This window comes from Pseudoalteromonas sp. SWXJZ10B (genome assembly GCF_015864475.1).
GTDB lineage: Bacteria > Pseudomonadota > Gammaproteobacteria > Enterobacterales > Alteromonadaceae > Pseudoalteromonas > Pseudoalteromonas arctica.
Genome location: NZ_JADYXD010000021.1, coordinates 1 through 57,671, shown reverse-complemented (window position 1 = coordinate 57,671; position 57,671 = coordinate 1). Strand labels below are relative to the sequence as shown.

52 protein-coding genes, 1 tRNA gene and 2 pseudogenes (1 of these 55 running past the window's edge) are annotated in these 57,671 nt (G+C 39.1%); 31 read left to right on the top strand and 24 right to left on the bottom strand.

What is annotated here, in order from left to right:
• On the bottom strand, positions 1-48 hold the beginning of the coding sequence (locus I6F54_RS16245) for an alpha/beta hydrolase-fold protein (protein WP_197142296.1). It extends 1,152 nt beyond the left edge of the window; 48 of the gene's 1,200 nt are visible here — the first part of the coding sequence; its start codon is at positions 46-48; its stop codon lies beyond the left edge, outside the window.
• Positions 49-425: 377 nt separating this feature from the next.
• Between I6F54_RS16245 and rpsF the strand changes: the two genes are divergently transcribed.
• From rpsF to alr, 9 genes are all read left to right on the top strand, one after another.
• Positions 426-767, top strand: a complete 342-nt coding sequence (gene rpsF / locus I6F54_RS16240) for a 30S ribosomal protein S6 (RefSeq protein ID WP_007378473.1) — start codon at positions 426-428, stop codon at positions 765-767.
• 43 nt (positions 768-810) lie between these two features.
• A complete protein-coding gene (priB, locus tag I6F54_RS16235; RefSeq protein ID WP_004588456.1) occupies positions 811-1,128 on the top strand; it encodes a primosomal replication protein N in 318 nt (105 codons plus the stop codon).
• 12 nt (positions 1,129-1,140) lie between these two features.
• Positions 1,141-1,368: a 30S ribosomal protein S18 gene (rpsR, locus tag I6F54_RS16230; RefSeq protein WP_007378475.1), complete on the top strand. Its 228-nt coding sequence runs from the start codon at positions 1,141-1,143 to the stop codon at positions 1,366-1,368.
• 35 nt (positions 1,369-1,403) lie between these two features.
• Positions 1,404-1,856: a 50S ribosomal protein L9 gene (gene rplI, locus I6F54_RS16225; RefSeq protein WP_002962755.1), complete on the top strand. Its 453-nt coding sequence runs from the start codon at positions 1,404-1,406 to the stop codon at positions 1,854-1,856.
• 219 nt (positions 1,857-2,075) lie between these two features.
• Positions 2,076-2,624: an RNA polymerase sigma factor gene (locus tag I6F54_RS16220; RefSeq protein ID WP_165727257.1), complete on the top strand. Its 549-nt coding sequence runs from the start codon at positions 2,076-2,078 to the stop codon at positions 2,622-2,624.
• Positions 2,611-3,093, top strand: a complete 483-nt coding sequence (locus tag I6F54_RS16215; protein ID WP_010554893.1) for a hypothetical protein — start codon at positions 2,611-2,613, stop codon at positions 3,091-3,093. The genes I6F54_RS16220 and I6F54_RS16215 overlap by 14 nt, the downstream gene beginning before the upstream one ends.
• A gap of 9 nt (positions 3,094-3,102) precedes the next feature.
• On the top strand, positions 3,103-4,041 hold the full coding sequence (locus I6F54_RS16210; protein ID WP_101216066.1) for a DUF4097 family beta strand repeat-containing protein: 939 nt from the start codon (positions 3,103-3,105) through the stop codon (positions 4,039-4,041).
• Between the two features lie 113 nt (positions 4,042-4,154).
• A complete protein-coding gene (gene dnaB, locus I6F54_RS16205; RefSeq protein ID WP_007587308.1) occupies positions 4,155-5,534 on the top strand; it encodes a replicative DNA helicase in 1,380 nt (459 codons plus the stop codon).
• On the top strand, positions 5,534-6,613 hold the full coding sequence (alr, locus tag I6F54_RS16200; protein ID WP_007587306.1) for an alanine racemase: 1,080 nt from the start codon (positions 5,534-5,536) through the stop codon (positions 6,611-6,613). Before dnaB ends, alr begins: the two co-directional genes overlap by 1 nt.
• 19 nt (positions 6,614-6,632) lie before the next feature.
• On the opposite strand, the gene I6F54_RS16195 is transcribed toward alr, so the two are convergent.
• A complete protein-coding gene (locus I6F54_RS16195) occupies positions 6,633-6,872 on the bottom strand; it encodes a DUF2960 domain-containing protein (protein ID WP_007587305.1) in 240 nt (79 codons plus the stop codon).
• A 107-nt stretch (positions 6,873-6,979) separates the two neighbouring features.
• Here I6F54_RS16195 and I6F54_RS16190 point away from each other — a divergent pair, with 107 nt between their 5' ends.
• From I6F54_RS16190 to I6F54_RS16180, 3 genes are all read left to right on the top strand, one after another.
• The gene (locus I6F54_RS16190; protein ID WP_007587304.1) at positions 6,980-7,231 is read left to right on the top strand and encodes a hypothetical protein; all 252 of its coding nucleotides are present in this window, start codon (positions 6,980-6,982) and stop codon (positions 7,229-7,231) included.
• Between the two features lie 201 nt (positions 7,232-7,432).
• A complete protein-coding gene (gene pnuC / locus I6F54_RS16185; protein WP_007587303.1) occupies positions 7,433-8,050 on the top strand; it encodes a nicotinamide riboside transporter PnuC in 618 nt (205 codons plus the stop codon).
• 3 nt (positions 8,051-8,053) lie between these two features.
• The gene (locus I6F54_RS16180) at positions 8,054-8,866 is read left to right on the top strand and encodes a phosphotransferase (protein WP_165727260.1); all 813 of its coding nucleotides are present in this window, start codon (positions 8,054-8,056) and stop codon (positions 8,864-8,866) included.
• On the opposite strand, the gene I6F54_RS16175 is transcribed toward I6F54_RS16180, so the two are convergent.
• Complete coding sequence (locus I6F54_RS16175) at positions 8,863-9,045, bottom strand: hypothetical protein (protein WP_007587299.1); 183 nt, start codon at positions 9,043-9,045, stop codon at positions 8,863-8,865. The two genes, I6F54_RS16180 and I6F54_RS16175, sit on opposite strands and share 4 nt — an antisense overlap.
• 246 nt (positions 9,046-9,291) lie before the next feature.
• Between I6F54_RS16175 and I6F54_RS16170 the strand changes: the two genes are divergently transcribed.
• The 3 genes from I6F54_RS16170 to I6F54_RS16160 all read left to right on the top strand — a co-directional run bounded on the left by I6F54_RS16170 (position 9,292) and on the right by I6F54_RS16160 (position 10,820).
• Positions 9,292-9,366, top strand: a tRNA-Arg gene (locus I6F54_RS16170).
• A gap of 214 nt (positions 9,367-9,580) precedes the next feature.
• Complete coding sequence (locus tag I6F54_RS16165) at positions 9,581-10,114, top strand: DinB family protein (protein WP_165727261.1); 534 nt, start codon at positions 9,581-9,583, stop codon at positions 10,112-10,114.
• A gap of 1 nt (position 10,115) precedes the next feature.
• A complete protein-coding gene (locus I6F54_RS16160) occupies positions 10,116-10,820 on the top strand; it encodes an NRDE family protein (protein ID WP_197142294.1) in 705 nt (234 codons plus the stop codon).
• 108 nt (positions 10,821-10,928) lie between these two features.
• On the opposite strand, the gene I6F54_RS16155 is transcribed toward I6F54_RS16160, so the two are convergent.
• Positions 10,929-12,692 (bottom strand): lysophospholipid acyltransferase family protein, encoded by a 1,764-nt coding sequence (locus tag I6F54_RS16155; protein ID WP_197142283.1) that lies wholly within the window; start codon positions 12,690-12,692, stop codon positions 10,929-10,931.
• Positions 12,693-13,044: 352 nt separating this feature from the next.
• Here I6F54_RS16155 and I6F54_RS16150 point away from each other — a divergent pair, with 352 nt between their 5' ends.
• On the top strand, positions 13,045-14,259 hold the full coding sequence (locus I6F54_RS16150) for an HD-GYP domain-containing protein (RefSeq protein WP_197142282.1): 1,215 nt from the start codon (positions 13,045-13,047) through the stop codon (positions 14,257-14,259).
• Here I6F54_RS16150 and I6F54_RS20380 read toward each other — a convergent pair.
• A complete protein-coding gene (locus I6F54_RS20380) occupies positions 14,219-14,542 on the bottom strand; it encodes a hypothetical protein (RefSeq protein WP_165725768.1) in 324 nt (107 codons plus the stop codon). The two genes, I6F54_RS16150 and I6F54_RS20380, sit on opposite strands and share 41 nt — an antisense overlap.
• A 283-nt stretch (positions 14,543-14,825) precedes the next feature.
• Between I6F54_RS20380 and I6F54_RS16145 the strand changes: the two genes are divergently transcribed.
• Positions 14,826-16,067: an outer membrane protein transport protein gene (locus tag I6F54_RS16145; protein WP_024589713.1), complete on the top strand. Its 1,242-nt coding sequence runs from the start codon at positions 14,826-14,828 to the stop codon at positions 16,065-16,067.
• 113 nt (positions 16,068-16,180) lie between these two features.
• Here the strand turns inward: I6F54_RS16145 and I6F54_RS16140 are convergent, their stop codons facing one another.
• The 3 genes from I6F54_RS16140 to pepA form a co-directional block, all read right to left on the bottom strand.
• The gene (locus tag I6F54_RS16140) at positions 16,181-19,036 is read right to left on the bottom strand and encodes a valine--tRNA ligase (RefSeq protein WP_197142281.1); all 2,856 of its coding nucleotides are present in this window, start codon (positions 19,034-19,036) and stop codon (positions 16,181-16,183) included.
• A 53-nt stretch (positions 19,037-19,089) separates the two neighbouring features.
• The gene (locus I6F54_RS16135; protein WP_007587285.1) at positions 19,090-19,536 is read right to left on the bottom strand and encodes a DNA polymerase III subunit chi; all 447 of its coding nucleotides are present in this window, start codon (positions 19,534-19,536) and stop codon (positions 19,090-19,092) included.
• A gap of 150 nt (positions 19,537-19,686) precedes the next feature.
• Positions 19,687-21,198, bottom strand: coding sequence for a leucyl aminopeptidase (gene pepA, locus I6F54_RS16130; RefSeq protein WP_007587283.1), 1,512 nt, complete (start codon positions 21,196-21,198; stop codon positions 19,687-19,689).
• A gap of 309 nt (positions 21,199-21,507) precedes the next feature.
• Here pepA and lptF point away from each other — a divergent pair, with 309 nt between their 5' ends.
• Together lptF and lptG are read left to right on the top strand one after the other, a co-directional pair.
• A complete protein-coding gene (gene lptF, locus I6F54_RS16125) occupies positions 21,508-22,620 on the top strand; it encodes an LPS export ABC transporter permease LptF (RefSeq protein ID WP_002962016.1) in 1,113 nt (370 codons plus the stop codon).
• Positions 22,617-23,684 carry an LPS export ABC transporter permease LptG gene (gene lptG, locus I6F54_RS16120; protein ID WP_197142279.1) on the top strand — a complete coding sequence of 356 codons (1,068 nt, stop codon included), beginning with the start codon at positions 22,617-22,619 and terminating at the stop codon, positions 23,682-23,684. Before lptF ends, lptG begins: the two co-directional genes overlap by 4 nt.
• A 102-nt stretch (positions 23,685-23,786) precedes the next feature.
• On the opposite strand, the gene I6F54_RS16115 is transcribed toward lptG, so the two are convergent.
• From I6F54_RS16115 to I6F54_RS16100, 4 genes are all read right to left on the bottom strand, one after another.
• Positions 23,787-24,287, bottom strand: a complete 501-nt coding sequence (locus tag I6F54_RS16115; protein WP_007587274.1) for an RDD family protein — start codon at positions 24,285-24,287, stop codon at positions 23,787-23,789.
• Between the two features lie 171 nt (positions 24,288-24,458).
• Positions 24,459-25,223, bottom strand: coding sequence for a DUF6515 family protein (locus I6F54_RS16110; RefSeq protein WP_197142278.1), 765 nt, complete (start codon positions 25,221-25,223; stop codon positions 24,459-24,461).
• Positions 25,224-25,602: 379 nt separating this feature from the next.
• Positions 25,603-25,860 (bottom strand): hypothetical protein, encoded by a 258-nt coding sequence (locus tag I6F54_RS16105; RefSeq protein WP_170072658.1) that lies wholly within the window; start codon positions 25,858-25,860, stop codon positions 25,603-25,605.
• 386 nt (positions 25,861-26,246) lie between these two features.
• Positions 26,247-27,386, bottom strand: a complete 1,140-nt coding sequence (locus tag I6F54_RS16100; RefSeq protein ID WP_166419282.1) for an alkene reductase — start codon at positions 27,384-27,386, stop codon at positions 26,247-26,249.
• Positions 27,387-27,466: 80 nt separating this feature from the next.
• Here I6F54_RS16100 and I6F54_RS16095 point away from each other — a divergent pair, with 80 nt between their 5' ends.
• From I6F54_RS16095 to I6F54_RS20515, 3 genes and pseudogenes are all read left to right on the top strand, one after another.
• Positions 27,467-28,384, top strand: a complete 918-nt coding sequence (locus tag I6F54_RS16095) for a LysR family transcriptional regulator (RefSeq protein WP_197142277.1) — start codon at positions 27,467-27,469, stop codon at positions 28,382-28,384.
• A gap of 144 nt (positions 28,385-28,528) precedes the next feature.
• Positions 28,529-30,361, top strand: a complete 1,833-nt coding sequence (locus tag I6F54_RS16090) for a tetratricopeptide repeat-containing diguanylate cyclase (RefSeq protein ID WP_197142276.1) — start codon at positions 28,529-28,531, stop codon at positions 30,359-30,361.
• 123 nt (positions 30,362-30,484) lie between these two features.
• Positions 30,485-30,585 (top strand): annotated as a pseudogene (locus I6F54_RS20515) (LysR family transcriptional regulator); the annotation flags it as partial.
• Here I6F54_RS20515 and I6F54_RS16085 read toward each other — a convergent pair.
• From I6F54_RS16085 to I6F54_RS16075, 3 genes are read right to left on the bottom strand one after another with little or no spacing between them, the layout of a single operon-like run.
• The gene (locus I6F54_RS16085) at positions 30,580-31,650 is read right to left on the bottom strand and encodes a cytochrome-c peroxidase (RefSeq protein WP_166111612.1); all 1,071 of its coding nucleotides are present in this window, start codon (positions 31,648-31,650) and stop codon (positions 30,580-30,582) included. The pseudogene I6F54_RS20515 and the gene I6F54_RS16085 overlap by 6 nt on opposite strands.
• Positions 31,643-34,321, bottom strand: a complete 2,679-nt coding sequence (locus tag I6F54_RS16080; protein ID WP_165739955.1) for a TonB-dependent receptor plug domain-containing protein — start codon at positions 34,319-34,321, stop codon at positions 31,643-31,645. Before I6F54_RS16080 ends, I6F54_RS16085 begins: the two co-directional genes overlap by 8 nt.
• 13 nt (positions 34,322-34,334) lie before the next feature.
• Positions 34,335-37,079 (bottom strand): Ig-like domain-containing protein, encoded by a 2,745-nt coding sequence (locus I6F54_RS16075; RefSeq protein ID WP_197142273.1) that lies wholly within the window; start codon positions 37,077-37,079, stop codon positions 34,335-34,337.
• Positions 37,080-37,485: 406 nt separating this feature from the next.
• Here I6F54_RS16075 and I6F54_RS16070 point away from each other — a divergent pair, with 406 nt between their 5' ends.
• The 5 genes from I6F54_RS16070 to I6F54_RS16050 are packed head-to-tail and all read left to right on the top strand — an operon-like array spanning position 37,486 to position 45,149.
• The gene (locus tag I6F54_RS16070; protein ID WP_197142272.1) at positions 37,486-38,847 is read left to right on the top strand and encodes a TolC family protein; all 1,362 of its coding nucleotides are present in this window, start codon (positions 37,486-37,488) and stop codon (positions 38,845-38,847) included.
• Entirely contained in the window at positions 38,844-39,989 is a 1,146-nt protein-coding gene (locus I6F54_RS16065; RefSeq protein ID WP_197142271.1) for an efflux RND transporter periplasmic adaptor subunit, read from the top strand. Before I6F54_RS16070 ends, I6F54_RS16065 begins: the two co-directional genes overlap by 4 nt.
• Positions 39,989-43,177 (top strand): efflux RND transporter permease subunit, encoded by a 3,189-nt coding sequence (locus I6F54_RS16060; protein WP_197142269.1) that lies wholly within the window; start codon positions 39,989-39,991, stop codon positions 43,175-43,177. The genes I6F54_RS16065 and I6F54_RS16060 overlap by 1 nt, the downstream gene beginning before the upstream one ends.
• Positions 43,177-43,860, top strand: a complete 684-nt coding sequence (locus tag I6F54_RS16055; RefSeq protein WP_169045092.1) for a response regulator transcription factor — start codon at positions 43,177-43,179, stop codon at positions 43,858-43,860. Before I6F54_RS16060 ends, I6F54_RS16055 begins: the two co-directional genes overlap by 1 nt.
• Entirely contained in the window at positions 43,857-45,149 is a 1,293-nt protein-coding gene (locus I6F54_RS16050; RefSeq protein WP_197142267.1) for a sensor histidine kinase, read from the top strand. The genes I6F54_RS16055 and I6F54_RS16050 overlap by 4 nt, the downstream gene beginning before the upstream one ends.
• A gap of 185 nt (positions 45,150-45,334) precedes the next feature.
• On the opposite strand, the pseudogene I6F54_RS16045 reads toward I6F54_RS16050, so the two are convergent.
• Together I6F54_RS16045 and I6F54_RS16040 are read right to left on the bottom strand one after the other, a co-directional pair.
• Positions 45,335-46,191 (bottom strand): annotated as a pseudogene (locus I6F54_RS16045) (MBL fold metallo-hydrolase).
• Between the two features lie 215 nt (positions 46,192-46,406).
• Positions 46,407-48,290 carry a propionyl-CoA synthetase gene (locus I6F54_RS16040; protein WP_197142265.1) on the bottom strand — a complete coding sequence of 628 codons (1,884 nt, stop codon included), beginning with the start codon at positions 48,288-48,290 and terminating at the stop codon, positions 46,407-46,409.
• A 186-nt stretch (positions 48,291-48,476) separates the two neighbouring features.
• Between I6F54_RS16040 and I6F54_RS16035 the strand changes: the two genes are divergently transcribed.
• A complete protein-coding gene (locus I6F54_RS16035) occupies positions 48,477-48,878 on the top strand; it encodes a nucleotide triphosphate diphosphatase NUDT15 (protein ID WP_165727319.1) in 402 nt (133 codons plus the stop codon).
• On the opposite strand, the gene I6F54_RS16030 is transcribed toward I6F54_RS16035, so the two are convergent.
• The 3 genes from I6F54_RS16030 to I6F54_RS16020 form a co-directional block, all read right to left on the bottom strand.
• Positions 48,879-49,976 (bottom strand): polysaccharide lyase family 7 protein, encoded by a 1,098-nt coding sequence (locus I6F54_RS16030; RefSeq protein ID WP_165742133.1) that lies wholly within the window; start codon positions 49,974-49,976, stop codon positions 48,879-48,881.
• A gap of 357 nt (positions 49,977-50,333) precedes the next feature.
• Positions 50,334-51,107, bottom strand: a complete 774-nt coding sequence (locus I6F54_RS16025) for a substrate-binding periplasmic protein (protein ID WP_197142263.1) — start codon at positions 51,105-51,107, stop codon at positions 50,334-50,336.
• Between the two features lie 92 nt (positions 51,108-51,199).
• Positions 51,200-52,213, bottom strand: coding sequence for an AraC family transcriptional regulator (locus I6F54_RS16020; protein WP_197142261.1), 1,014 nt, complete (start codon positions 52,211-52,213; stop codon positions 51,200-51,202).
• Between the two features lie 97 nt (positions 52,214-52,310).
• On the opposite strand from I6F54_RS16020, the gene I6F54_RS16015 reads away from it, so the two are divergent.
• Both I6F54_RS16015 and I6F54_RS16010 read left to right on the top strand, forming a co-directional pair.
• Complete coding sequence (locus I6F54_RS16015; RefSeq protein ID WP_165741396.1) at positions 52,311-52,757, top strand: SRPBCC family protein; 447 nt, start codon at positions 52,311-52,313, stop codon at positions 52,755-52,757.
• Positions 52,754-53,575 carry a sterol desaturase family protein gene (locus I6F54_RS16010; RefSeq protein ID WP_165727284.1) on the top strand — a complete coding sequence of 274 codons (822 nt, stop codon included), beginning with the start codon at positions 52,754-52,756 and terminating at the stop codon, positions 53,573-53,575. The genes I6F54_RS16015 and I6F54_RS16010 overlap by 4 nt, the downstream gene beginning before the upstream one ends.
• Positions 53,576-53,600: 25 nt before the next feature.
• Here I6F54_RS16010 and I6F54_RS16005 read toward each other — a convergent pair whose 3' ends face one another.
• The 4 genes from I6F54_RS16005 to I6F54_RS15990 all read right to left on the bottom strand — a co-directional run bounded on the left by I6F54_RS16005 (position 53,601) and on the right by I6F54_RS15990 (position 56,862).
• On the bottom strand, positions 53,601-55,439 hold the full coding sequence (locus tag I6F54_RS16005; protein WP_165727285.1) for an Lnb N-terminal periplasmic domain-containing protein: 1,839 nt from the start codon (positions 55,437-55,439) through the stop codon (positions 53,601-53,603).
• 79 nt (positions 55,440-55,518) lie between these two features.
• Positions 55,519-56,001 (bottom strand): DUF3015 domain-containing protein, encoded by a 483-nt coding sequence (locus I6F54_RS16000; RefSeq protein WP_024589733.1) that lies wholly within the window; start codon positions 55,999-56,001, stop codon positions 55,519-55,521.
• Between the two features lie 169 nt (positions 56,002-56,170).
• Entirely contained in the window at positions 56,171-56,560 is a 390-nt protein-coding gene (locus I6F54_RS15995; RefSeq protein WP_165727286.1) for a hypothetical protein, read from the bottom strand.
• A complete protein-coding gene (locus I6F54_RS15990; protein WP_002962854.1) occupies positions 56,557-56,862 on the bottom strand; it encodes a hypothetical protein in 306 nt (101 codons plus the stop codon). Before I6F54_RS15990 ends, I6F54_RS15995 begins: the two co-directional genes overlap by 4 nt.
• A gap of 273 nt (positions 56,863-57,135) precedes the next feature.
• Between I6F54_RS15990 and I6F54_RS15985 the strand changes: the two genes are divergently transcribed.
• Positions 57,136-57,555 (top strand): VOC family protein, encoded by a 420-nt coding sequence (locus I6F54_RS15985; RefSeq protein ID WP_007587216.1) that lies wholly within the window; start codon positions 57,136-57,138, stop codon positions 57,553-57,555.
• Positions 57,556-57,671 lie beyond the last annotated feature (116 nt).

The window sequence follows — 57,671 nt, the reverse complement described above, 5'->3', positions numbered from 1 at the left end:
TGGTGTACTAAAAGTAAGTATTAATACAAGCGATAGTAAGAGCTTCATAAATATCCTTATTTAATAATGTATTGCTTAATAATTGCACGGCTTTAAGCTTGAGTAAATGTTTATATTTTCGGGGTAAACATAAAACTTAAGCAATTAAAAGCTATCGCTTTTCACGCGAGTAAGCTCGGCTTCTACAAGAGATATTACACTCTGTGCTTAACTTTTGCGGTAGGCGAGCAGCTTGCTGACGCGACGAGCGAAGCTCGTAATAATTACCTTTTAACTCTTATCCATAAAAGCTTAAAAAACCTGCTTGCTTAATTATCCGTCTAAGCGTAAAATGCGCGCTCATTTCGGCTTTTAAACTATTAATTCCTTGCCTTAAACCGACCGGCCGAAACGGTAGAAGGCTCTATTAACCGTAAGGAATATCCATGCGTCATTACGAAATCGTATTCATGGTTCACCCAGATCAGAGTGAGCAAGTTGCTGGTATGATCGAACGTTATACTGGTTCTATCACTGAAGCTGGTGGTGTTATCCACCGTCTTGAAGATTGGGGCCGTCGTCAATTGGCTTACCCAATTAACAAGCTTCATAAAGCTCACTATGTTCTTATGAACGTTGAAGCACCAACTGAAGTAATCAGCGAGCTAGAAACTACTTTCCGCTACAACGATGCAGTGCTTCGTAACTTAGTTATCCGCACTAAAACTGCTGAAACTGAAGCGTCTCCTCTTGCAAGAGAAGAGAAGAAAGAAGCACCAGCTGCTTAATTGTTTTGAGTCCTAGCATGGCATGTAATCAGCAGTTACTATAATGGTTAGCCCATATATGAATCAGCTGGTTATATCTGGGGTAGTTTGTAAAACTCCCAAGTTTAGTCAAAGCCCTGCTGGCATCCCGCATTGTATTTTTGTTGTAGAACATAAATCGATGCAAACCGAAGCAGACCTTAACCGTAATAGTTACGTGAGGCTTCAGGTAGTTGCCAGTGGAAAGCAAATGCAACAACAGACTCAACATTTGCACGTTGGGCAGGCATTGCAAGTGAGTGGTTTTTTAAATCGCCACGAAGGTCGTAACGGCCTTAGCCAATTGGTTTTGCATGCTCAGCATATAGAAAGAATTATTTGAGGAATTAATCTCATGGCACGTTATTTCAGACGTCGTAAGTTCTGCCGCTTTAAAGCGGAAGGCGTAAAACAAATCGATTACAAAGATCTAGCTACTCTTAGAAACTATGTTACAGAAAGTGGCAAAATCGTACCTAGCCGTATCACAGGTACTAGCGCTAAATTTCAGCGCCAGCTAGCAACTGCTATTAAGCGTGCTCGCTACTTAGCCCTTCTTCCATACACTGACTTACATAAGTAAGCAGCGGATTAACAGTTTTTAAAAGGTGTAGAAACATGCAAGTTATTCTACTAGATAAGATCGCTAACCTAGGTAGCCTAGGTGAACAGGTTGTAGTTAAATCTGGTTTCGCACGTAACTTCCTTTTCCCTCAAGGTAAGGCAGTTCCTGCGACTAAAGCTAACATTGAAACGTTTGACGCTCGTCGTGCAGAACTTGAAGCGAAAATCGCTGAACAGTTAGTTGCTGCACAAGCACGCGCTGAAAAACTAGAAGCATTAGCAGAAGTTACATTAGTATCTAAAGCTGGTGACGAAGGTAAGTTATTCGGTTCAATCGGTACTCGTGACATCGCTGACGCTATCTCAGCTGTTGGTGTTGAAGTTGCTAAGTCAGAAGTTCGTTTGCCTCTAGGTACTATCCGTGAGACAGGTGAATTTGACGTATCAATTTCAGTTCACTCAGACGTAACGGCTACTATTAAAGTAATCGTAATCGCTGAAGCTTAATTTTTAATTAAGCGACAAAAGCCGTGCTATTAGCACGGCTTTTTTGTGTCTGTAATTTGGCTAACTTCATTAGTTAAGGGCACCGTCCAATAAAGCCTCGTACAAGCCCCTTTTTTATTCAATTATTTTTTTATTCCCTTTAAACCTTTTCGAACTGTTATTACGTCTAACTTATCAATACACTAACTCAATAATAATAATTAAAAGGCGGCATCACGGATGTTACACGTTAAACCCGAACAAACGCCTTTATGCGAAGCTAAACTCATTGAGCGAGTTAAATCAGGTGATCAAGGCGCATACACAACGCTTTATGAGTTACATATAAAACGAGTCTACGGTTTATGTTTACGCTTATTAGCGGACCAAGCGCATGCTGAAGATGCAGCCCAAGAAGTGTTTGTACAGGTATGGCGTAAAATAGCGCAATTTGACGGTCGCTCGCAGTTTTCTACTTGGCTCTACAGCGTTGCCAGTAATGTTGCGATTAACTACTTACGCAAGCAAAAAAATTGGCTGCAAAAAGTAGTGAGCATTGAACACTGCGGTATGGATGAGCAATCAGCTAATGACTGCAAAGGCTTAAATGGTCTCGATAAATTAATAGTAAGGCTTCCTGAGCGCGCACGTATGGTGTTTGTGTTGTTTGCAATCGAAGGTTACAGGCACGAGGAAATAGCCGATCAGTTAGGTATGGCTGTTGGTTCAAGTAAGTCGCAATATCATCGTGCTAGGCAGCTACTACAAGAGTGGTATGAAAATGAATAAACCAAATTTTGACGACTATTTAAATGAGTCATTAAACACGCTTGATAAAGACATTACGCCACAAAAAGACCTGTGGGCGGGAATTGAGCGAGCAATGGTTAGTAATAAGCAGGACCTAAAAGGCACTGCTATTTGGCCAAAACTAACAGCAATAGCTGCCTGCACATTAGCGGCTTTAATTGCTGTAAATTTATTTGTTATAGCGCCAGAACCACAACCCGTAGTGGCTATAAGTGATTACTTTTCGGCGCAAAAAAACAGTTTGTTGGTTGAATATGAAAATAAAGAAGCATTGACCACTAACTGGCAAACGCAGCTACAAGAGCTTGAAAACGCAGAGCAAGCAATAAAGCAAGTTCTTGAAAATGAGCCACAAAACCAAGCGCTACTAACAATGTTAGCGCAAATATATCAACAACAACTTGATTTAATTAACAAGGTGCATGCGCCACGTTGGCAGCACATTTAGGAGTACTACATGAAAGCGATTTTATTAGGACTGAGCTTATTTCCGTTGGCGGTATTAGCGGGTGAAAAAATAGATAAGCAAATAGACGTACCAAGTGGCGGCACTATTTTTATTGAAAACCAACGCGGTGATATACATATTACAGGCTGGGATAAAAACGAATTTAAAGTATCTGGCGAGCTTGATGACAAAGCCGAGGGTTATGAGCTTAAAACAAATGGTGATAAAACTCAGTTTATTGTAAAAATGCCACGTAAATCAAATTGGAGTAATAATGGCGATGGCTCAAGCCTAACCATATTTATGCCTAAAAGCAGTAGTTTAGAGTTTGCTGGCGTTAATGTATCGGTGACTGCAAAAGAGCTAAAAAATGGCGCTGAAGTTGACGTGGTTAATGGCGAAATTACGGTAGATGATATTACTGGCAACATTAAGCTCACCACCGTAAATGGTGATGTAAATGCAGAAAACCTAAGTGGTAATATTCAATTTGAAACCGTAAATGGCGAAATTAACGATAGAGAATCAAGTGGTGAACTACGTTTTAGCGCTGTTAATGGCGATATTAAATCAACCTCAAGCGCCAATGATGTGCGCCTTGAAAATGTAAATGGCGATATAGATTTTACGCTATCGTCAATTAAAAACTTACGTATTAACACGGTGAATGGCGAAGCCGAAGTACATATTAAAGAGCTTTTAAAAGGCGGTGATGTACGTTTTGAATCGGTAAGTGGCGATGGTGATTTTTACTTTCCTGACAGCGTATCTGCAAATTTTGAAATTAAAGCGCACGCTAATGGCAAAATCATTAATAAAGTTACTGGCGATAAAGTCAGTAAAGCTAAATACGGCCCAGCCAGTGATTTAGAATTTAGCATTAATGGCGGTAATGCTAATGTTGAAATGGATACAATTAGCGGGCGCATAGAGCTTCGTATTAAATAACGCTCATTCACCTTCACGATTACAAAAAGCAGGAAAAGATTTCCTGCTTTTCTATTTGCACAGCCCCTTCAAGTCGATAGAATAGAGCCATTCAATTTTACTACTGTGAAGTTATGGCCAAACCAGATAAGCAAGTCGATACACTTAAAGTTCCTCCCCATTCAATAGAAGCTGAACAATCTGTTTTAGGTGGCTTAATGCTTGATAACCAAGCTTTTGACCGCGTAGCGGAGCTTGTTGTATCACAGGATTTTTATACCCGCACGCACAAGTTAATTTTTGAGGCGATGACGGCACTTGCTGAGATTGGCGATCCGATAGATTTAATCACTATTTCTGAAAGTTTAGAAAAAAATAATAAACTGGCAGGAATTGGTGGCTTTGCTTATTTAGCAGAAATAGCTAAAAACACGCCAAGTGCTGCTAACATTGACGCTTACGCAAGTATTGTACGCGAACGTGCTGTTGTACGTGAAATGATTGGCGTAGCGAACGAAATTGCAGAAGCCGGCTTTAACACCGAAGGGCGTACTAGTCACGACTTACTCGATTTTGCCGAAAGCAAAGTGTTTAAAATAGCTGAGCAACGAACAAAAAATAATGAAGGCCCGCAAAGCATTCATAGCATCCTTGAAAAAACCGTTGATAAAATAGAAGAGCTTTATCAATCACCACAAGATGGTGTTACGGGTGTAAGTACAGGTTATGCCGATCTTGATAAAATGACGACGGGCTTACAGCCTTCTGACTTAATTATTGTTGCAGCGCGTCCATCTATGGGTAAAACCACTTTTGCGATGAACCTTGCAGAACATGCTGCAATGACTCAAGACAAACCAGTATTAATTTACTCTCTAGAGATGCCTTCAGAACAAATTATGATGAGGATGTTAGCGTCTCTTGGCCGTATTAACCAAACTAAGGTACGTACTGGTCAATTAGATGATGACGATTGGGCACGACTTTCATCAACAATGGGCTTATTGATGGAAAAAGGTAAAATGTACGTTGATGATGCATCGGGCTTAACACCTACCGATGTGCGTTCACGTGCAAGGCGTATAGCCCGTGACCACGGTGGCATTAGTATGATCATGGTCGATTACTTGCAGTTAATGCGTGTACCAAGCCTTGCTGATAACCGAACGCTAGAAATTGCTGAAATTTCACGTTCACTTAAAGCACTAGCAAAAGAGCTAAAATGTCCGGTTGTTGCGCTTTCGCAGCTTAACCGTACGCTAGAGCAACGTGCCGATAAACGTCCTATTAACTCAGATTTACGTGAGTCGGGGTCGATAGAGCAAGATGCCGATTTAATCATGTTTATTTACCGTGATGAAGTTTATAACGAAGACAGTACTGACAAAGGTATTGCCGAAATTATCATAGGTAAACAACGTAACGGCCCAATTGGTAAAGTGCGTTTAACATTCCAAGGTCAATTTTCTCGCTTTGATAATTACGCGGGACCAGCGGTAGATGACGATTACTAATGCGCCTAGCCACTGCTGAAATTAATTTAGCTGCACTTGCGCATAATTTAGCGCAAGTTAAGTGCTTTGCACCTAACAGCAAAGTAATGGCGGTGCTAAAAGCAAATGCTTACGGGCATGGTTTAGTAACGATTGCGCAGCATTTAAATAATGCTGACGCATTTGCTGTGGCGCGAATAGATGAAGGGCTTGCCCTTCGAGCTGGGGGCTTAACAAAGCCAATAGTTTTACTAGAAGGCTTTTTTAACAAAGCCGACTTACCTATTTTACTCGCTAATAACTTTCAAACTATTATTCATGACGAATACCAATTAGCCGCGCTTGAAAAAGCAAAGCTCGATGCGCCAATAACATGCTGGTTAAAAGTAAATACAGGTATGCATCGACTAGGTATTGCGCCAGAGCAGTTTGAAGAGTTTTATAACCGCTTACAAAAAACACCTAACGCCAAAAATACCGTTAATTTAATGACCCATTTTTCGTGTGCTGATGATGTTGATAATGCCAAAACGGTTCAACAAATCACGTTATTTGATAACTTAGTGAATGGCATTGACCAAGCACATTGTTTATCAAATTCTGCTGGTATTATTGCATGGCCGAGCGGTCATGGTGATTGGGTGCGCCCTGGGCTTATGCTATATGGCGTATCGCCAATGGCAAATAGTATTGGGCAACAACATAAATTAAAACCAGTTATGCGCTTAACTACGCGCGTAATTGCAGTGCGTAATGTACCAGCTAATGAGGCGGTAGGGTATGGCGGACGTTGGAAAAGCGATAAACCAACCAAGTTAGCTGTTGTGGCTATGGGTTATGGCGATGGTTATCCTCGGCACGCTAAAGAGGGCACACCAGTAATAATTGGTAAGCAGCGTTATGGTATTGTTGGCAGTGTTGCTATGGATATGATTAGCGTAGATATAGGCGCTAATGAGCACAATATTAAAGTGGGCGACAGAGTCACTATGTGGGGCCCTGAGCTACCAGTTGAAGAAATAGCATTATGCGCTGATACTATCCCTTACGAGCTATTATGTAATATTACACCGCGCGTAAGTTATGAGTATCAGCGTTAATACAGCTATAAAGCGGTATTTACTCTTTTATAAAGTAAACGTCGCTAAAGCCCATACGGGCAAATTCTTGGTCGCGAAAGTTACGAACAGAAGCAGACCCTTTTGAGGTCATTTCTATTTGCTGTACCATGCTTAAGTAATTAGTCAGATCAATACCTTCGGCGGCAGCAATTGCTTGATACATGTCGTGGTATTTATCTTTAGCGAAATTAATCTCGCGCGGTTCGTTTTTATATTTGTAGGTTATTCTACGTGCCATTTTAAGCTCATTTCAATTGAGTGTTGCAGCGATTTTACACTGTATTTAATAACGGCTCTAGCATTGAATGACTTGTTGTAATCGGTAATTAAAATAAAGAGTCAAAAATGAAATTATCAGTAGAGATCAGTAAATACCCACTTCACCAAGATTATATCCCGTTTATTCAGGGCTTTATTGACAGATTAAACGAATACGATGATTTAAAAGTGATTACTAACACGTTATCAACGCAAATTTTTGGTGATTACGATTTAGTAATGCAGGTGTTAAATACCGAAATTAAACGTTCATATGAAGAATTTGGTAAAGCTATTTTTGTATGTAAGTTTCTCTCTGGCGACTTATCGCCTGAATAACCTATAATACCAACCTGCATAAATATTTGATCAATTTAACGAATTAAATTGCACTATAACGTCATTAAAAATTTTTTATTTAGAACAACTAGATACAAAAATTTTTGCCTAGTTCTAGCGTAATTTTCTTAACGTTAAATAGACCCCGTATATAAGCAGATTGGTATAACAATCGGCACAACTAAACGGTAATTGCATAATATGGACTTTTTAACACAAACCTTAAGTGGTTTTACAGCAATGTCGCATTGGGAGTATATTGCGGTAGGGTTGTCGATGGCTTATTTATTATTAGCAATAAAAGAAAGCTTATGGTGTTGGCCTGCGGCATTTTTTAGCACGCTCATTTATACAATAATGTACTGGAATGGCGCATTACTTATGGAGTCGTTACTTAATTTTTATTATATGTATATGGCTGTATTTGGCTGGGTTGTATGGCGTAAAGGCAAAGCTGCAAATTTAAATATTACATCGTGGTCGATAAACCGTCATGCTGTTTTAATTAGTTTAACAACCGTAGCTGCAATTGTTATTGGCTATGTTATGCAAAACTATACGCATGCCGACTTTGCTTACCTTGATAGTTTTACAACGTGTTTTGCTGTAGTAACGACTTACTTAGTTGCTAAAAAAGTCCTTGAAAACTGGCTGTACTGGATTGTAATCGATGCAGCTTCTATGTACTTATATTACGAAAAAGGCTATTACCCAACGCTAGCACTCTTTATATTTTATACCATTATGGCAGCGTGGGGCTTTAAAACCTGGTACGAAGAGTACGAACAAAGCCAAGCTAAGCCTCTAGCACAGCTTTAATCAATGATTGAGCATACCCAGTTAGTAAAAATGTGTAGTGCGTTTATAGAGCCTACAAGCATTGTTTCAAGCGAGCGATTACTTAATGGCTTTAGTAACGATAATTTTTTAATACGTACCGAGCAACAAGGGTATTTGTTAAAGTGTTATAAAAGCCATTGGCCAAGTGACAGCCTTGAAGCGCAGCGCTTTTTAAGTGACTTTAATATATGCCCTGCGCCTATTTGGCTTGATAAAGAAAACGGTCGTGCGGTATTTAATTATATTGAAGGCAAGAGCGCGCAATCGGATATAACGCTTTGCTTTATTAATAAACTTGCTCAAGTGCACAATTACAAAGTGTCTACCGCGCCAATGGATATAGCTAAAGAGCTTCATTTTTATCAAAGCACCCACGTATATACGCAATACAAACCTCAAATAGAGAAGGCACTCAAAGCCGTTGCAGCTATGTCATTTAATGGAGGCTTTTGTCATAACGACTTAGTAAAAGATAACATTATTGTAAATGCTTCAGGCATGTATTTAATTGACTTTGAATATGCACAAACTAACGATGTGTATTTTGATTTGTCAGCCCTTGCAGTGAGCTTTAATCTTAATGAGAGCAGTGAAAGTGCATTGTTAAATAACTATAAAAATAGTATCGATAAAACAAAAACGTTTAATCCTTCAATGGATAAGCTGAATTATTATAAGCTGTTTTTTTTAGTGTTATGTATTGGCTGGTATGAAGAGCGCAGCATAACTAGTAAATCTGTAATGTTACGCGCGCAGCTAACTAAACTCGTTAATAATACTTTTTGTAGATGTTAAAGACCACCAAAGCGCTCGGCGAGCTCTTTGTATTTTGTTACTTCGGCTGTATCAAATTGTGGTTCACCATTTTCATCTTCTGATTTAGCAATTAATAAACTTTCTCTAGAGAGACGTTTTACACGCTCTACTTTTACACCTAAAAATTCAGCAACTTGCTCAGTAGACATTAAACTCATCATTATTTCCTCGTATTAAATCCATCCGCACAGCGACAATCATAGTTTCAATGTTACTAAACCGTTACTGTTTCCTATTCAATAAGAATAAATAGCGTGTTTTTAAGCCATTGTGAAGTGTTTTATTTAAAAGAGTTTAATTAATAAGCATATAAGCTGATGTTACTGGTATTTATTTAAAGATCTCTTTATCATTGCTGATGCTAAAGCACTGATATCGCGAGTTGGTGTGGCGGCAACAAATGTGCTCTCGTGGTGAAATGGATATCACGTGGCCCTCCGGAGGCTAAGTTGTAGGTTCGATCCCTACCGAGAGCGCCATTTGCTTTTACATCTACTAATATTCCCCTCTATATTATCTAGCTTTTCATTAATTACTTTTGTATTTAAAAATGTATTACTGCATAAATTTTGAAATTTTATTGTAAGAACAGCTTTCTAGTTATTTATACAATGCAAAATTGCATTATTCAAAATGTTATCTAACGTTATGTATGCATATACGACGAAATTATAAATGAGGAAAACCGATTCAATGTTAAATAGTCAGTTAGAAATACTCGCTCAAGGACATGCTTATCTTGAAAGTGTAACTAAAGAGGATTATTCGCAAATCGTTGCTCCTAATTTCATTAGTTCAGTTGGGTCACATATGCGCCACATTATCGATCATTACCAATCTTTAATGACGGGCTTTGGTATAAATAATATTGATTACGATAGTCGCCTACGCGGCAGTAATATTGAAAGTAACCCCTGTGAAGCTATAAAAAAAATTGCCGAGATAGCATCGTGGATTGAACAGCTAAGTCCAGATGATTTTAATAAACCGCTGTTACTTTCAAGCGAAGTATCAATTAAAAGTAAAAATGTACAAACTGTAACAACCTCATTAGCACGAGAGCTTATATTTGTAGGAAGCCATGCAGTACATCACTATGCGATGATTTCACAAATTACCTTTGCACAAAAAGCATCATTCGACCAGAACTTTGGGTTAGCACCAAGTACAGCCACTTTTTTGAGAGAAAAAAGCCAACAAAGCCAATTAAAATCACTGCAAAGTTAATATGTGCACTTTAAGTTACTTTCTAACTGATGATGGCTACGAGTTGTTTTTTAATCGTGATGAACAAAAAATGCGAGAAATGGCAATCGCCCCGAGTAAGCACACAGGTAACGCAATTTACCCTATCGATCCGCAAGGGGGTGGTACTTGGCTTGGTGTATCGCATTGGGGGCAAACATTAGCTTTATTAAACGATTATCAAAGTGCATTTGATATAACTGCCGTAAAGTACAGCAGAGGCCTCTTAATCCCGCATTTACTAAGCAATAATACCCCTGCATTATCTCAATTAAAAAATATGGATTTATCGGGTTACGCGCCTTTTAAATTGTGTATTTTTCCGGATAAATTATCGCTAAATAATGGTCACATCGCTTTTGTTCGATGGGACACAAAACAATTAATCGCTTGCCAAGTTGAATCGCTTGCAACGTCATCTGGCGTTGAGCTAGAAACAGTTACACAAAAGCGTAAACAACAATTTAAGCAATTTATTGACTTAAGATATCCTGCAAGTGAGCAATTTTTAGCATTTCATTACAGCAAAGCAGAGCAAGGCCAATATGGTGTAAATATGCAAAGAGAAGATGCAATGACAGTCAGTATTAGCCATATTAAAGTTGGTAACACTATACGCTTTAATTATTTTGATAAGCAGTCTCAGCTCATTAGCAGCATTAGTTGTTTAAAAGTGGCTGCAGCTTAACTAAATATTTTTATAGCTGTTACATAACTAAAAAAGTCGACGCAATTAATTGCGTCGACTTTTTTGTTGCTCTATTTTCATCTGCAGTATTAATATAGCAGATGAAAATTATGAGTGATTTATATAATCATCTTTTTTATCACCAAGGTAGAGCTTAAGTAGCTTTTCAGGCGCACTTGGTAGGTGCACACTTAAAAGTAATCCTGGGGTGTGATTAAAGTTACTGTCAATTCCCATACAATGAAATTGAGCGCCTAGCTTATGATATTGCTTTAATAAAATTGGTATGTCTTTTTTATCTTCTTCTATTCCCATAACCAATGTTGATACATGATCTATGTTTAACGTGTGATCACTAATGAAGTCTTCAAACTCTGGATGAATTTTATTATTAAAAGGCGTATTGGCGATAACACCTTGTTTATTATTAACCATTGCATGGTCAATAATTGCGACAGAACGAGGGTCGTAAAGCTTACTTAATGAAACCGTGCCATATAAAGTCCTATAACGTGGGTTTTGCGCCATAAACGCACCGATCCCTTTAAATAGCAGTAATAAGCCATGGTAACTGCCTTGATGTTTTTGAACTATAAACGAGCGACCCATTTCCAAGCACGGCTGTTGTTGATTGATAAAAGAGGGTTCAAAATTAAACATTTGCGATAAATAAAGGGCGCTCACGTCGCTATTTTTTTGTAATAAATCAGTTTGTCCAATTCGATAAGCTCCAATAATCTCTTCATTTTTATGATCAAAAATAAATAAATGCATGTAGCTTGCGTCAAACTTATCGGTATCACATGGCTCGCCGCTTCCTTCGTTTAATGTACGAAAGGTTATTTCTCTAAGGCGTGTTATTTCAGCAACACAATTAGGTATTTGATCTTGATAACCGTAATAAACGGAGTAACTTTTAAAGTCTAATAAGTGCTGCTCGCTTGGTAAGCTAGCAAGTTCACTCGTCATTTTTGTTTTATCAACATCCTGCATAATCGCTTTTAGTTGCATTGACTGGGCATCTTCTTGCCAAGGTGTTACAAAGCGTTCATCGTTTAAATAGCAAAGCAGGCGCGCAATATCGTTAATGTCGTCAGTTTTCTCAAATTTATTTAATAACTTGGGTGTAAGTAAATTACCAGCACCTAAATTAATGGACCTTTTTTGAATTTTAAGTAATTCACGTATTAGCATTAATAATCTAAATCGGTAGTAAATACGTCCCAAATTATAAAACATAGGGCTATTTTGACCACTAATAAACACAGGTAATAAAGGGGCTTGTGTTTTTAAGGCTAGTTGAGCCGCTAAGCGATTCCATTGACCGTCGGTTACACGTTGTTTTTTTGATTGAAAAAACGAAACCCTGCCAGCAGGAAAAACCACAAGTAGGCCATCATTTTTAACATGACTAAAACACTGTTTAATTGCGCTGGTATTAATGGCTGCTTTTGGTTTTAGTGGATTAGCAAAAATAAAATAATCTTTAATTTCTGTAAATATTTTTAAACCAACGTTAGCCATTACTTTAGTATCGCTACGATAATGGGTGAGTAATTTGGCAATTATTACGCCCTCAATCATGCCATAAGGATGATTACATACTACTATGCAAGGGCCTTGCTTAGGTATTTTGTTAATAACACTTTGTGCGCCAAGTACATTAATACCCAATACATTTAAAAGCTTTTCACTAAACTCCTGCTTATCTAAACCCGATAAATTATTAGAGAGGTATATATCACGCAGTTTATTTATACCTAATAAGCTATCGAGCAGTGGAGCGGCTGCTTTTAATATATGACCCAAAGGCGAGGCTGTGTTTATTGCAGCCACACTTAGGTTTGATACGGGGTGGTTTAGTTTTGTCATATATTAGTACTCTTAAGAATTTAAAGCAGTTGTTATTAAGTGCTGTGTATATTGAGACCGAGGCAAAACAATATTATGTTCAAGAAAGGTTAATAAAGTTCGCTTTTTTATAATGATTAGATAAATTTTATAGCTAAATCACCTGCTTTTTAGTGATAAGCAATTTAGTGTAGTTGAGATGAAAGCGTTTAATTATTAAAAAGTAAAATAATCAGAATTACAATGCAGCTCAAATAGGGCTGTAAATAATGGTTTTAGTTATATATAACTACTTACAACTCAAAAACTAGACTTTTAGGCTTAATTAATGCTATTTAAGGTACATATTCCTTAATAGAAAAATCCCGCCTTTATGCTAATTACTTTGCCCGTATCTGAGCTTACTCCTGGTATGTATGTTGATAGCGTTACTAAGCAACATGAAGGGATCAATAGCATAAAAATTAAGACCAGTGGCTTAGTACGCGATAGATCTATTATTAAGCGTTTAGTCTCTGAAGGGGTGCTTGAGCTGCTTATAGATTTTGCTAAAGGTGATGCCCCAGTTCCTGCCAAATATAAGCCTCAAAGCAAACCTAAAACATCTAATAGCCAGCAAAAATCCGAAAAAACACCTATAGCAATCTCAATTGAACAAGAATTTGCTAAAGCGAGTGTCAATTACGATCAGCATGGCCGAAAGCTACAGTCGTTATACGGTGACTTAACATCTGGCCTGAGTGTTAATATAAAAGTGCTTGATGAAATAGCCAGCGAAATAGTCAGCTCAGTTTTTCGTAACGCCAACGCCATGACTATTCTTACTCGTATAAAAGATAAACACAGCTATAACTGGCGGCATATGATCAACTGCGCCATTTTTACCGCTGTATTTGCTAAATACTTAGGGTACAAAATGGCTGTTGTGCAAGAGCTTGCCATGGGCGCGTTACTTCATGATTTAGGCCAAGCTAAATTACCGCAGGGTATATTTTCAAAGCCAACTAAGGTTACTAATAATGAGCTCTTAGCGATTAAAAAGCATGTAGCGCAAGGTTTGGGTTTAGTTAAAGGCGAGAAGGGTATAACACCCCTTATGCTTGATATGATAGTAAATCATCATGAGCGCTTAGATGGCTCTGGTTATCCGCGAGGCCTACAGGCAGAGAAGTTAAGTCGTCCAGCGCGTATAATGGCAATTGTAGATGTGTACGATGCAATGACTGCCGACAGAATGCATCAAGATGGTGATGAACCAATCAACGCATTGCGGTACTTATTAGCCAATAAGCAATTGTTTGATGGTGAGTTAGTACAACGTTTTATAAAGTGTTTAGGGGTTCATCCGGTAGGAACTATTGTAAAATTAACGAATGAACGTTTAGCCTTAGTGCTTGAAGGGAACGTATTAAATCCTATTAAACCTAAAATTAAGCTATTTTATAATGCTAAGCACAATCATCATGTTACACCGAAAGACATCGATTTAAGTGAGCACACCCAAGAGCTTAAAATACTATCAAGTGTTAAGCCCTTAGATTATCAGATTAATTTGTCTCGCCTGCTAAAAGAGCATTTGTTGAATTAGCCTTACTGCATTGTCTTTTTTTAGTTTGTTTTGCAGAAATAAACGCACCCAAAAAGCAATTTCCCATCAGTGTTAACCATAACAAAGTGCCTAGCTCTACGTGCAATGCAAAACAACACAGCGCTAAAGAGATCAACGCATTTAACATTGCCCCTAGCCAATAATGGTTTACGGGGTTATCGCATTGTCCTGCTTGAGTACATGCGCAGTAGTTTGCTTTGTAAAAGCAAAACACACTCGCCCCACAAAATATTAGCCCTGTAATAATAAATAAAATGATCACAGTTTTACTTCCATTGCGATTTTATAATGAGTGTAAGTTGCTACTAACTCCCAGTCAATCTAAATGATAATTAATTACATTTAGAGTGTTTGCTCTAATATCACACTTCTCATCCGATGAGTTTTAAATAGTTGTTAAAATGTCGTTAAAAAACATGTTTTTTACTGTCTTTTGCCGTATTCATAGAGTTTTTTACAAAAAATTAAGGTAGTGTAATCGGGTTTTAAATCCTAATAACAACACACATAGTACCCAGACAGTCAGTTTGGTTAAGGACTCAACAATGAAATTTTCTAAAACCCTTATTGCAGCTTCGCTTGCATTTGTTTCAGCTGATAGCTTTGCAGCTGCGTTTCAATTATCAGAGCAAAATGCATCGGGTTTAGGCCGTGCATACGCTGGTGAAGCTTCTATCGCAGACGACGCGTCTGTAGTTGCACGTAACCCTGCACTAATGACTTTATTTAAAGAAAAGCAACTAAGTGTTGCTGCTATTGGCGTAATCCCAGATGTAAGCTTAGAAGGTGAAGGCGCGCCAACTGGTATAGATCAATCTTCATTAGATGACGATAGTATTGCACCAAGTGCAGTGGTACCAGCAGCTTACTTTACTATGCCTTACAACGATAAAGTATCACTTGGTTTTGGTGCGTTTTCAAACTTTGGTTTATCAACTAAGTTTAATGATGACTACGCCGCAGGCCAGATTGCGGGTGAGACTGAGATTTTTACAGTTAATATGAATGCAAGTGTTGCCTATAAAGTAACTGAGCAGTTTAGTTTTGGTGTTGGCTTAAATGTAATTTATGCTGATGCAACTATAGTTCGAAAAATAGGTGTAAACCCTTTTGGCGTTCCAAGTTCAACGAACGTTGTTGATCTTGAGGGTGATGATACTGGCTACGGCTTAAATGTAGGCCTAATGTATCAACTTGATGAAAATAGCCGTTTTGGTTTTAATTATCGTACAGAAACAGATATAACATTTGAAGGAACTTATTCAAGCGCTGCACGTGGTATCGCTGAGCGCTCAGGTTCTGTTGATATTACTCTACCCGCTATCGCTGAATTTTCTGGTTCACATCAGTTAGATGAAAAGTTAGGTTTACACTACAGCGTACTATGGACTGGATGGAGTAGCTTTGACAAATTAGAAGCTGAAGTTGGTTTACCACCAGAGCAAGGTTTTGAAAAAACAGAAGACTTCTCTGACTCTTTCCGCTACTCAGTAGGTACTGATTACCAGTTAAATGAAGACATACTACTTCGTGCTGGTGTTGCATTTGATGAGTCACCGGTATCACAAACGCACCTATCAATCTCTATTCCTGATACAGACCGTTTCTGGTTCTCGTTTGGTGGTAACTACACAATTGATCAAAACTCTAATGTTGATCTTGGTGTGAGTATTATCCGTGGTAAAACACAAACGTTTACAGAAACTGATGACTCAGGTAGTCAGTGGGCTTTTGAATCTAAAGGTCACGCAGTACTAGTTGGCGCTCAGTACAACTACAAGTTTTAATGTAGAAGTGTCTTGTGGTTAATCACAGGGCACAAAAAAGCCGCTCACTTTAATTAAAGTGAGCGGCTTTTTTAATGCCTATTAAATAGTGTTAATAGGCATTTTATGAAAGCTTATAAGCTTTCTATTTTAGTTTTTTGCTCAAGTAGCTTAGTTTTAGCATCGCTAAACTCAGCCAGTTTTGCATTTTCTTTAGCAAGTACAGCTTCAGGTGCGTTGTTTACAAACTTTTCGTTAGCAAGTTTGTTTTGCACTTGTGCTAGGCCTTTTTCGGCTTTTTCGAGTTGCTTATTAATACGCGAAAGCTCGGCTTCCACATCAATTAAGCCCGCCATCGGGATCATGATCTCAAGGTTGCCAACATAAGACGTTGCACATGCTGGTGCGTCGTCTTTGTTTTCAAGCATTGTAAACTCTTCAATTTTTGCAAGTGATGCTAAAAATGATTTGTTTTCTTCAATGCGTCGCACGTCGTCGCTCGATGCATTAGCAAGTAATACGCTAAGTGGTTTACTTGGACTAATATCCATTTCACCACGAATATTACGAATAGCTAAAATGAATTGTTTAACCCACTCCAAGTCATCCATCGCTTTAGCATCAACGCTTGCTTCATTATATACAGGGAACGGCTGAACCATAATGCTGGTACCCGCTGTTTCAAGGCCTGCAAGTGGTGCAACACGCTGCCAAATCGTTTCAGTGATGTACGGCATCATTGGGTGCATTAAACGCAGTAAGCTTTCAAGTACGGTAATAAGTGTATTACGTGTACCACGTTGCTGCGCTTCATTACCTTTAAATAATACCGGCTTAGTTAGCTCTAAGTACCAATCACAAAACTGGTTCCAAGTGAATTCGTAAAGTGTGTTAGCAGCTAAGTCAAAACGGTAGTTATCTAAATGCTCTGTATAGGTTTTAACGGTTGCTTCATATTGACCTAAAATCCAGCGGTCAGCTAATGAAAGCTCCGTTTGAGCACCGTTTGCAAAACCACAGTCTTGCTCTTCTGTATTCATTAATACGTAACGGCTCGCGTTCCATAATTTGTTACAGAAGTTACGGTAACCTTCAAGGCGGTTCATATCCCAGTTAATATCACGACCGGTAGATGCCATTGCAGCAAGGGTAAAGCGAAGGGCGTCGGTGCCGTGTGCTTCAATACCGCCTGCAAATACTTTACGCGTATCTTTTTCGATTTTTGCGGCAAGTTTTGGCTGCATCATATTACCAGTACGTTTTTGTACTAGGTCTTCAAGTTCAATGCCGTCAATCATGTCTAGTGGGTCAAGTACGTTACCTTTTGACTTAGACATTTTATCGCCATTGTCGTCACGTATTAAGCCAGTTACATATACGGTTTTAAACGGAACTTGTGGTTTGCCATTTTCGTCTTTTACAAAGTGCAGCGTCATCATAATCATGCGCGCAACCCAGAAGAAAATAATATCAAAACCAGTTACCAGCACGTCAGACGGGTGGAAGGTTTTTAAATCATCAGTATTTTCTGGCCAACCTTGTGTAGAGAACGTCCAAAGCGCTGATGAGAACCACGTATCAAGTACGTCTTCGTCTTGGCTTAGGGTTACGCTTTCTGCAATGTTGTTTTCACGGCGTACTTCAGCTTCGTCGCGACCAACAAATACGTTACCTTCATTGTCGTACCAAGCTGGGATACGGTGACCCCACCAAAGCTGGCGTGAAATACACCAATCTTGTACGTCGTTCATCCACGAGAAGTACATGTTTTCGTACTGCTTAGGTACAAATTGAATATCGCCGTTTTTAACAGCGTCTTTTGCAGGCTCAGCAAGTGGTGCAACACGTACATACCATTGGTCGGTAAGTAGTGGCTCAATTACAACACCAGAGCGATCGCCGTAAGGAACCGTTAAACCATGGTCTTCAATTTTTTCAAGTAGGCCTAGTTCTTCAAATTCTGCCACAATTGCTTTACGCGCTGCAAAACGATCAAGTCCGTGTAGGCGCTCAGGAATTGGCGCATCAAACTCAAGCTCTTTACCGTCAAAGGTGTATGTTTCACCTTGGGTAAGAATAGCGGCGTCTTTATCGAAAATGTTGATCATCGGCATTTGATGACGCTTGCCCACTTCGTTATCGTTAAAGTCGTGCGCTGGCGTTATTTTTACACAACCCGTGCCTTTATCTTTATCGGCATGTTCGTCAGCAACAATTTTAATACGACGATTAACGATAGGTAATAAAATCTCTTTACCGATTAAATCTATGTAGCGTTCGTCATCAGGGTTTACTGCAACACCTGAGTCGCCAAGCATGGTTTCTGGACGGGTTGTAGCTACTACTATGTAGTCTTTTCCGTCTTGTGTTGTTACGCCATCAGCCAGTGGGTAACGTAAGTTCCACATGTGGCCTTTTTTGTCTTTGTTTTCAACTTCAAGATCAGAAATAGCAGTGTGTAATTTAGGATCCCAGTTTACTAGGCGTTTGCCACGGTAAATTAGGTTTTCTTTATGAAGGCGTACAAACACTTCTTTAACGGCTTCAGATAAGCCATCGTCCATTGTGAAACGTTCACGATCCCAATCAACCGATGCGCCAAGGCGACGAAGCTGTTTGGTAATAGTGCCGCCAGATTCTTTTTTCCATTCCCAGATTTTATTAATAAAATCTTCGCGGCCTAAATCGTGGCGTGTTTTGCCTTCTTCGGCATGCAGTTTACGCTCAACCAACATTTGCGTTGCAATACCTGCATGGTCAGTACCTACTTGCCATAATGTGTTGTTACCTTGCATACGCTTAAAACGCGTTAGGGTATCCATTATTGTATCTTGGAAGGCGTGGCCCATGTGCAAGCTACCAGTGACATTTGGCGGCGGGATCATAATTGAATACGGTACGCCTTGGCCAGATGGCTTAAAGTAGCCTTTTTGTTCCCAGTCTTGATATAGAGACTGTTCAATATCTTGCGGATTGTAGGTTTTATCCATTACACAGAACCTTAAATAAGTACTTAAATTAGTTGGTTAGTTTGCCTGATTGGCTAGCTATTAATATCTTGCGTGGTGAGATTGGCACCGAGTTGGCGTAGCTTTTTAAAACGCTCGCGGGCTGCCTGTTTAGCAGCTGCTTCTACGGGTACAAAATCAAAAACTTGGTTAAACCGACGAATGTAATCCGGTAACTGAGTAGCCAAGTTAATTAAAACTTTACGATTGCCAACAGGTGGCGTAATACCAATTTCTACCGGTGCGCCGCCTTTAGGGCCTTCACCTTGTAAATTATGTGGCACAAAACTATCTGGATCGAATGCCCAAATTATTTCATCAATGGCACAGGCTGCTTCGTTATCGTTAACACAAATAAACACACGCTGCCCATTTCGATACTGATCGGCCGCAATTTGAGCAGCCAAAGCAAAATGATCGTCAGCTTTAGCTTTAGACTCATCTTGTTGCTTTAGAACGAAAAATTTAGCGTTCATGTTCATTGTATCGGGGTTTCCCATGACATTGAATGCATACCAAATTGATATACATAAATTAAGAGGCAGATTTTGCCATATAACGGGGTTTGCTTCAATTAATACACAAATAAATAAGGCGCCAAATGGCGCCTTATAAGTAGCTAAACAGTGTGTTTAATCTTGAGCGGCTTCACTTACACCAGCTCTATTTAGTAAATACTGAGTAAGCATAGGAACAGGACGACCCGTTGCGCCTTTTTTAGCGCCACTGCGCCAAGCTGTACCGGCAACATCTAAATGCGCCCAATGATACTTTTTAGTAAATTTAGACAAGAAACATGCCGCAGTAATAGTACCCGCAGAGCGTCCGCCTAAGTTTGTAAAGTCAGCAAATGGGCTCTCTAGTTGATCTTGATAGTCATCCCATAACGGTAACTGCCATGCGCGGTCGCCACTTTGCTCAGACGCTTTTAATAAATCGTGTGCAAGTGGGTTATGGTTTGATAGTAAACCAGTCGCATGCGCGCCAAGGGCTACAATACAAGCGCCAGTAAGTGTTGCTACGTCAATAACGGTATCTGGATTAAAGCGTTCAACGTACGTTAGTGCGTCGCACAATACTAAACGACCTTCAGCGTCGGTGTTTAACACTTCAACTGTTTGCCCTGACATTGTTGTTAAAATATCACCCGGGCGATACGCGTTTGAGCCAGGCATATTTTCACAGCCAGCTAAAACACCAATAACGTTAATTGGCAATTGCATTTGTGCAAGTGCACGCATTGCGCCAATAACACCTGCAGCGCCGCCCATGTCGTATTTCATTTCGTCCATGCCTTCGCCTGGTTTTAATGAAATACCGCCTGAGTCAAACGTTAAGCCTTTACCAACAAGTACAATAGGGGCTTGGTCGTCAGCGGCGCCTTTGTAGTTAATAATCGACATAATCGATTCGTTATCACTACCTCGGCCAACAGCTAGGTAAGAATTCATACCTAGTTCTGCCATTTGCTTTTCGCCAATAATATCAACAGTGATGTTGTCAAAATTAGTTGCCAACTCTTGTGCTTGCTCGCCTAAGTACACTGGATTACAAATATTTGGTGGCATATTAGCCACGTCTTTACACAGCTTACTACCTGCAGCAATGGCTAAACCATGCTCAATGGCACTTTCGCCAATCGTTAGTTCGCGTCGTGTTGGTACGTTAAACACCATTTTACGAAGCGGACGACGAGGATCTACTTTTTTACTTTTTAATTGGTTAAACGTATATAAGCAATCTTGTGTTGTTTCTACTGCTTGACGAACTTTCCAGTAAGTGTCGCGACCTTTAACGTGTTGCTCTGTTAAAAAGCAGACTGCTTCCATAGAGCCTGTTTCGTTTAAGGTATTAATAGTTTTAGAAATAATTTGTTTATATTGCTTATCATCAAGCTCGCGCTCTTTACCACAACCAACAAGCAATATGCGCTCGCTTAATACATTGGGTACATGATGCAATAATAAAACTTGGCCTGGCTTACCTTCTAAGTCGCCACGGCGAAGTAAATTAGAGATATAGCCATCACTAATTTTATCGAGTTGTTCACCAATGGGGGATAACCTACGTGGCTCGTAAACGCCAACCACAATACATGCGCTGCGCTGTTTTTCTGGGCTACCACTTTTTACGTTAAATTCCATTGTCACTCCTGATTTTGAGTCATTTAAGTTAGTAAGTTGGGGCTAAAAAAGTATTTTCTAGTCTTATCTACGTAACTTATGTAAGGATAATTCTTATTTTAGCTGATTTTGCTAGACTCTTACTGTGTAATTGAACTTTATATGCTTAAGGGCTACTAATGCAACATTATATCGTGCACTTAGGTAGGATAATTAAATTTGATGGCTTATAATAATAGCCTATTTGCCGGTATTAATTGGGTAAAATAGCTATTTAACTATTCAATTCTCACTATCGTAGTGAAATTCCATGTTTAACAGGGGCGAGCATTGCTAATTTTCCGTTATTTGACCGCTGAGGTTTTAAAATCGCAGGTCGCCGTATTTTTAACTTTAATGACAATATTTTTGTCACAAAAGTTAGTTGGTATTTTAGGTGATGCCTCTGAGGGCAGCATTCCTGCTAAATTAGTGCTATCGATGATTGCACTAAAGCTTCCACAACTAGCCTCGCTAATACTTCCGCTGAGTATATTTTTAGGCATTATTTTGGCTTACAGCCGTATATATGCAGATAGCGAAATGACCGTCCTTAAAGCCTGTGGCGTAAGTGAATGGTATGTTGTGCGCGTAACGCTTATATCAAGCGTTGGGCTTGCCATATTAGCCGCTGCATTGACTATGTATATAGCGCCGTGGGCAAGCGAGCAAGAGTATCAATTGAAAGAACAAGCCAAAGCCGATGCGGGGTTATCTGCGCTCAGAGCTGGGCGGTTCCAAGAAACCGGTAACGAAAAAGCCGTGGTGTTTATTCATAATATTGAAAAAGGCGGCAAAGAGCTCAATAAGGTATTTGTTGCACAGTTACCCGATAGCGAAAAAGGCAATCTAGCGCGCTTAGTATATGCAGAGCAAGGTGTTGTGGTTGAAGCCGTAAATGGTGAGCAACAGCTAGTACTAACAGACGGTAAACGTTACGAAACAGACGGCACAACGCCTGCACTTAATTTAACAGAATTTGATGGTTACAGCGTACAAATACGAGAGCAAGAAATAGAGCATCAACGCCGTAAATTAGAGGCTGTGCCAACTAACCAATTATTGGCTATAAACACTCCTGAATCTATTGCTCAATGGCAATGGCGACTCGCTATTCCGTTATCAATCCCGCTACTTACCTTACTGGCAGTACCGCTAAGTGTGGTTAATCCTCGCCAAGGTAAATTTGCAAAACTAGTGCCTGCTATTAGCTTGTACTTAGGCTACTTTATTTTACTAAATGCCGCTAAATTTGCAGTTGAAGATGGCAAAATCCCGCCTTCAATCGGCTTGTGGTGGATTCATCTAAGTGCCCTGTTTATAGGTGGGTTATTAATTATAAAAGGGCGACCACTGGGCGCTTGGCTTAAAGCCGTTGTAACTAAGCGGGAGTTAGGCTCATGATGAAAACGCTTGATTGGTATTTAGGCCGCAGTATTTTACAAACTACTGGCTTTGCATTGTTGGTACTTGTTGGTATTAGCACCTTAATTAAGTTTATCGACCAGTTAAAGTCGGTAGGGCGCGGCAGTTACGATTTAATGACTGCAATGCTTTATACGCTTTATACAATTCCTGGCGATTTAGTGGTGTTTTTTCCGATGGCTGCGCTAATAGGTGGCTTAACAGGTTTAGGGGCGCTTGCCTCAAACAGTGAGCTTGTAGTTATGCAAGCCGCTGGTATGTCGCGCTTACAAATAATTGGCTCAGTGATGAAAACCGCCGTATTCATGGCTATCTGCATGATGGCACTTGGCGAATGGGGCGCACCTGAAGCACAATTGCACGCTAAAGAAATGCGTAACCAAGCAATACATGGCGGCGATGTGTTTAATACACAAAAAGGTGTATGGGCTAAAGACGGCAATAATTTTATTAATATTGAAGACGTTGATGACAACGGCAGGCTCAACGGGGTGCATATGTACCACTTTGATAAATCGTTAGAGCTTACCCAAATAACTAAAGCAAGGGATGCACTGAGCCGAAAAGATGGCTGGTTACTTCGTGACGTTAACAAAGTTATTATTACTAGCGAAAAAACGACAACAGAGCAACTGCCTGAAGAGTTTTATCCTTCGCAACTCACAGCTGAAAAGTTAGGGGTTGTTTCGGTAAAACCAGAGTCGCTTTCGTTCACTGGGCTTTGGTCGTATTTAAGTTACCTAGAGCAAAACGAGCAAGACACAAGTACCTACGAGCTTGCTCTATGGCGTAAGTTGATGCAGCCTGTATCTGTTGCGGTAATGCTGCTGGTGGCGCTGTCGTTTATATTTGGCCCACTACGTACTGTTACCATGGGCGCACGTATTATTATGGGCGTTGTAACGGGGATTGTGTTTCACTTAACTAATGAAATATTTGGCCCTGTAGTTATGGTTTACCAAATACCTGCCATTATAGGTGCGGTATTGCCCAGTATTATATTTATAGGCTTTGCGACCTATTTGATGAATAAACGGGTATAGATTTACTTATTCGAAGTACGAAAAAGGGTGACCACTGGTCACCCTTTTTGCTTTTTAACTACTGCTTAATTACCGCTTAACTCACGATTTGAAAAGTTAGTATTAATCAAGCTCACTATAAATACGTCTGTTTTCTTCTTTAGTAAGCGCAATAACTTCTGTTTTAGAGATGTAATCTTGCAGTGCTTTTTTGTTTTTAAAATCGACTAACACCACCAAATTACCTAAACCGAGTAAAGCGCTAACGCTGCGGATAATTGATTGCGGCCAGCTAATTAAATTACCCTCAAGAGTTTGTACTTTTAAACGCCATGCACGCATGCCAATGGTTTGCCCGCTTTTAGTCCAAAAGTAGCCAAAAAATACTAAGGTAACAATAATTAAAAGGGCGGTACGAATACCCGAAAGAAGATTTGAATTTTGAATAAAGGCAGATACATCCTCTGCGCCATTTAAACTAATTACATCGAGAGAAATAAGCCCTTGTACTGCAAATAAATACAGCACTACAGTTAACATCGCAAACGCAATAATGGCTAACGTATCGTAAACTAACGACGCAAAACGGCGCCAAAAACCAGCACGTGGAAACTCACCCGACATAAATACACTCTCACTATTAATATGCGGGGTAGTTTAGCAAAAAAGCTTACAAATACTAAGTTATGTTAATGCTTAGAGAGGGAATTGATTTTATTACTTAAAGTTATTACCTACAGGGGAAATGAAAAAGACCCTGCTATTGGTAGCAAGGCCTTTTAATTTATAGCGGATTTAACCTAGCTTTATAGCAAGGTATTTTATATCGTCACCACTTATTTGCGGTAAAAAATAAATATCGCCGTATTTAAAATACTGCTGCGAGTTAATTATTACGGCCTGTGCTGCCTGAGGCAATGAATCGTAAGTTTGGCCCAAGCTATAATCATTCACATTCCCCACTTTTATTGCCTGATTAAGACGGGTTGTTGGCTCATCAACCACTGTATAGCCGTCATTATTTGCGACGTAGTACACATTTTGATAAGTGTAGTAAGTCGTATTATGGCGCTTAAAATGCCTGTAATTTCTTGGCAACGTATTAATACGTAGGCCTCTAGGTGGTGTAACTACATGGTAGCCTCTTTTAGCTTTACGGTAGTAAAGGCCGTCATTAAACGTAAACGAAATACCATTAAATCTAATAGAGGCACTATTGCGCGGTAAATGATTTATAAATCGATTTTGTCTGTAAGAGACTGAATTATGATGGTTTGTTAAATAGTTATATTTGCGCTGGTTGTAGCGGTATTGTTCACGCTTTTCCTGCTTGTGCTTTGCGAGTCTACGTTTTTCTTGCTTACGGTCTTCTCGTTTTTCTTTTTTATGTTCAATACGCTGCTTTTTTTCATGGCGGCGTTCATCGCGTTTATATTCAACACGTTTGTCGTGATCACGTTTAAAGCTTTTATCATTCTCTCGCTCGTTTGGTGCTCCAAGCGCAGAGCCTGATACTGCGCCAATGGCTAGCAGTGCAGGTAGTAAAAAAGTAAGTTTCATAGTATTGCCTCGTTTATGTTTTTACATAACTGGGTTCAATACTAGCGGTTCAAACTGAATGTTAACTGACATACAACAGCAAACGGAGCTATGCTTACAGCTTTTTACATTTTACTGACGGTTCTTGACATAATCTCTAGTTATTGACGATTTTTAAGGGTGATTCTGTTCTTTTTAAGTATATTTATTATGAGAGATATTTTAATAATATTGCTATTAAATTATGTACTTGGACTTTTTTGTTGTGCTTAGAAAACGTTATTTCCGTGCACTTTTAGATGTGATAATACCAATAATAGAGTTTAAGTGGTGTAAAAAGCTAAGTTTGCGGCGCATTGTTTATTGCCGCAAACATGACTTTATATTTTAAAGTGCGCATTTATCTTTTAATAAATTTAAGGCTAGGGTGATACGTTATGACATTAACTTTAACAAATGCTGTGTTATTAACGTTTCTTTTAACAACTTTAACTGGAACATACTTGATTACCTTAGTTTGGTTAATTTTTTTCAGTTCTCGTTTTAGCTGAACCTTTTTATATTCTTGCTTTGTATATCTATCATGTGGTGCTGCAAATGCAGAACTAGATAAAGTGCCCATAACTAATAGTGCAGGTAGTATAAATGTAAGTTTCATAATATTGCCTCGTTTGTGGTTAACATGGCTAGTATTGACGTTTGAAACTGAATGCCAACTGCATGCAGGGCAACTGTAGGGAGGCTTTACACCCTTTTACTTATCTTTACTATTCTTGACGCTAATACCATTGCGCAGTAATACTTAATCAATTTGAGAGGTTAAATCTAGCGTTAACTTTATTAAAAAATGACTGCTATACGACTGCATAAATGCAGAAGGTAGAGCAATGACAGAGCAATTGTCGAGAACAACTAATAACAAAATTTTAGCTGTGTTATCAACACCGTTTTCTTACCTCAAAACAGGTAGCTTAATTAAGGTACCAGGTATAAAACCGTATCGGTTCTATACCAATCCCATATATCGTTTAGAGTTTAGGTTGACTACTTTTGATAAAACGGGTAATCGCTATAACCCACTTCGGTACCGCCATACATAGTGGCTGCATCGGCTTCGTTAAACGTCCAATTATTCGCTATACGCTCTGGTAAATCAGGGTTAGCGATAAACGGGCGACCAAATGCAAATAAGTCACCATAACCTTCACCTAAAATACGCACTGCTTTTTCTACTGTGTATTTACCAGCATAAATAATGCGACCTGAAAATTCGGCTCGTACTGCTTTATAAAATTCTTGTGGTAAATCAGGAGCATTTTCCCAATCAGCTTCCGCTATTGATAAGTAAGCAATGCCAGCTTGCTCAAGCACTTTAACGGCTTGTACATAAGTATGATGAGGGTTTGATTCAACAAGTCCTAGATACACTCGTGTTTCATCTGTACTTTCAAATAAAGGAGCAAAGCGAACACCTAAACGGTTAGCGCCTACAACGTCACTTACTGCTTCAACAATCTCTTTTAAAAAACGTAGGCGATTAGTAAGTGTTCCACCGTATTGATCGTCACGGTTATTAGTATGCTCAGAAATAAACTGATTAACTAAATACCCGTTAGCACAATGCAGCTCCACACCATCAAAGCCTGCTTCTAGAGCATTACGTGCAGCTTGCGCATACATGTTTACCAGCTCGCCAACCTCAGTAGTACTTAGTGCACGGGGGTCACTTGGGTCAGCCAATGCGCCTTCACCTGGTGCGGTTTCAATAAATACTTTTACATTGTCAGCCACAATATCTGAAGGGCCAACTGGTTTACCTGAATTTGGTTGCAGTGTGGTGTGCGATACGCGCCCTACATGCCAAAGCTGAGCAAAAATAACACCGCCTTTGGCGTGTACTGCGTGTGTTACTTTTTTCCAGCCTTCAATTTGTGCTTGCGAGTGAATACCAGGTGTCCAAGCGTAGCCTTGGCCGCGAGGTTCTATTTGCGTGCCTTCGGTAACCATAAAGCCAGCCGATGCGCGCTGCGCATAATACTCAGCCATTAATTCATTAGGAATATTGCCAGGCTGAGTGCTGCGAGAGCGAGTAAGAGGTGGCATCACAATACGGTTTTTAAGTGTAAAAGGGCCAAGCTCAATTGATGAGAATAAAGGGGCGGTATTAACTGATTCTGATTTCATTTTAAATTCTCTTATAAAGCAAATAAAGGCTTAAATAGTGGTTAAGCAACGTTGGCAGCATAGAGATTTAAAGATACAATTTGAAACAACACTTTTTTGTACAGCATACAATTATGAATGGTATTAGTCGGCTCGATATAAAACAGTTAAGAGTGCTCAGTAGCTTGTTAGAGCTGCAAAATCTGTCGCAAGTAGCTAAAAAAATGGGGTTAACGCAACAAGCCATTAGTGAGCAACTACGAAAGCTACGAGATTTATTTGACGATCGCTTATTTATTCGCCAAGGCAATAACATGGTTGCTACTCCTAAAGCGCAAGGACTCAAGACGCCAGTTAATCATATTTTAAAGCAATTAGAGTCGTTACTAGAGCCCGAGCAGTTTAGTCCGCAAACCTATAAAGGCGTGTTTACCATAAGCGCAACCGACTATGCCACGCAGGCTTTACTACCGCAATTATTTAATATTACCCGTCGCGAAGCCCCCGGTTTAAAGCTGATAGTGCGCGACTTTGCATCCGATAACGTTAATCAACTTATAACGGCAGGCGAGCTTGATTTATTGATTAGCTTTCCAGAATTTATACCCGACAATCTTTCTTATATTACTTTGTTTGAAGAGCAGCATTTGTGTATTACCGGTATAGGTAACACTACTTACACTGAGCCTTTGAGTTTGGCGCAATTTGCAAAGCATCCTCAGCTAGTGGTATCGCCATCGCGCGCTAATTTGCGCGGATCGCACGATCAATGGTTTGAAAGCCAAGGGCTAAAACGTAATATTGTTATGTCGGTACCGAGTTTTTCAGCCGTGCCTGACATTTTACATACAACCGATATGTTAGCGTTTTACCCATCAAGATTATTACCAAATAGCAAAGTTAAACAACTAAAAATAGAAGCTCTGCCTCCTACATTTAAAGTAATAGCTGCATGGCATCCACGTACTAACAACAGCCCAATTCATAAGTGGTTGATAGAGCAGCTGCAAAATTTATAACAGCAAACTTTAATACAAGTATTAATGTAAGTATTAAAGCAAATACTGTTACCATAATTAACAATAGTTATTAAAGATTGTCGTCAGCTAATAACAGTGTCCTACAATTGTGTTTTAAGTGCGGTAAAGGAATTATAAAGCTAAATGTTTAAGTTGTTTTTTTGTGTTTTTTGTTTTCTACTTTGTTTTAGTACTTTTGCTAACACAGTAAAAGAAGATGTTGAAAAAATACTAAGTGGATATTTAACGAGTAGTCAAAGTCGTGGGCTTATGGATAAGTTAGAGCGCAATTTACCTTATTCTTCATCGCTCGATACTGCTCGCGTTAAAACTGTAAAGTGTTGGTTTTATGACCCCCAAAATGACAATAATTACATAGCATTAAATGATTTACTGACAGATGCTAATCAAGCAATCAAAAAAGCTGGCTCGCCTAAATTAAAACTCGATTTACAAACATGCCAAGCATTTCATTTATACCAACAAGGCAAAGTAAGTACAGCCACTTCAATGGCTAAAAATGTTATTAGTGCCACCTCTAAAAATCCAGAGCTTTATTATCAACATGCGACAGCTAACTTAATATTAGGGATAATTTTTCGTTCACAAGGTTCGTACCAGCAAGCTTTTTTGGCATTTCAACAAGCTTATAATACCTTTGAACAAGGCGATTTTTCTTACGATAAAGCGCTTATACTTAAGGAAATAGGGCTTATCCATGCCGATCTTCACAATTTTTCGCTCGCTGAAGAACAATTGCAAAGAGCAATTAATGAGCTGACAAATTATAATGAGCAAGAATGGTACATAGCCACAGATAGCCTAGCCCAAGCTTACGAAGCTCAAGGTAATTATCAAAAAGCGATAGTGTTGTACAGCAGTATACTCCCTGCTGTAACTAAGTATGAAGACGATGAAGGGAATGCTTACTTACTCTTTAAAATTGCACAAATAAATATTCAATTAAATAAGCTGCAAGAGGCTAAACAATACTTAAATCAAGCCAGGGATTTAACGCTAAATAGTGAGTGGATTAAATTTATTCAATCAATAACAACAGCTGAGTGGTTAATTAAAAAGGGTCGTCTAGATGAAGCGGAACTTCTTTATTTAGATTTTGAACAAAATAGTTCTCAAGTATGGTCAGTTGACTCTTTAACTCGTTTTTTAGAATTTAAGCGTGAATTAGCAGTGCAAAAAAATAACTATCAGCAAGAAGCCTTAGCTCAAAGAGAGTTATTAAAAATCGCAGATAGAAAAGTGCAAGAAATTGCAGATAATACATTACTATCTCAACGTTTAGCGTTTGACTGGGATCAGCAAAAACGAGAAATAACAAGGCTGCAAGAGTCATCAGAGGTAAAAGAGCAGTTATTAAATTTAGCTGATGAAAAAGCATTTTGGCAAATCGCATCTTTGCTGTTTTCTATTGGGCTGATATTGATTTTAGCTTACATAACTTATAAACAAACTCAGCATAAACAGCGATTTAAAACACTTGCATTAAAAGACGAATTAACAGGTATCGCTAATCGTAGAGCAATATTTGCATTTAAATACAACGCGATTAAAAAAAGCGAGTTTTTAGGGAATGCGTGTTCACTCATTGTTATTGATATAGACCACTTTAAACAAGTAAACGATACATACGGACATGATATTGGTGATGAAGTTATTATTTCTACTGTTAAATTTATAGAAAAAAACATTCGTCAAACAGATTGTGCAGGTAGGGTTGGTGGAGAAGAATTTTTAGTTGTTTTACCTAATACTGCACTTAGTTTTGCGCATGAAGTTGCCCAGCGTATACGCGAAAATATTGAGAATGTTACTCATACCTCACTCAATATAAAATCAACAGTAAGTATTGGTGTAGTACAAGTTAAAGCGGGCGAAGCCCCAAAAGATGCATCCCGACGAGCTGATGAAAAATTATACGCAGCTAAAAATGCAGGCCGTAATAAAGTAATGGTTTAATAACTCAATAATTATTGAGTTATTAAACGGCTAGTAATTTATTATTGAAAAATATAGCAAGCTAATTCACCTAATACTCATATGTATTGAGAGTGTATATCCTTCTTCGATACCTTTCAAAAAGAAGCTCTGCCTCCTACCTTTAAAGTAATAGCGCATGGCACCCGCGTACTAATAACAGCCCTATTCATAAATGGCTGATAGAGCAGCTGCAAAACTTATAAAATTCTTAGAAATGCAACGAGATCTAAACGCTCTTGCTTAGTTAATTTTAATGGCTTTAGTAGTTTCGTTGTTTTAGGGAAATGTGGATCGTTCAACTGGGTTTTTCTGGGCTTAGGTCTTGCTCCACCATGGTTGTACATGTTTACTATACCCAGTAGATCATCAAAAAGCCCATTGTGCATCCAAGGAAATGTTTGTGTTAAACCTAGTAATGATGGGGTTCTAAATAACCCTATATCACTTGGGTTATTTGTAATATTAAAGCGTCCTTTATCTTCAAAGTGGCGACCGTAGTAATGAAGCCCTGTGCCATGAAATTGGTTGTCACTTAATAGCGCGCCATTATGGCAAGTCATACATTTTGCTTTGGTTCTAAATAAATGTAACCCGTTTAATTCACTATCTGATAAGTGTCTAACCGCTTTTTTTGGATTACTCTGAACCTCATTAATAAATGATTTAAAACGAGTATTAGGTGCAATGAGTGTTCGCTCAAAAGCTACGAGGGCTTCTGCCATTTGTGCCATGGAGAGCGTATTTGAATTAAAAGCACTTTTATTAAATGCCGTATAGCTTTTATCTTTATTGACTCGCATTAAAGCTTTTTGTGGATCTAAGTCCATTTCAATTGGGTTGCTAATGGGCATAAGTGCTTGTTGCTCAGCTGTTTTAGCGCGACCATCCCAAAAAAAACTTTGCCACTGATCTATACCAAAAATTGCAGGGGTATTGCGGGTGCCCACTTGATCATTTATACCGATTGCAGTGGCACGACCATCATGAAAACCCTTATCTCGTTCATGACAACTTGCGCAGCTTACGGTTTTATCGCGTGAAAGCTGTGTATCATGAAAAAGCTTATTGCCAAGTGCAACGTGCTCTGCCCGTGGAGTGGCTATTGGCAATAGCGAAAGAGGCTCAACTATACGCTCATCACTGGTTTGAATGGCAGGCCAATTTACTTGGCTCTTACTATACAAACCACGTAGCTCTGTGTTGCTGTATTGTTGAGCGTGCATACTAAGGGGGAGTAATAATGTTATTAAACCAAGTAGCTTAATCATATTTATAAGTTACTCCAAGCCAAAACATTCGACCAGGTTCAATGCCAGCGGCTCCTTCGTTTACATTGTAAGTACGGGCGTTTAAAAGGTTAGATACATCAGCGCGTATTTCTACGTTGTGTTTTTCACTAATTTTAGGATTATATCGTAAGCTTAAGCCGACCATAGTGCGGGCACGAATAACACGTTGCTCATAAACATCAACCAAAGTAGATGTAATAGGGCAACTAATACAGCTCTTGTCTAGCTCAACGCTTTCACTCGCGCCTGTGCTAACAGCTGTATCAAAGCTACCACTATAGGTAATGTTTAAGCCTGTACTAAGTGAATCAAGCCAGTCAACATTCCAACCCATAGCGCCGGTTACGGGAGTTCCAAAATTGGTGCGAATTTGAGATAACTGGTTAAGTGTAACAAGTTCACCTTCTTCTTTAGCATTAACGTAATAAACTAGCTCATCAAGAGGGGTGTTATTTGCGGTTGCATTGTAGCTGTCGTTTGACACTTTATTTTGCGCATATGAAGCATTTGCCCAGAATGAATGTGCTTTAAATTGTGCACTCCATGCAATCGAGTAACGCTCAGAGCTACCTGTACCGCTGTTTGTTATTTCAATATATTTGAAGCCATCTTCACTTGGCGTATCAGCAGTTGAGCGAGACAATTGTTGATGCTTTTTCCGTTTTACATACTTAAGTGAAAAGTTACCAATTTTTTCAAATGAGTGAGCTATACCAAAAGCTAACTCGTCATCAAAAGGTGTTTGCACATCGTTAAAACGATATTTAAATGCGCCAGTGTAATTAGAGGGTAACCAGCCTTGTAAGTAGCCGTTTTCGATAGGGCGGTATTCGTTATACGAAAAGTTTTGTTGCTCTTTTATTTTATAACCAATAATTCCTGAATCATAATAACGGTTTACGCCTGCGCTTATTATTGTACGTCCATCATTAAACACATCGTAACCAAGCGAAATACGCGGGGCTAAGTTATGATTTTTTAAAAAATCATCATAGTTATAGCGCATTCCTAAGTTAATATTTACATGACCAAGCGTTAAATGATCGGTGATATATAAAGCGCCACGGTTAAGTCCTACATTTATATATTCAGCAGGTGTAACTTTACGACCATTAAAATACTGTGCAGTACTTACAATGTTATCGCTATAAGCTGCAATATGTTCAGGGTTATTAAAATCAATACTCCCTCCCAATTGCTCGGTAAGTTGCTCTATAGAAATAGCAGATTCAAGCGATTGGCAATCAAGCGTGTAACCGCTGCAATTAAGTGGTGCACTGGCGCTTGACCAAATAATAGGAGAGTCGTATGTGTAACTATTTTGAAAACGTTCACGTTTCACTTCTTGGTGTATAAGCTCTATACCAGCTTTAATATTGTGCTCTACACTCAAAAATTTAAACGTATTAAAATCGAGAGTGTTTTTCCAACTCGTGGTCAATTGTGTGTTATCGAGCGCCCCATACCCACCTTGCTTGGAATAACGCGTATTAGATAATCCTTGGTCCGCAAATTCTCCCCATTGCTTTCCTTTTGCCTGCAACCAATTATAAAAGTGATCTTGGGACTCTCGACTGCTATCGCTTAAATTTACATTAAGGTTACTGTGCCATGTAGCAAAGCTTAAATTTTCTGTTAGCGATATTACGCCGCCCACTGCTCCACCTTCTAAGTGAAAGTTACTGTCTTTGGTATCAACAATAAAGTTATCAACTTCGTAAGGGGCGTACATTAAACTAATATCAAGCTGATCGACCCAGCCATTTTTGTATCCATATTTAACTAATGCATTAATATTTCGGCGACTTTGCGTTTTTGGTTGACCCAGTGAAAAATCACTAATGTCGCTGGTAAGGTAATTAACGCTTACCATAAGTCCGTGGCGTTCATTGAGTTGTTTATTGGCGCTCAATGAGTAACTTATTTTTTTAAACTCTGGGGCTTCTAGCGCTTCATCATCAACATTTCGTTGTCCAGACTCTTCATCAGCTTTAAGAAAATGGTATTCTCCCCAGCTACTTTGATTCCCACGCACACCAAAGCTAAAGCTGTCTTTTGCAAAAGCACTTTTGGTTTTAGCATCAACAATTCCACCTGAAAAACCACCAAATTCGGCTGGAATGTTATGGTCGTACACGGTTATTGATTCAACAATATCTGAATTTACATTCATGCTTTGCACACCGCCCGACACATCATTGCTGGTAGCTGTAACTCGTGTAGCACTGGCGGGATCAATACGGTTGTTGTAGTTCATGCCATCAATCGAAAACCCTGTTTGCCAAGGTTGCGCGCCAGAAATAGATATTTCGGGTGCGCTAATTTCAGCCAAGCTTTCAATACTAAAAGCGTCGTTACTGAGTTGTACTCCAGGGAGGAGGGCAATTAACTCATTTATATCCCCATTACCTTTAGCGGTCGAGGTTATAAAGTTACGGTCGAGGTATGAGCGACCAATTACTTCAGGCACTTCAATACCTATGTACTGACCTTTTACTTCTATGTGTTCTAAGGCTTCACAACGTTTTTTTTCTTCATTTTGTAAAGTACTGCATATGGGTTTTGACTGGTCGGTCTGCTCTTGCTCGTTCGCTGCATAAGCGTTTTGGGTAAGCAAAAGCAGACACGCTAAGGTGCTAGGTGTCTGCATTTAAATCTCTTAATTAATTACCAAGTGGAGTACTGTCTTCGCTATCAATAATGCCGTCATTGTCGGCATCTTGATCGGCTATTAAACCTGAGGCTGTTATGTCGTCTTCGCTTACATTTGGTAGGAAAAAGTTAGGAAGTCCGTCGTGATCGGTATCTACACTGGCAACTGCTTTTTCTCTAAAGTCATCACGGGCAGCTATTAAACTTGCCATTTCAGTATAAAGGTTGAGTTTATCTGCTGAGCCATTTACGCTATTTTCAATTAACGAAATTGCTTTAGCATTATCACCAAGAAGCACATGAGCAGAAACTAAGTCCATCATATTACTTTGTAATGCGGTGTCTGAAAGCGCAGTAATGCGTTCCTCTAAAGTATTAATTAACGTAGACGTTGGTGCTTTAAATCCTTGGTATTTAGCTTCATAGTCATTAATGTTTTGAGCATTAGCCCCCATAGATGACAACGCACTGTAAATAGTGAAATACCCAGTTTTAGGCGCTTCAATATCTAAAATATACTCTTTTAAAAGCTCAACTAGATCGGTTAATTGGTTGCTATCAAACTCTGAAATTAAAGGCGTAATTTCTTCAACCGATAAAGTAAATGTGTCTAATGCTTGTGTTGAATAACCCGCATCAATCATAAAACCAAGTGTTTCTAAGCGGTTCTCAAAGCGATCTTCAGGGGTTTCTAGTTCTGATATATGGTTAAGTAATTGCGTATATATAGCTGGGATACCATCTGTTGAGCCAGATCGAGTTAGCGTCATTATTACATTGCTATGAACTGAAATTTGGCTGCTAGATGAGAGTGTTTGTAGCTCACCGCTTTGTAGTTTTTCGAGCATAGTAATGCACTTTTCAGCTTGAACTTTTTCATCCATACCAACGCGACCGCTTATTTCAACAAAAGCAGAGCAGCCTCTAAAACCAGTAAGATACGTTGCATAACTCTCGGCTTGTATGTACTCATCTGAAATAAGTAAGTCACCGGCATAATTCATTACTTGTTGAGCTAAATCATTTCGATTAAATTGGCTCAAAATAAGTGCAGTACCAGGTAAGTTTGTAGTATCGGTTAACCCCTGAAATAGCACGTTATATTCATCTTTATCTTTAAAAGGTTGAGCAACTTCATCGAGTACTGTTGTTGCATCTTCGCCTGCTAATAAACGCTGCGCCACAATAAATGAAACCATTGAGCGTTGTGCAAATGATTGCTCCCACTCAGATGTAATTAGTTCATATGCAGGGTTTTGAGTTGTGTCGTACAGCGCCTCGATAAGTGTAGCCAAATTACTTAGTGCATACGGGTAGTAGCTAAGAGTTGCTTGTGAATAAGGTGAGGCAGCATAATTATAATTACTATCGAAATTAGTAATACCATAAAGAGCGAGTGCTTTATTAGTATATTCACGTGCAAGTTCTAACTGATTAGTTTGTAATAAAAACTCTGCCGACCATGCTAAATATAATATACGAGAGCGGTGAGTTGGCTCTCCTTTATAATCACCATTTTTTGCTATTACGTAGCCTGTTTTATTACTTAATTGAGCGAACGATTTAGCGAATAACTTTGCAGTTTCTAAGTTTTCAGTAGTGGGTGTCGCTGCATATGATTCAAGAGTTGAGCTTGCAGCACTTGAAAATGCAGTAATAAAGTACCCAAATGTAGTTGTAAACTCATCCTGTGCTGCGTTTAATGCATAGCCTTCAATTTGTTCAATTAAGCTAGTTGCTTGCGACAGTTGTAATGCATCTAAATAGTCTCGTGTAATAGTTAACAACCAAGATGCATCATTTCTGTCTATATTATCCAATCCTTTTTCAGCAAGGTATTGGTTATAAGATGTTAAAGCTAGCTCTCTATATTCTATAGCTTGCTCAGAGCGATTAATCGTATCCAGTGCACTGGCTACTTTTAAAAGCCCATCGGCATAGGCTGTTTGTTCATTAATCAGCGCTAAATACTCTTGTGCGGTAGTTAAAAAACCAGCGCGCGCATAAGCTGCAGCTTGAGTTTGATAAATACTATAACGAGATAGTTCATCGTTAATATTTTCTGTTATTAAATCGGCTTGTTTTAAATGAGACTTATCTGAGCTGTAGTAGTAGTTACGTTTGTCTTCATTTGTTACATAAGAGGGGCTAAGTGAAATAGTCGCAGTTAATGGCTCACTTATAATGCCGTCGGTATAACTAACGGTAAATTCATCATTTTGCGTAGTGAGTGTTTGTGCCTCATAGCTAAATTCACCAGTTTCACTATTTATAGATATTACACCACTACTTGGCGGTGTAAGTAGCGTAATGCTCACTGCATCACCATCAACATCACTAGTATTTATTTTACCTACACTTGTTGTTGAGGTAGTAAATGTAACATTAGTTGTTGAAATAGTAGGTTCATCATTAATGTTTTCAATAATAAAACGTACAACAACATCAGCGCTTAAACTGCCGTCACTTGCTGAAATAGTCGTGCTATCTTCACCAAAAAAATCAGCGTGTGGTGTGTAAGTAAATTCACCGTTAGCCTCTAATGTAATAATGCCGTTACTTGGCGATTGCGCCAAAGTATAACTAAGCGGGTCGTCGTCAGTGGCTGAAACCTGTCCTGAAAAAGCGGTATCTTCGTTAAGCGTAAAACTTAAATTTGATTGGGTAAATAATGGTGCACTGTTGCCCGAGCCGCTTCCACAACCTGCTAAAGCGAGTGCGCATAAAATAGGGGTAAATTTAATAAGTCTGTTCATTATTGTTAATATTAGAAGTTAATAATGTTGCGAATGATAACGCATATCAATTGTGTTTCACAGTTCGAAGTCGGTATTTATGTTAAAAATAAGAATGTTACCTTTAACTAATCAAGGGTTTAAAAAACAAAGAGACGTTAAAGTAGAAAGGTGTATAGCTAATGTAAATATTTTAAGTTCAGCTAAAAAGTACTCATATACTTAACTAATGAAAGCTTTTCTCATTATTAAATGTAGGAGCTGAACAAAATTACCACCTATAAAATAGCTTAAAATATGAGTTTGCATCGACTTAGTATTTTTAATAAATTTATTAATCAAAATTAAATAGGTTAATGCCATTTAACCTCTCCTTAACCCTCGACCGAATAAGCTATGTGCAATGGTATGAATTAGGCATAGTTAAATGGTTTATTTTAAAAAGCACTCAACCGGTTTGTTACTTGCACTTAGTTGCACGCTTGCTGCATGCAGTAGTCAGCCAAGCTATCAAGGTAATAGTACTGAGCAGTCGCTAAAGCAACATGCAAACTGGCAGTACACACAAAGTAACGCACAGCAAGTAAATTACATTACCGATTTGGTGGATATTGAAGGGCTTGATTCGCTTATTGAGCAAGCTGTTACTAATAATCCATCGTTTAATCAAGTGCATGTTGCATTAAAACTAGCTTATGCGCAGCGTGATGTAACCGCTGCAAGTCAGTGGTTTAGTGTAGATGCAGGATTTGACGCGCAGCGCAGTGAGACCGAAGGCACGCAATACAGCTCATCAGTAGGTATAAGCTGGGAAGCTGATATATGGCAAAAAATTGCTGACAACGTAGCCGCGCAAGATATGACTATTGCCAGTAACCAAGCTACTTATCAAGGTGCTAAAGACACATTAGTAGCGAGTGTTATTCGTACTTATTTAAATATTATTTTGCAGCAAAATTTACTCGATATAGAGCAACAACGTTTAGTTGTTTTACAAAATAATGAGCAAAGTATTGTAGAGCGCTACCAATATGGGTTAGGTGATTTAGAAGCGCTTGATACCGCCCGTACTAGCACGGCATCTACTCGCGCAACCATTGCCGATTATCAAGAACAAATAGCAAAAGCAAAGCGTGCTTTAATGCTAATTGTAGGCACTGATAAACTTCAAAACCTGCCAAGTAAATTAACACTGCCAAGCGTTATTGAGCCATTAAGTACATTACCAGAGCAAGATTTGGCACGCCGACCTGACTTACAAAGTGCCTATTACAACATTCAGGCAAAGCATTACTTGGTTGATGTATCGTACAAAGAGCTACTACCGAGTATTTCGCTTTCGGCATCACTGAGTGATTTAGCAAGCACGCCAAGCCAAGCATTATTAACTAGCCCTGTGTGGAGTTTATTGGGTAGTTTAAGTGCCCCTTTATTTGAAGGTGGAGCACTGCGTGCGCAAGTTGATATTGCAAAATTAAATGCCGAGCAAGCGTTTTGGGAATACCAAGATACACTGCTAAGTGCGGTAAACGAAGTTGAAAATGCACTCGGGCAGGAGCAATCATTAACCGAGCAACAACTGCAAATTAGCAATGCACTTGCCAGCGCTCAACGCAGCTTTAGTAACTATCAAAGTAAGTATCAACAAGGTTTGGTTGATATTTTAGATTTGCTAACAGTGCAACAAAAAGTATACGACCTGCAAGCCCAGCTTAGCCAAATAAACTACACCCTTTTAACTAACCGCATAGATTTAGGCCTCGCTTTGGGCCTTGGAGTATCGTCATGAAAATTTCGCCAACACCGGTTGTTGTAACGCTTGTTGCTATTGTTTGTATAGGGCTTGCTATTATGTATAACGGTCAAAAAATGGCTGAACAAGCAAATAGCCCACAACCTGCCGCTATTAAAGCTATTGCCCCAAATGTATCGGTAATTAATGCAGCTCCGAGCACTTATCAGGCTTATGTTAGTGGGCATGGTGAAGCTAAAGCGCATTGGTCACTTAGCTTAAAAGCACAAGTTAAAGGCGAAGTAACCAGTATGAGCGAGCAATTTGCGACCGGTAACTTAATAACTAAAGGGCAGGTGTTTGCACAAATAGATAATACAGAATACTTACAGGCCCTAGCTAGCGCAAAAGCAACATTGGCTGATGCAAAACTAGCACTGCAAGAAGAACAAGATTTAGGTGAGCAGGCAAAACGTGAATGGGATCGCTCAGGCGTTACGCAAGCACCAAGCTCGCCGCTTGTATTTAGAACGCTGCAATTAGAAGCCGCGCAAGCTACGCTCGATAAAGCACAATATGCACTTAAAACCGCACTGCGTGATGTAAATAACACCCAGTTAAGTGCACCATTTGACGCTGTTATTTTATCGCGCGATATAGATTTAGGTACTTATGTAGGTATTGGCGATACGCTTGCCACGCTAAACAGTACCGACAAAATAGAAATAACCGTGCCGCTTTCATTAAGCCAGTGGCAAAACCTAGCAAATAATAAATCAGGCGAGGTTATTTTAACTGATGTAACCACCAATACTAAATGGAATGGTTATATTGCACGTTTTGAGCAACACCTTGATGATAGCTCACGTCAGCGCAGCGTAATTGTTGCCTTAGATAAACCCTTTGAGCAAGCAGCGCCGTTACTGCCTGGCACATTTTTAGCGGTAGAAATTGCCGGTAAGCAGTTAAGTAACGTAATAAAACTACCTGCTTCTGCCGTATCTCAAGATGGTTCAATTTGGTACGTAAATGATCAAAACAACTTAGTAAGCATACAAGCCAATAAAGTATTTGAGCGTGGTGATTACGTATATATTTCGCCAGTTGCAGAGCAAAGTACTTTAAAAGTAGTAACGCGCCCATTAGTAAGTTACCTAAGCGATATGAAAGTAAATCCAATTGTTGAGGAGATACAATAATGAGCCCTCATCAAGCACCTCAATCACCCAGTAATAATAATCCGCTGCACGGTATTATTAACTGGTTTGCAAATAACTCTGTTGCCGCTAACCTATTGTTAGTTAGTGTGATTGTAATGGGGGTTATGTCGCTTTCGACTTTACGTAAAGAGGCATTTCCGAGTTTAGAGCCGGATATTATTTCGGTGTCGGTGGTTTACGACAGTGGTGATGCATTGCAAGCCGAAGAAGGAATAGCGTTAAAAATTGAAGAAGCGCTCGAAACCGTATCAGGTATTAAACGTATTACCTCTACATCCGATGCTAGCGGCAGCCATGTAAGCATTGAAAAAAGTACTGATTACTCACTCGATGAGTTACTTGTTGACGTTAAAAACCAAGTTGACGCTATTAATAACTTTCCGGCAGATGCTGAGCAACCTGTTATTGATAAAGCCCGTAGGCAAGATCATGCATTAACGCTGCAACTTTTTGGGGATGCCGATCGCCATACATTACAAAACCTGGGCGAAAAACTTAAAGCCGATTTATTAGCGCAATCAGGTATTAGCGACGTAGCGCAGTCGGGTGTGATTGACCCGATGATGTCCATAGAAATCGACGAAGGTAAACTCCAAGCCTATGGCTTAACCATTAGTGACATAAGTGAGGTGATTAATAACGAGTCATCAAGCCCGCTTTCGACTAGTTTACGCGATAGTAGTAAAATTATACGCTTAAAAGCCGCTGACCAAGCTTACTGGCAGCGCGACTTTGCCAATATTGTATTGCTAACAACCGCATCAGGCACACAAATTAAGTTAGGCGATGTAGCAACCGTTACCGACTCATTTGCCGAAGATAGCAACTCATTAAGCCGTTATAACCAACAAAATGCCGTAGGCGTTGAAATTTTAATGGGCGATAACAGCGATATAACTACCATTGTTGAGCAAGCTAATAGCGTAATAGATAAATGGCACGAAAGCGGTTTATTACCTCAAAACGTAGAGCTTGAAAGCTGGCACGACAAAAGCACCATGATCACCGATCGTTTATCGCTACTTACTAAAAATGCCGTGACCGGTATTATTATGGTGTTTGTAATACTTGCCATATTTTTAAACGTACGCGTAGCGCTGTGGGTGGCTGGTGGCTTGCCGTTTGTATTTTTTGGTACGCTTTATTTTATGACCGATGGCTACACCGCACTGACCATAAACGAAATGACCACCTTTGGCTTTATTATGGCGCTGGGTATAGTGGTAGACGATGCCGTTGTTGTAGGCGAGAGTATTTACACCACACGTAAAAAACATGGCGATACATTAAATAATACAGTTTTAGGCACCATGAAGGTTGCTGTGCCAACAATATTTGGGGTGTTAACCACGGTGGCTGCGTTTGTGGCGCTTTCGAATGTATCAGGTAACTTAGGTAAAATTTACTCTCAATTTGCTACCGTAGTAACTATTTGTTTACTGCTTTCAGTTGTTGAATCAAAACTTATTTTACCATCGCATTTAGCCCACATTAGTACTAAACGCCAAGTTAAAAAAGGCTTAGGGGGTCTGTGGTCAAAAATACAACATGGTGCTGATAGTGGCTTAAGCTGGTTTAGCAAAAACATTTACTGCAAGGTTATTGAATTTTCACTGCGCTTTAGATACGCCGTAGTGGCTGCGTTTATCGCCTTTTTTATACTGGTTATTGGCATGCCAATGACAGGCACAGTTAAAGTTGGTTTTTTCCCAAGTATTGCAGGCGACACCGTAACAGCCAATTTAGTTATGCAAAACGACGCAGCCTATGGGCAAACAAACACAAATTTACTAACGCTAGAGCAAAGTGCATTACAAGCTGAGCAAAACTTAATGACTAAGTTGAGCTCTGACAAAAGCGAAATAACCAGCCTTCAAGTTGTTAGCAGTAGCGACACCAGCGGTGAAGTAAGTGTTGAGCTATTAAACGAAGGCGCTTTTACAGCAAGCGAATTTGCTCAAGAGTGGCAGCGCGTAGCAGGTAGCCTTGAGGGCAGTAAAAAATTACAAATATTAGCCACGCGTAAAATGGTCGATAACTTTAAAGTTGAGCTTAAAGCGTGGGACGACGAAACCGTAATGGCGGCGGGCGCACTATTTAAGGAGCGCTTACAAAATACCGCAGGCGTTAACGGAATAGACGACAATTTAAATCCCGGTCAACCACAGTTAAAATTTACACTAAGCGCGCAAGGTCGCGCCCTAGGTATGGATACTGCGAGCTTATCAAAGCAAGTACTGCAAGCCTTTGGCGGCGCAATTGTACAGCGTTATCAACGTAATAAAGACGAAGTTAAAGTACGTGTACGCTACCCAGAAGATGCTCGTAAAACACCTGCCGATATAATGCAGTCGCGTATTCGCCTGCCTGATGGCACCGTTGTACCGCTAGTTAACGTAGCCACAATTAGCAGTGAATATCAGCAAGATGAAATAACCCGCATTGATGGACTACGTGCAATTTATTTAAGCGCCCAAGTAGATAAAAACGTGATTGCTCCAAACGAGTTAGTTGCTAATTTAAAGCGCGACTTAATTCCAGAGTTAACACAGCAATTTCCTAATTTAAGTGTGTATTTTGCAGGAGAGGCAGAACAACAAAGCGAAACCACCAGTTCAATGAGCACTATGTTTGTAGCGGCTTTATTAGTGATTTACGTGCTGCTGGCTATTCCGCTTAAATCGTACATTCAACCTGTACTAATCATGGTGGCAATTCCGTTTGGTATTGTGGGCGCTATTTTAGGGCATTGGTGGAACGACTTAACCATTAGTATATTGTCGTTAAATGGTATTTTGGCGCTCAGTGGGGTAGTTGTAAACGACAGCCTATTACTTGTTTCGCGCTTTAACGAACTAGTAAAAGAGGAGGGCATGAGCACACACGATGCCATAGTTGAGTCGTGTACGAGTCGTTTGCGTGCGGTATTACTTACCTCAATTACAACTTACGCAGGCTTAGTGCCGCTACTTAGCGAAACCTCAATGCAGGCACAGTTTTTAATCCCTGCTGCGGCATCACTTGGCTACGGTATTTTGTTTGCCACGGTTATTACCTTAATACTTATACCGGCATTATTGATGATTCAAACCGATGCTAAACGCGGTATTGATGCTGTGCTAAAATCGCTAGGTGCTAAAAATAAAACGCAGGAAACAGCCTCTTAATGATAAACGTACTACTGGTTGAAGACGACATAGACTTGGCAACCACCATTGTTGATTATCTCGAAATTGAGTCAATAGAGTGTGACCATGCAAGCAATGGCGTAATGGGTTTAAATTTAATAGAACGTAATCAATATCAAATGATTATATTAGATGTAAACATGCCCAAAATGGACGGTTTAACCATGTGTAAAACATTGCGTGAGCAAGGCATTGATATACCAGTATTAATGCTGACAGCGCGCGATAGCCTCGACAATAAGCTTGAGGGGTTTGCAGCCGGTAGTGACGACTATTTAGTAAAACCATTTGCCATGAAAGAGCTAGTAGCGCGGGTTCAAGTATTAGCAAAGCGTAAAAGTGGTGAGGTAAAGCGACTTACATTTGCTAACTTAACACTTAATTTAACCGCGCATACAGCAACAGTGGCAGCGCACAGTTTAAAGTTATCACCCATTACTTTTAAGTTATTAGAAGTGCTTGTACGAGAGCAGCAAAAACCGGTAACCCGACAAGTAATTATGCAAGCAATATGGGGCGACGATCAGCCAGACAGCAATAGCTTAAAAGTGCATATTCATCATTTGCGTAAACAGCTAGAGCAAGCGCATTGCCAAGCCGTACTAGAAACAATACCCAGTGTAGGGTTTGCGCTAAAATTAAAAAATGAGACACAAGCATGAAAATTAGACCCAGCCTGAGGTTGTATTTTTTTGCCACCATGGTGCTTTTAAGTTCATTAATGGCAATTGGCTTTTCGTTTTTAAGTGTTAATTATTTTATTGATGGCTTAGACCGAGGGTTAAACGGAGTTATGTTTGAGCTTTCGCAAACCACTGAGATTGAAGATGGGCAGCCAAAAAATATTGTTGGATTTAATGTGGCGAGCCGTTGGGAAGACATGCCAGAAATAATACAGCAAAAATTTGAAGTAGCGCCAAATGAAGCAGGTGTACTACAAAAAGTGAAAGATAATACCTCATTGTTTACTATGCCTGCAGACTTGTTTTTTGTTGTTTACTATCAAAACCCAAATGGCGAGGCGCGTTATATATCGCGCATTATGCTTGAAAAAGATCGCCCTAAAAGAATGGGAAGTGTAAAACCAATACACCGCATGACATTGATAGCCATTACTGGTTTTGCAGCCATTGCCTTATTTACCTTCTTTTTGTTTATGGTAATGAAAAAAATAGCTAAGCCAGTAGAGTCACTACGTGGTTGGGCTAAGTCGTTAAATCAAAAGAATTTACAAAACACGCCGCCCGACTTTACCTATAACGAACTAAATACCTTGGCAACGTTAATACGCAGTAGCTTGCTTTCTGCTCACGACAGCCTTGAGCGAGAACAGCGCTTTTTAAGTTATGCGAGCCACGAGTTACGTACACCAATTTCGGTTATTCGCAGCAACGTTGAGTTACTTAACCGTTTAAGCGAAAAAGCGCCTTTAAGCGATAAACAACACCTTACACTGCAGCGAATAGAGCGCGCCGGTTTAACCATGAGCGATTTAACCGAGACGTTATTGTGGCTTAGCAGAAATGACGACCAGCAAAGTTCACCAGAGCCTGTAAACCTAGCCGTTAAAATAACGACCTTGGGTAACGAACTCGATTATTTACTCAATTCAAAACAAGTTGATGTACTTATAAATACCGATAACCACAGTACGACTATTAGTACCGAAGCCACCGCATGCCACATAGTGCTTACAAATTTGATACGCAATGCGTATCAGCATACGCAACAAGGGCAAGTGCGTATTACTCAACAAGGTAGCCGCGTGATTATAGTAAATAGCAGCGCACAAACTGATACGTCACACGTTACTAATAGCGCAAATAAGCCTGCTAACATTGGCTACGGTTTAGGGTTGGAGTTAAGCGAAAAAATAATAAAACGACACGGTTGGGTATACGAAGTAAACGACATGCCAGGGCGTTATGAAGTGGTGGTCGATTTTAGTTAATAGACTTTTTTAATACTTAGATTTGAAATATAAAAACCGCGCTAGGACATTGTAAAGGTGGTTTATATGGCGTTTGACGTCTATTTAACTAATTAATAGGTACATTGGTACTGCGTTAAATACGCCAATACCAATGCTTATAATATTGAGTTTAGAGCTCAGAGCTTAGTCCACTGAGTTCAAACTTATAAATCGCTGCGCCAACCCATACCAGACTCTTCCATTAAACGCTCGTACACGCCTTCTATGTTAAGCGGTAACCATGCATCAAACTGTTTAAAGTCACTAAATTGGTCTAACTTTATATTTTTTTAATTTCGTCAAGTGTATTACCGGCTAAAACGCCTGCGGTTACTTGGCTATATAAAAGCTCTAAGTAACTTAAGTAACGCGCTACATCAGCCTTGCTGCCAATATCGGCATGTCCGCCCACAAAAGTACCAAAGTCATATTTGAGTACCGCTTGGGTTGAGTTAATCATGCCTTGAATGTCGTAACTCCACAGTTTTTGCCACGGCATTCTGCCAATAACAATCCAATCAACCACAAACAAGGTTTTTTGCTTTTCGAACAATACACTAACCGAACCACGACCATCGTTTGGACCATGGTAGTTAAGCTTTACTGTTGAATTACCAAGGGTAAGTAGTAGCTCGTTATCAAAAGTAAGGCTGGGCATTACCGTTTTCATTTGTGTGTTTTTAATATCTTGCGCGGCGAGTTTATGCGCTACAAAAGTGGTGTGCGGGCTTTTAAATACCTCGGCGCCGTAAATATGATCGCTGTGATTATGGCTGTAAATTACATATTTTATCGGTACGTTATAGCGAGTTTTAATTTGCTCGTTTAACCAGGTGGCGGCTTTTTTATTAAGCGGGTCGGTAACAATTGCGCCCTCAGGAGTGATTAAAAATACTGAGCGGTGTCGGTCGTCTATAAAGCGGTGTAAGCCATCGCCTAAGTCTTCAATCTCAAAGGCTTGTGTGGCAAAGCCTATAAATAACAAGGCTGTAGTTAATAGTTTTTGTAGCAAGCGGGGCATACACCATTCCTTTTAAAATTGATTAAATTAATAACGCTATTAAAAGAAGAAAGCGCAAAGTCGCAAAAAATTTCAGTGATTGGTTTAATTAAAGCTTAAAACTTAAAACTTAAAACTTAAAACTTAAAACTAAACCTAAACTTAAGTAAAAGGATCAAATATAAGGATGAAATAAAAAGCCATTATAAAAATGGCTTTAGATAGGTTGGTTGGGTTTATCTTTGTGTTAGTTGTTGGTTTATTTCTTCAAAGATACTCGCGTCGTCTATGGTTGAAGGTATTTGTAGCTCTTCGCCATCAACCAGTTGGCGCAAATTTTTACGCAGTATTTTACCCGAGCGTGTTTTGGGCAACCTATCTACGCTAACTATATTTTTAAGGCACGCAATAGCGCCAATCTGATTACGAACACTTAAAACAAGCGCTTGTTCTACGTCGGTACTTGAGCCCATAAAATCATTTTTAAGCACAATCATTCCCATAGGGAGTTGTCCTTTAAGAGGATCGTTTACACCAAAAACAGCGCATTCGGCAACGGCGGGGTGCGCAGCTACTATTTCTTCCATTTCACCGGTAGAAAGCCTATGTCCTGCTACATTTATAACGTCGTCGGTTCTGCCCATAATAAATAGGTAGCCGTCTTCATCAATATAACCGCCATCGCCAGATAAATAATAACCTTCGTATTCATTTAGGTAGCTTGCTTTAAAACGAGCGGTATCTTGCCAAATGGTTGGAAGGCAACCTGGCGGAAGAGGCAGTTTAATTACCACGGCGCCTTGCTCGTTAGCTGCGCATTCATTGCCATCCATATCCAATATTCGCACGTCAAAACCTGGAGTAGGGACGGTAGAGCTGCCAGGTTTTGTTGCTAAGTACTCAAGCCCTACAGGGTTACACGCAATAGCCCAGCCGGTTTCGGTTTGCCACCAATGATCGAGCACTGGCAGTTTGGTTTTTTCTTTAAGCCACTCGTAAGTGGGAGGGTCTAACCGCTCGCCGGCTAAAAACAAACGTTTTAAGCTAGAGGTATCGTATTGATTAAAACCGTCGGCATTTGGGTCTTCTTTTTTAATTGCTCTAAATGCGGTGGGGGCACTAAATAATGCATTTACTTTATATTCTTCAACTACGCGCCAAAATGCACTAGCGTCGGGTGTTTTAACCGGTTTACCTTCATATAATACGGTCGCGCAGCGATACATTAGCGGCGCGTAAACTATATAAGAGTGCCCAACTACCCAGCCAATGTCAGACGCTGCCCAAAATACGTCGCCGGGCTTCATACCATAAACGGTTGCCATGCTGTATTGCATTGCCACTGCGTGACCGCCATTTTCGCGCACTACGCCTTTGGGTGTGCCTGTCGTGCCTGAGGTATATAAAATATAAAGCGGATCGTTACCATTTACAGGCACCGGATCTGCGATTGCAGCTGTTTGCATTGCCTGAGTCCAATCTATGTCTCGTTTAGGCTTAAGACTGGCGGTTACTTGTGGGCGCTGATAAATAACGCAGTGTTCTACTTTGTGCGAAGCTAAGTCTATTGCGTTATCAATAAGTGGTTTGTATTCAATAACGCTGTTTACTTCAACACCGCATGAGGCGCTAAGTATAAGTTTGGGCTTGGCATCATCAATGCGTACAGCCAATTCGTGTGCAGCAAACCCACCAAATACCACCGAATGAATAGCACCAAGGCGAGCACACGCCAACATACCAATAACCGCTTGTGGGATCATTGGCATATAAATAACAACGCGGTCGCCTTTTGTAACACCTAACGATTGTATTACGCCTGCAAATTTAGCAACTTCTTGTTGTAGTTGTGAGTAGCTATAAGTTTGCTTTGTATTAGTGACTGGAGAGTCGTAAATCAGTGCAGTTTGCTTGCCAAATCCGGCAATAACGTGTTGGTCTAGCGCTAAAAAACTGGTGTTTAATTGCCCGTCGCTAAACCAATGATAAAGCCCGTCGTCGTCTTGTGTGTATGCTTTTGTGGGGGTTTTATACCACGGAATATTTTTACTTTGTTCGAGCCAAAATTGGGCTGGGTTTTGCTTAAAGGCATTATATTGCTGTTTATATTTGCCTGACATGTAAGGCTCCTAAAGCTAAATTTGTGTGTGAGAGACCTTACAAAATGTAGGCTTTTTTTAGCAAGCAAGCTATTCGACCTTGGTCGGTTAAAAGTTAATCAACACACTGGTTTTAAAAATACAAAATTGACAATACAAAGCGTGTGGTTCAGCATGGCGGGCAGTAAAAATAAGAGAAAATACGATATGAGTAACGTAGTAAGAGTTGGTGTGGCGGTTATCATAAAGCATCAAAACACAATTTTACTAGGTGAGCGCATTGGCGCGCATGGTGCTAATACATGGGCAACACCTGGTGGGCATTTAGAGTTTGGTGAAAGTGTTGAGCAATGTGCAATACGAGAAGTGTTTGAAGAAACAGGTTTAAAGGTAAGTAAAATTACTAAGCTTGATTTTACCAATGATATTTTTACAGCAGAGAGCAAACACTATATTACGTTGTATGTAAAAGCTGACTTTGAAGGCGGAGAGCCTGAACTTAAAGAGCCTAATAAATGTTTAAAGTGGCGCTGGTGCGATATTAATAATCTACCAACGCCACTGTTTACATCACTAAAAAATTACTTATCTGAGGCTGTACTAGCCTAGTTATTTTGTTGGCGGTGTCGCTGGACTTAACTCTAGTTTACTAAAGCTTACTTGAGCGTAATCGCCATTTTGTTTATCTGTAGACCAATCGCCAGTACCTAAACAACCTGGGTACCAAATACCTTTCGCGCTTTTAGTACTACATTGGTTATAAGCGCCGGCTTTAAAGTAATGCCAATCTGCTGCGTAGCCATGTGGATGATCTTTTTCGTCCACTTTGCCATAAGCATCTACGTTATTACCTAAGTTAATAGAGTAGTTAACGTCTTCTTTGCCTTGTGCGCTAAATGTAAGGTGCATAACATTTTTATACACATTTACCGTGTAGCTAAATTCTTCACCTAGTGAAATACCGGCGTTGCCTGGCTCGTTAGGGTTTTCCCATGTATTACCCCAAACAGGGTAAGTAATGTCTGTACGGTCAGGATTCGTTTTAGCTAAGTTACGTTCGTAGTTCCAAAAAACTGAGCCTGTTTTGTGTCCTGGCCATTTTTTGTAATATATTTTAAGTGGCTCATTGCCCCAGCCATAACCAAGCTTGGTATCAATAAGTGCCTGATCTTTACCCGCGTGAATTTGTCCTACAACAACCGAGTAAGCTGCTTTTTTATCAGGATCAGTCGCACGTAGCGCAACGTGATCTACTTTTAATGTTGCTTCCATTTTTCCACCAACAGAGCCAAATCGGTCAGATAGCGGGTGAACAGCTAAAGCAAAATTGTTTTTAGAATGTTTAGTTTTAATTTTAGTATTTGATCCACGGATCATCTGTCTAAGTTCACTACGGGTATTAGTAGAGTTAGCACTTGTAAGCGCTTTATTAGGGGAGGTAAATACCATGTAGCCTTTTTCATCAAGGTAGAAAAAATCAGGGTGTGCGTAGGTTTGAATTTCTTCTACATCTATTTCATCAATTTTACCGTCGTTGTTTAAATCAACTGGTACATTTATTTTCCAGTGAGATAAATCAAACTTTGTTGCAGGTACTGGCGCATCGCTTTGCTGATTAGTGCTTTGGGTACTTGAACAAGCGGTAAAAAGTAAAGGGGTGATAACGGCTAAAGCCGTAAGTTTAAATGTGGATGTATTTTTTATCATTATTGTCTCTGTGTGATGAAGTAAAAATTGTGCGGTACAGGCATCGCTTAATCTCAATCTAGCATACCAATTTAACAATTAAAACTTACCAATTAGTAAAATTAAATATTTTTTAAATGATTTTTTTGTTATACCAATTTGGTTTGGGTGTTTTTTAACGGCTTTTATGGAAGTGTTTGCGGTATGTGTTTTTTATGTGCTTGGCTATTCATTTAGTGATGTATAACGTAGATTTTGGCGCTAAGGTGTAGTCTATTTTGGGGGGGAGGAGATTTTTAATTTTGTAGTTTGCTTTGCCGCGTTTAGCAAATAACTAAATAACCACTGCCAATAACTAATGTCGGGCTTTAACTATGGTTAGTGCTGCAAGTTAGTCGTGTTTGGTAATAAAAGTTGCCACTTGTTTAAAATGGCATGGTATTCACCATTTTCTTTAATGTTACTTAATGCGTCAGAGAGTGCTTTAGCTGTTTTAGGATTAAGTTGATTACTTGCTGCAAAATTAAGTGAGGAGGGAAGATCGCTTAAATGAATTCGTTTTGTTATTAGGCTAGGATCGAGTCCTAGGCTTTTTAGCTCGTTATTAAGTGTAAGTGTATTAGTTACTACAAAGTCGATCCGGTTTTTATAAAGCATTTGCCAAAGTTGATTATAGTAACTGACCAGTATTAAATTGTTATTTTCGGTAAAGCCTTTTTGTTTTAAGTAGGCTTCGCTCAGGTAGCCACGAATGGTTGCTACTTTATACTCTTTAGCAAAATTTAAGTGAACAACTTCATCTACATGGCTTTTTAAGCTAATTAAATAAGCATCTGCAAAATACACTTCGCCTAACCACGTATATTTATTAATCCGCTCTGGGGTTTTTAACAAAGACAACATTATGGCGTTGGTATTTGTTTTATGCTCCTTAAAAACGCGGGCCATAGGCATTATTTCAAAATTAGCGGTTAAGTTTGTTTGCTTCACAACTGCTTTGGCAATGTCGACTAAAGCGCCGCTTACTTCACCTTGCTGATTTTTAAAGTGATAAGGAGGAAGGTCTTCAGCTATAAAAGTAACCGAATCGGCGTTACACAGGGGGCTATATAAAATAAATACAAAAGCACTTAATAAAACACGAAAAAACATAAAAAATCTTTTAAAGCAATAATACACCTAGTGTAGAGAGTATTAACTAAAACATATATATATTATGTTTATATAACGTAAATAATTTGCATTTACTTGGCTGTACTTGCTGTTTTGTATTTTATAAATTGTAATGGCGAGCATTTATGCCAGCGTAAAAAAGCTCGATTAAAAGAGCTTTGATCTTTAAATCCTAAAATATTAGATAAATCAGCAAGTGGCATGCTGGCTATTAATGTATCTGCACGTTTTTTACGTTCTTTTTCAAGTAGCTGAGCAAAGGTTAAGTCTTGTTGTTTTAAGCGTCGTTGTAGCGTTCGGGGTGTTAAATTAAGCGCATCAGCTATGCCTATTAGGTTGCAGTTTTGCAAGGTAGTTTTAGCTGTAAGTAACTGATTAACTTTATCGTCAATACACTGCTGGCTTTTAAAGTTAGAGAGTTGCTGCTCTGACAATTGCTTAAAAGTAGAATTAATAATGGCGTTATCGGTTTTAAAGGGCAGCGTTAAATAATGGCTCGGAAAGCTAATTTGATTATATTCAGCACTGCTTTTTACAGGGCATTTAAACCATGATTCAAGGGCGCGCCTTTGCGATGGCAACCAATTATAAGTGAAACTAATACTACTTGGCGAAAGCGTTAAATTTATTAACTGGCGAATTACACTTACCCACGCGGTCATGTTTCGTAAAACAACATGCTCATTACAACTTTGATGAGCAATCCAACGAATAGTTGCTGTATCAGTATTTAGTTCAAACTTGGCTTTACCAATATCAGCCACCAAGCTGTCGTAGCTTAACAATGCTTTAATGGCACTGCTTAAGTTATCGCTTGATTCAATTAAGTAACCTAAAACGCCGTAGTCAGCAGTGCGAATTTGCTGACCTAGGGTAAAACCAAAAAGAGGATCGTTAAGTGTTTTCTTGCCATAAACTAATAAAGCATTGTAACTATTTAAACTAATACGCGGCGCTAATTGATGGGTACGTTGATTACTAAATTCGTCAAAGCTAATAGCGTGCAAAGCCGTTTTAGTACTAATGCCTTGCGCTTGTAAGTAATCAAGAATACTTGAAAAGTAATGATCAGCCAATGTGTGCATTTGTCATCTAAAGCTAAAAAACAGTCGTGTATTAGCAAGTTTGCCACGTTAAATTTTTATATGCTAGTTGAATGCCTAATAACCTCTTGCTGTAAAAATGATACTTATAACAATAAAACAAACGCTTAATGCACAGCCAAAACAAATAATAAGCACACTGTTGGATCATCAACAGTTGCATCGATTTTTTAATGCCAAATTTACGCTGCTACAAGCACAAGACGAAGGGCAAATAGAAGGCGGAAAAGGATCTGTTAGGCAAGTGAAAATAGGTAAAATAACGTTTTCAGAGCAAATAATCAGTGCCGATCAAAATCAGATCAGTTACCAAATAGTAGGCGATAAACCAGTAGCTAATCATCGAGGCGATATATACCTCACTGCAAATAAAGACATCAATACTTTAGTTACCGAACTTAACTATTGCATAAGCTGCTCAGCTCCATGGTGGATGCCAAATGCATTACTTAAATATGTTATTACAAAAGATATAACCCAAGCGTTAAACAATTTAAATAATTATTTTTTGGCGGGTAAAGCATGAACTCAGAAATTATTTTACTCGCTCTGAGCCCATTATTTTTGATATTTGTTTGCTCTGAGTTTATTAAGTTTAAGCGCTATTACGACATAAAAGATAGCCTAGCAAATACAGTGTTAGCGCTATTACACCAAGGCGCAGATGCTATTGCGTTACTGCTGTTAATGCCTTTATTTAATTGGTTGTATGACTATAGATTGTTTGATATTGAAGTGAGTGTATTAAGTATTGCATTTGCATTTTTACTGCAAGATTTTTTGTATTATTGGTTTCATAAAGCATCGCATCATATTCATTGGTTGTGGGCTGCACATGTGGTGCACCATAGCTCAACTAAAATGAATTTCACCACCGCATTTAGGCAAAGCTTAATGTACCCCGTAGCCGGTATGTGGGTGTTTTGGCTACCTATGATTTTAATTGGATTTGAACCGCTAACAGTATTTAGCGTGGTTGCATTAAATTTGGCGTATCAATTTTTTGTACATACTCAAATAGTGGGTAAGTTAGGCTGGTTTGAAAAAGTATTTAATACGCCTTCGCATCACCGAGTTCATCACGCAATAAATGCAGGTTACCTTGATAAAAACTTTGCAGGTGTACTTATTATTTGGGATAAGTTATTTGGCACCTTTGTAGAAGAAGATAAATCAAAGCCTTGTAAATACGGCATTATAGGGCAGCTTAATAGCAATAACCCAGTCGTTATTACGTTTCATCAGTGGGAGCACTTATTGAAAAGTGTTTATAAGGCATCGGGAATAAAAGCTAAATGTAGAGTACTATTTGGCTACCCTACAAGTAGCATTAAATATAAATAATATTGAAAAAGTTAAAAGTTAAAAGTTAAAAGTAAAACTGCATAGCTAAACTCATTGATGAATTATGGCTATGCCATTGAGCATGCTGTACTTTGCTGCGCAGCGATACATTGCGAGAAACAGCGTAATTCCATGTTATAGCTATTTCGCTGTGCTTACTTGCTGCGTTATCAGTTAGCCATAATATATTGCCAGTCAAAGCGAGTTTATGCTTATTGTTTATTTGCCAAATTACACCGGCTTCGCTGCCTATTCCAGTACTAAGTCGGTCGGTTATATCGCCTGTATTTAGCTCAAATTGACCAAGAATATAGCCGTGCAGATTATTAGGATCGCCATAAGATTTACCATAACCTCCTTTTGTAAAAAAGCGGCCTAAACGTTTATTGTCACTTGGTTGTCGGTCAAAGCCCATTTTAAAGTTCCACGACCAGCTATCAAATACGCGGTTATCGGGTGCAAGCGACATAGCATCTAATAAGTAAAAATGTTCAATATCTGCATTTCCTTCGTCAGTAATAGCGGCTTCCAAATCAAAAAAACTAATTTGTGCACCCGCTATAAAACCTTCAGGCCTATCTAGTAAGTCATGATACGCAAGCCTATAACCAAAATTTGTAAGGTTTGCTTGGTTATTATTTTGTACCCTACCTAGCGATACTTTAGAAGAACCATGACCTTGCTCTGGGGAAGCAATAGGGCGGTTTGGCTTAGTAAATGGCGAAGCTACATTATATTTGCTGCGCATTAGGAGTAGCTTAGTTAGTCGCGGGGCAATTTCTTCACGATTTAACGCTTTATCGTAAAATTCAAAATTTAACCATTCATACGCCATTTCTAATATAGCGACTAATTGCGACTGTGAGTAATTACGAGTATTGAGGGAGCCACCTTGCATTAACTCTCTTGCATCATCAAGTTGTTCGTCAGTCATTTGAGTAGAGTAATGGTATAGCTTAGTGCCAAAAGCAGGGCGGTAATTAGGTGTTTGTAATAAGTTGTTATTTCTTAGTACTGCAACGGTATCTGATGGAATAGCTTGCATATTAAATGACGATGTTAAATCAAGGTCCTCTTGTGCAAGTTGTAATAATGCAAGTAATTGGTAAGAGCAGTTTTCATCAATAAAAAAGTAATCGAATGTAGCTAATTGTAGCTCCCACAAGTGCAATAAAATAAGCTCTACCTGTAGCTCTGATAAATTAAGTTTGTATTCCCAAATATCACGAGATTCTAAATCATTATATTCGCGTACTTTTTTATAGTACGGCATAAGCGAAAACTTACCTGGGTAGCTGCCAATCAAGCCTTTTAGTGCATACATAGCTGCGTTATCTGAGCCGTCTGGCTCTGCTGCAAAATTAACTGCGAATGCGAGCAACTCTTTATGGCGAGTCTGATCTTTTGCATCAATACGAAGTAAAGTGTGGCCAAACATTGATGATGGGCTATTCATAAATGCAGTTGGAAAAACTAACGTAACCCCTTTAGGGTTTATTATTTTTTGCCACGCCTGTAGTTCTGGGCAATTAAGTTCGGGCCAGTTATTTTTAATTTTTGTTTTTAGCCATTTATAACGTGCAGGAAACTGACAACGATATTGTGATGTTTTTGGGTCAGTATTTTTACCACTAAATGCAGCTATAGTGGCTTTAAGCTCGTCATATGGGCTTGTTTTACCTGTAGGAGATAAAAAAAACTCAGCACTGTCTACTTCACTTTTCCAATCACCTAATGTGGCCAAGCGGTAGTGACCTAATTTAAGCCAGTAAGGGTGTGTTGCTAATGTATTTGTTTCAATACTTTGAGCGTTTGAGTAAGTACTAAAAAGAGCGAGCAGTAAACCAAATAATATTTTTTTCATAATCACTAAATTACAAAAGCCGCTAGAGAAATACTCCAGCGGCTTTATTTATACGTATAAAACCGGCTAATTTAGCTGATTAAGAAAGAGTATAAGAAGCAAGTTGTGCGTTACTTGCAAGAACAGTGTTTAGGTTTTCTAAAACTGTTTGTGAAGTTACGTTTTCAGAAGTAAATACTGAAGAAAACTGTGCTTGAGCAAGCTTATTGAACGCTGCTTTATCTTGATCTGCAACACCCCAAGCTTCAGCTAGAGTAGCTAAAGTTTCGCCTTCACCTTTTGACATATCACGAGCAAGTTGCTCCATGTTACCGTCAATGAATAAAGCGATTTTTTCTGAAGAAGTTACTGTACCAGTACCATCACAACCAAGAGTACCAAAAGTGATACCAAAAGTTTGGTTACCAGATGTACCATTTGTTGTAGCGCCTAAAATTTTAACGCCTTTACCTTGCTGACCAGCAAATAACATAGAACCAAGACCACAACCAATATCTTGGTCAGCCATTGCGTTTGAGAAAGGAAGTAAAGATAGAGCTGCTACTGCGATTAGTTTTTTCATTTTCATAAATCCATATATGATTGTCTTTATTTAGGGTAAATAAAGTTCGCGGAAGATTCTAACAGACTTGCAGAAAAAAGGAACAGGCTAAAACATGAATATTTTACACTCTAATTTTTAAATATATTAAAGTTAATGTCAGGATAAAAATCAGCCTAGTTTCCACTTTTTATTGAACTGGTGGCGTTTTTTTACTTCTTGGGGCACCTAATAAAATACAAGTATGGCAAATACATACAGATAAAAATGCACTAATACCCAATGCACCGCCATAGCCGTCAAGTTTTGGTACAAGGAATTCAAATAAGATTGAAAACAAAATAGATGAGCTTGCTACAGTATAAATACCAAATCGATGTGGGGCGCTCATACCTATGAATGTGCCGCCAAAAAATACAATTGCGTATAAATCGGGGTTCAAATTTAAGGCGCTAAAAATTAAATAAGCAATAATAGAAAGTGAAGACGACGCTCTAACCCCGTCAAAGCGACTATGCTTAGCTAAATAAAATGTTAAAAAAGCCCCAAGCAGTACAAGTAATGGATATTCAATACTCATAATACAATTCCTTTGGCTAATACAAAAAGTGCCACGCTTGCAAAAGCTACGCTGCCAAGCTTGCCACCAAAACCTGTAAACATATTCATAGTAAGCACATACAAACTTGAGCCAATAAGCGAAATAATAGCAATTTCCCAGTAACTGGTAATTAAATGAGTTGAACACATACCTGCAAAGCTACCAGCATAAATTGCAGCATACGGATGGTTTTTATAACGCGCAGGAAAAGGAATAAACGAGCCAATAAGCCCCGTTAGCGCAGCAGAAATCACTAAAGGTAATGCAAAAGTAGTGTGCATAGCAAAGCAAGCTACAAAGCCTAAAAAGAAAGTGATGAATTTTAAAAGTAAGAATTTAATCATAGCGGCGCATTTTAAACTAATCCTTTTGCGCTTTCTAATACTCTCTAACAAATAAATGTTATAAGTAATTACAAACTTTAAAAGCGTGTTTTTTAAACGGCTTTTAGGTATTAAATATGCTTAATAGTGCCGCTGTTAATGTTCTATAAATCACAAGTTATGTATAATGGCGATAATTTAATGTATTAAAGTGTTAACCAAGGGTTATTTATGTCTAACTGTTTACATCTGGCTATTCCGGCTGGCGATTTAAAAGTGGCTAAAGCGTTTTATTGTGACGTACTAGGCTGTAAAACGGGTAACAGTGAAGAAGGTCGCTGGGTAGATATAGATTTTTGGGGTAATGAACTTACCTTGCACCAGAGTGTTGAGCGCTTACCAACAGTTCGCCATGATGTAGATATGGGAGCTGTGGCAGTACCTCACTTTGGGATTCACCTATCTGAAGATGAATTTAACGGGTTAAAAATACGTATTGAAGATGCGGGTATTGAATACTTAGATAAACCATATCGCCGATTTATTGGTGATGAGTTTGAGCAAGAAACGTTTTTTATTGAAGATCCAAATGGCAATGTGCTTGAAATGAAAACCATGGTAAATCCAGAGGTTTTATTTAAAAAAGTATAAATGCTGTTGTTTAAGTTAAGCTAAAAAACCACTTTAATAAGCTGTCTCTTATACACAAATCCCTGCTAAGAAATTAGCGGGGATTTTTTTGAACTAAATCTCAATGTCATGATCAG

Excerpts from the sequence above, each read along its gene's own strand:
- rpsF (WP_007378473.1), top strand. The coding sequence starts at position 426 with ATGCGTCATTACGAAATCGTATTCATGGTTCACCCAGATCAGAGTGAG.
- priB (WP_004588456.1), top strand. The coding sequence starts at position 811 with ATGGTTAGCCCATATATGAATCAGCTGGTTATATCTGGGGTAGTTTGT.
- rpsR (WP_007378475.1), top strand. The coding sequence starts at position 1,141 with ATGGCACGTTATTTCAGACGTCGTAAGTTCTGCCGCTTTAAAGCGGAA.
- rplI (WP_002962755.1), top strand. The coding sequence starts at position 1,404 with ATGCAAGTTATTCTACTAGATAAGATCGCTAACCTAGGTAGCCTAGGT.
- I6F54_RS16220 (WP_165727257.1), top strand. The coding sequence starts at position 2,076 with ATGTTACACGTTAAACCCGAACAAACGCCTTTATGCGAAGCTAAACTC.
- I6F54_RS16215 (WP_010554893.1), top strand. The coding sequence starts at position 2,611 with ATGAAAATGAATAAACCAAATTTTGACGACTATTTAAATGAGTCATTA.
- I6F54_RS16210 (WP_101216066.1), top strand. The coding sequence starts at position 3,103 with ATGAAAGCGATTTTATTAGGACTGAGCTTATTTCCGTTGGCGGTATTA.
- dnaB (WP_007587308.1), top strand. The coding sequence starts at position 4,155 with ATGGCCAAACCAGATAAGCAAGTCGATACACTTAAAGTTCCTCCCCAT.
- alr (WP_007587306.1), top strand. The coding sequence starts at position 5,534 with ATGCGCCTAGCCACTGCTGAAATTAATTTAGCTGCACTTGCGCATAAT.
- I6F54_RS16195 (WP_007587305.1), bottom strand. The coding sequence starts at position 6,872 with ATGGCACGTAGAATAACCTACAAATATAAAAACGAACCGCGCGAGATT.
- I6F54_RS16190 (WP_007587304.1), top strand. The coding sequence starts at position 6,980 with ATGAAATTATCAGTAGAGATCAGTAAATACCCACTTCACCAAGATTAT.
- pnuC (WP_007587303.1), top strand. The coding sequence starts at position 7,433 with ATGGACTTTTTAACACAAACCTTAAGTGGTTTTACAGCAATGTCGCAT.
- I6F54_RS16180 (WP_165727260.1), top strand. The coding sequence starts at position 8,054 with ATGATTGAGCATACCCAGTTAGTAAAAATGTGTAGTGCGTTTATAGAG.
- I6F54_RS16175 (WP_007587299.1), bottom strand. The coding sequence starts at position 9,045 with ATGAGTTTAATGTCTACTGAGCAAGTTGCTGAATTTTTAGGTGTAAAA.
- I6F54_RS16165 (WP_165727261.1), top strand. The coding sequence starts at position 9,581 with ATGTTAAATAGTCAGTTAGAAATACTCGCTCAAGGACATGCTTATCTT.
- I6F54_RS16160 (WP_197142294.1), top strand. The coding sequence starts at position 10,116 with ATGTGCACTTTAAGTTACTTTCTAACTGATGATGGCTACGAGTTGTTT.
- I6F54_RS16155 (WP_197142283.1), bottom strand. The coding sequence starts at position 12,692 with ATGACAAAACTAAACCACCCCGTATCAAACCTAAGTGTGGCTGCAATA.
- I6F54_RS16150 (WP_197142282.1), top strand. The coding sequence starts at position 13,045 with ATGCTAATTACTTTGCCCGTATCTGAGCTTACTCCTGGTATGTATGTT.
- I6F54_RS16145 (WP_024589713.1), top strand. The coding sequence starts at position 14,826 with ATGAAATTTTCTAAAACCCTTATTGCAGCTTCGCTTGCATTTGTTTCA.
- I6F54_RS16140 (WP_197142281.1), bottom strand. The coding sequence starts at position 19,036 with ATGGATAAAACCTACAATCCGCAAGATATTGAACAGTCTCTATATCAA.
- I6F54_RS16135 (WP_007587285.1), bottom strand. The coding sequence starts at position 19,536 with ATGAACATGAACGCTAAATTTTTCGTTCTAAAGCAACAAGATGAGTCT.
- pepA (WP_007587283.1), bottom strand. The coding sequence starts at position 21,198 with ATGGAATTTAACGTAAAAAGTGGTAGCCCAGAAAAACAGCGCAGCGCA.
- lptG (WP_197142279.1), top strand. The coding sequence starts at position 22,617 with ATGATGAAAACGCTTGATTGGTATTTAGGCCGCAGTATTTTACAAACT.
- I6F54_RS16115 (WP_007587274.1), bottom strand. The coding sequence starts at position 24,287 with ATGTCGGGTGAGTTTCCACGTGCTGGTTTTTGGCGCCGTTTTGCGTCG.
- I6F54_RS16110 (WP_197142278.1), bottom strand. The coding sequence starts at position 25,223 with ATGAAACTTACTTTTTTACTACCTGCACTGCTAGCCATTGGCGCAGTA.
- I6F54_RS16105 (WP_170072658.1), bottom strand. The coding sequence starts at position 25,860 with ATGAAACTTACATTTATACTACCTGCACTATTAGTTATGGGCACTTTA.
- I6F54_RS16100 (WP_166419282.1), bottom strand. The coding sequence starts at position 27,386 with ATGAAATCAGAATCAGTTAATACCGCCCCTTTATTCTCATCAATTGAG.
- I6F54_RS16090 (WP_197142276.1), top strand. The coding sequence starts at position 28,529 with ATGTTTAAGTTGTTTTTTTGTGTTTTTTGTTTTCTACTTTGTTTTAGT.
- I6F54_RS16085 (WP_166111612.1), bottom strand. The coding sequence starts at position 31,650 with ATGATTAAGCTACTTGGTTTAATAACATTATTACTCCCCCTTAGTATG.
- I6F54_RS16080 (WP_165739955.1), bottom strand. The coding sequence starts at position 34,321 with ATGCAGACACCTAGCACCTTAGCGTGTCTGCTTTTGCTTACCCAAAAC.
- I6F54_RS16075 (WP_197142273.1), bottom strand. The coding sequence starts at position 37,079 with ATGAACAGACTTATTAAATTTACCCCTATTTTATGCGCACTCGCTTTA.
- I6F54_RS16070 (WP_197142272.1), top strand. The coding sequence starts at position 37,486 with ATGGTTTATTTTAAAAAGCACTCAACCGGTTTGTTACTTGCACTTAGT.
- I6F54_RS16065 (WP_197142271.1), top strand. The coding sequence starts at position 38,844 with ATGAAAATTTCGCCAACACCGGTTGTTGTAACGCTTGTTGCTATTGTT.
- I6F54_RS16060 (WP_197142269.1), top strand. The coding sequence starts at position 39,989 with ATGAGCCCTCATCAAGCACCTCAATCACCCAGTAATAATAATCCGCTG.
- I6F54_RS16055 (WP_169045092.1), top strand. The coding sequence starts at position 43,177 with ATGATAAACGTACTACTGGTTGAAGACGACATAGACTTGGCAACCACC.
- I6F54_RS16050 (WP_197142267.1), top strand. The coding sequence starts at position 43,857 with ATGAAAATTAGACCCAGCCTGAGGTTGTATTTTTTTGCCACCATGGTG.
- I6F54_RS16040 (WP_197142265.1), bottom strand. The coding sequence starts at position 48,290 with ATGTCAGGCAAATATAAACAGCAATATAATGCCTTTAAGCAAAACCCA.
- I6F54_RS16035 (WP_165727319.1), top strand. The coding sequence starts at position 48,477 with ATGAGTAACGTAGTAAGAGTTGGTGTGGCGGTTATCATAAAGCATCAA.
- I6F54_RS16030 (WP_165742133.1), bottom strand. The coding sequence starts at position 49,976 with ATGATAAAAAATACATCCACATTTAAACTTACGGCTTTAGCCGTTATC.
- I6F54_RS16025 (WP_197142263.1), bottom strand. The coding sequence starts at position 51,107 with ATGTTTTTTCGTGTTTTATTAAGTGCTTTTGTATTTATTTTATATAGC.
- I6F54_RS16020 (WP_197142261.1), bottom strand. The coding sequence starts at position 52,213 with ATGCACACATTGGCTGATCATTACTTTTCAAGTATTCTTGATTACTTA.
- I6F54_RS16015 (WP_165741396.1), top strand. The coding sequence starts at position 52,311 with ATGATACTTATAACAATAAAACAAACGCTTAATGCACAGCCAAAACAA.
- I6F54_RS16010 (WP_165727284.1), top strand. The coding sequence starts at position 52,754 with ATGAACTCAGAAATTATTTTACTCGCTCTGAGCCCATTATTTTTGATA.
- I6F54_RS16005 (WP_165727285.1), bottom strand. The coding sequence starts at position 55,439 with ATGAAAAAAATATTATTTGGTTTACTGCTCGCTCTTTTTAGTACTTAC.
- I6F54_RS16000 (WP_024589733.1), bottom strand. The coding sequence starts at position 56,001 with ATGAAAAAACTAATCGCAGTAGCAGCTCTATCTTTACTTCCTTTCTCA.
- I6F54_RS15995 (WP_165727286.1), bottom strand. The coding sequence starts at position 56,560 with ATGAGTATTGAATATCCATTACTTGTACTGCTTGGGGCTTTTTTAACA.
- I6F54_RS15990 (WP_002962854.1), bottom strand. The coding sequence starts at position 56,862 with ATGCACACTACTTTTGCATTACCTTTAGTGATTTCTGCTGCGCTAACG.
- I6F54_RS15985 (WP_007587216.1), top strand. The coding sequence starts at position 57,136 with ATGTCTAACTGTTTACATCTGGCTATTCCGGCTGGCGATTTAAAAGTG.